At 59.7% G+C, this 55,419-nt stretch carries 52 protein-coding genes and 3 pseudogenes (1 of these 55 only partly in view); 21 read left to right on the top strand and 34 right to left on the bottom strand.

Features of this window, described 5'->3' with window-relative positions:
• Together arsB and arsA are read left to right on the top strand one after the other, a co-directional pair.
• Window positions 1-821, top strand: partial view of an ACR3 family arsenite efflux transporter gene (arsB, locus tag DBO86_RS06265; protein ID WP_208630375.1) — the 3' portion only. The gene continues 259 nt to the left of window position 1, outside the view; 821 of the gene's 1,080 nt are visible here — the last part of the coding sequence; its start codon lies off the left edge, out of view; the stop codon is at window positions 819-821.
• A 9-nt stretch (window positions 822-830) separates the two neighbouring features.
• On the top strand, window positions 831-2,585 hold the full coding sequence (gene arsA / locus DBO86_RS06260; RefSeq protein WP_108233203.1) for an arsenical pump-driving ATPase: 1,755 nt from the start codon (window positions 831-833) through the stop codon (window positions 2,583-2,585).
• A gap of 51 nt (window positions 2,586-2,636) precedes the next feature.
• On the opposite strand, the gene DBO86_RS06255 is transcribed toward arsA, so the two are convergent.
• Window positions 2,637-2,909: a hypothetical protein gene (locus tag DBO86_RS06255; RefSeq protein WP_075750448.1), complete on the bottom strand. Its 273-nt coding sequence runs from the start codon at window positions 2,907-2,909 to the stop codon at window positions 2,637-2,639.
• Window positions 2,910-3,369: 460 nt separating this feature from the next.
• On the opposite strand from DBO86_RS06255, the gene DBO86_RS06245 reads away from it, so the two are divergent.
• A complete protein-coding gene (locus DBO86_RS06245; protein ID WP_075750452.1) occupies window positions 3,370-4,125 on the top strand; it encodes an NYN domain-containing protein in 756 nt (251 codons plus the stop codon).
• A 329-nt stretch (window positions 4,126-4,454) separates the two neighbouring features.
• Here the strand turns inward: DBO86_RS06245 and DBO86_RS06240 are convergent, their stop codons facing one another.
• Entirely contained in the window at window positions 4,455-4,730 is a 276-nt protein-coding gene (locus DBO86_RS06240; RefSeq protein WP_075750454.1) for a hypothetical protein, read from the bottom strand.
• Window positions 4,731-4,754: 24 nt separating this feature from the next.
• Window positions 4,755-5,327 (bottom strand): transglutaminase domain-containing protein, encoded by a 573-nt coding sequence (locus DBO86_RS06235; RefSeq protein ID WP_167399105.1) that lies wholly within the window; start codon window positions 5,325-5,327, stop codon window positions 4,755-4,757.
• 183 nt (window positions 5,328-5,510) lie between these two features.
• Here DBO86_RS06235 and DBO86_RS06230 point away from each other — a divergent pair, with 183 nt between their 5' ends.
• The 3 genes from DBO86_RS06230 to DBO86_RS06220 all read left to right on the top strand — a co-directional run bounded on the left by DBO86_RS06230 (window position 5,511) and on the right by DBO86_RS06220 (window position 8,343).
• Window positions 5,511-6,179: a hypothetical protein gene (locus DBO86_RS06230; protein WP_108233245.1), complete on the top strand. Its 669-nt coding sequence runs from the start codon at window positions 5,511-5,513 to the stop codon at window positions 6,177-6,179.
• A gap of 53 nt (window positions 6,180-6,232) precedes the next feature.
• The gene (locus DBO86_RS06225; protein WP_108233244.1) at window positions 6,233-7,213 is read left to right on the top strand and encodes an Abi family protein; all 981 of its coding nucleotides are present in this window, start codon (window positions 6,233-6,235) and stop codon (window positions 7,211-7,213) included.
• Window positions 7,214-7,533: 320 nt separating this feature from the next.
• On the top strand, window positions 7,534-8,343 hold the full coding sequence (locus DBO86_RS06220; RefSeq protein WP_108233243.1) for a TIGR02391 family protein: 810 nt from the start codon (window positions 7,534-7,536) through the stop codon (window positions 8,341-8,343).
• Between the two features lie 32 nt (window positions 8,344-8,375).
• Here the strand turns inward: DBO86_RS06220 and DBO86_RS06215 are convergent, their stop codons facing one another.
• The 3 genes from DBO86_RS06215 to DBO86_RS06205 form a co-directional block, all read right to left on the bottom strand.
• Entirely contained in the window at window positions 8,376-8,735 is a 360-nt protein-coding gene (locus tag DBO86_RS06215) for a hypothetical protein (protein ID WP_108233242.1), read from the bottom strand.
• 59 nt (window positions 8,736-8,794) lie between these two features.
• Window positions 8,795-9,151 carry a histone-like nucleoid-structuring protein, MvaT/MvaU family gene (locus tag DBO86_RS06210; protein WP_108233241.1) on the bottom strand — a complete coding sequence of 119 codons (357 nt, stop codon included), beginning with the start codon at window positions 9,149-9,151 and terminating at the stop codon, window positions 8,795-8,797.
• A 104-nt stretch (window positions 9,152-9,255) separates the two neighbouring features.
• The gene (locus DBO86_RS06205; RefSeq protein WP_146173188.1) at window positions 9,256-10,461 is read right to left on the bottom strand and encodes an SH3 domain-containing protein; all 1,206 of its coding nucleotides are present in this window, start codon (window positions 10,459-10,461) and stop codon (window positions 9,256-9,258) included.
• 225 nt (window positions 10,462-10,686) lie between these two features.
• Between DBO86_RS06205 and DBO86_RS06200 the strand changes: the two genes are divergently transcribed.
• Window positions 10,687-10,950: a hypothetical protein gene (locus DBO86_RS06200; protein WP_108233239.1), complete on the top strand. Its 264-nt coding sequence runs from the start codon at window positions 10,687-10,689 to the stop codon at window positions 10,948-10,950.
• A 69-nt stretch (window positions 10,951-11,019) separates the two neighbouring features.
• On the opposite strand, the gene DBO86_RS06195 is transcribed toward DBO86_RS06200, so the two are convergent.
• Entirely contained in the window at window positions 11,020-11,514 is a 495-nt protein-coding gene (locus DBO86_RS06195; RefSeq protein ID WP_108233238.1) for a hypothetical protein, read from the bottom strand.
• Between the two features lie 524 nt (window positions 11,515-12,038).
• On the opposite strand from DBO86_RS06195, the gene DBO86_RS06190 reads away from it, so the two are divergent.
• Window positions 12,039-12,869 carry a hypothetical protein gene (locus tag DBO86_RS06190; RefSeq protein WP_108233237.1) on the top strand — a complete coding sequence of 277 codons (831 nt, stop codon included), beginning with the start codon at window positions 12,039-12,041 and terminating at the stop codon, window positions 12,867-12,869.
• Window positions 12,870-12,937: 68 nt separating this feature from the next.
• On the opposite strand, the gene DBO86_RS06185 is transcribed toward DBO86_RS06190, so the two are convergent.
• The 5 genes from DBO86_RS06185 to DBO86_RS06165 are packed head-to-tail and all read right to left on the bottom strand — an operon-like array spanning window position 12,938 to window position 21,373.
• A complete protein-coding gene (locus DBO86_RS06185; RefSeq protein WP_108233236.1) occupies window positions 12,938-13,771 on the bottom strand; it encodes a thymidylate synthase in 834 nt (277 codons plus the stop codon).
• 9 nt (window positions 13,772-13,780) lie between these two features.
• The gene (locus DBO86_RS06180) at window positions 13,781-14,275 is read right to left on the bottom strand and encodes a hypothetical protein (RefSeq protein WP_108233235.1); all 495 of its coding nucleotides are present in this window, start codon (window positions 14,273-14,275) and stop codon (window positions 13,781-13,783) included.
• Entirely contained in the window at window positions 14,272-16,371 is a 2,100-nt protein-coding gene (locus DBO86_RS06175; RefSeq protein ID WP_108233234.1) for a tyrosine-type recombinase/integrase, read from the bottom strand. Before DBO86_RS06175 ends, DBO86_RS06180 begins: the two co-directional genes overlap by 4 nt.
• Entirely contained in the window at window positions 16,368-20,597 is a 4,230-nt protein-coding gene (locus tag DBO86_RS06170; RefSeq protein WP_108233233.1) for a site-specific integrase, read from the bottom strand. Before DBO86_RS06170 ends, DBO86_RS06175 begins: the two co-directional genes overlap by 4 nt.
• Window positions 20,597-21,373 (bottom strand): tyrosine-type recombinase/integrase, encoded by a 777-nt coding sequence (locus tag DBO86_RS06165; protein WP_108233247.1) that lies wholly within the window; start codon window positions 21,371-21,373, stop codon window positions 20,597-20,599. Before DBO86_RS06165 ends, DBO86_RS06170 begins: the two co-directional genes overlap by 1 nt.
• Between DBO86_RS06165 and DBO86_RS06160 the strand changes: the two are divergent.
• Window positions 21,350-22,883, top strand: a pseudogene (locus DBO86_RS06160) (IS3 family transposase). The gene DBO86_RS06165 and the pseudogene DBO86_RS06160 overlap by 24 nt on opposite strands.
• Here the strand turns inward: DBO86_RS06160 and DBO86_RS06155 are convergent.
• The 4 genes and pseudogenes from DBO86_RS06155 to DBO86_RS06140 all read right to left on the bottom strand — a co-directional run bounded on the left by DBO86_RS06155 (window position 22,869) and on the right by DBO86_RS06140 (window position 25,708).
• Entirely contained in the window at window positions 22,869-23,474 is a 606-nt protein-coding gene (locus DBO86_RS06155) for a hypothetical protein (protein ID WP_108233232.1), read from the bottom strand. The pseudogene DBO86_RS06160 and the gene DBO86_RS06155 sit on opposite strands and share 15 nt — an antisense overlap.
• A gap of 86 nt (window positions 23,475-23,560) precedes the next feature.
• A pseudogene (locus DBO86_RS06150) lies at window positions 23,561-24,115 on the bottom strand (thymidylate synthase); the annotation flags it as partial.
• On the bottom strand, window positions 24,115-24,915 hold the full coding sequence (gene lgt / locus DBO86_RS06145) for a prolipoprotein diacylglyceryl transferase (protein ID WP_108233231.1): 801 nt from the start codon (window positions 24,913-24,915) through the stop codon (window positions 24,115-24,117). The pseudogene DBO86_RS06150 and the gene lgt, both read right to left, overlap by 1 nt.
• A gap of 10 nt (window positions 24,916-24,925) precedes the next feature.
• Window positions 24,926-25,708, bottom strand: coding sequence for a sulfite exporter TauE/SafE family protein (locus DBO86_RS06140; RefSeq protein ID WP_017675914.1), 783 nt, complete (start codon window positions 25,706-25,708; stop codon window positions 24,926-24,928).
• 128 nt (window positions 25,709-25,836) lie between these two features.
• Between DBO86_RS06140 and DBO86_RS06135 the strand changes: the two genes are divergently transcribed.
• The gene (locus DBO86_RS06135; RefSeq protein WP_108233230.1) at window positions 25,837-26,580 is read left to right on the top strand and encodes an NRDE family protein; all 744 of its coding nucleotides are present in this window, start codon (window positions 25,837-25,839) and stop codon (window positions 26,578-26,580) included.
• A 225-nt stretch (window positions 26,581-26,805) separates the two neighbouring features.
• On the opposite strand, the gene ptsP is transcribed toward DBO86_RS06135, so the two are convergent.
• Together ptsP and DBO86_RS06125 are read right to left on the bottom strand one after the other, a co-directional pair.
• Complete coding sequence (ptsP, locus tag DBO86_RS06130; protein ID WP_108233229.1) at window positions 26,806-29,085, bottom strand: phosphoenolpyruvate--protein phosphotransferase; 2,280 nt, start codon at window positions 29,083-29,085, stop codon at window positions 26,806-26,808.
• Window positions 29,086-29,103: 18 nt separating this feature from the next.
• A complete protein-coding gene (locus DBO86_RS06125) occupies window positions 29,104-29,583 on the bottom strand; it encodes an RNA pyrophosphohydrolase (protein ID WP_074860405.1) in 480 nt (159 codons plus the stop codon).
• A gap of 144 nt (window positions 29,584-29,727) precedes the next feature.
• Between DBO86_RS06125 and DBO86_RS06120 the strand changes: the two genes are divergently transcribed.
• Window positions 29,728-30,381 (top strand): histidinol-phosphatase, encoded by a 654-nt coding sequence (locus DBO86_RS06120; protein WP_108233228.1) that lies wholly within the window; start codon window positions 29,728-29,730, stop codon window positions 30,379-30,381.
• Between the two features lie 186 nt (window positions 30,382-30,567).
• On the opposite strand, the gene DBO86_RS06115 is transcribed toward DBO86_RS06120, so the two are convergent.
• The gene (locus DBO86_RS06115; protein WP_108233227.1) at window positions 30,568-31,008 is read right to left on the bottom strand and encodes a DUF2269 family protein; all 441 of its coding nucleotides are present in this window, start codon (window positions 31,006-31,008) and stop codon (window positions 30,568-30,570) included.
• Window positions 31,009-31,103: 95 nt separating this feature from the next.
• Window positions 31,104-32,618, bottom strand: coding sequence for a threonine ammonia-lyase, biosynthetic (gene ilvA / locus DBO86_RS06110; RefSeq protein ID WP_108233226.1), 1,515 nt, complete (start codon window positions 32,616-32,618; stop codon window positions 31,104-31,106).
• Between the two features lie 159 nt (window positions 32,619-32,777).
• On the opposite strand from ilvA, the gene rpiA reads away from it, so the two are divergent.
• Window positions 32,778-33,449 (top strand): ribose-5-phosphate isomerase RpiA, encoded by a 672-nt coding sequence (gene rpiA / locus DBO86_RS06105; protein WP_017675919.1) that lies wholly within the window; start codon window positions 32,778-32,780, stop codon window positions 33,447-33,449.
• Window positions 33,450-33,608: 159 nt separating this feature from the next.
• On the opposite strand, the gene DBO86_RS06100 is transcribed toward rpiA, so the two are convergent.
• Window positions 33,609-35,828 carry a heavy metal translocating P-type ATPase gene (locus DBO86_RS06100; protein WP_108233225.1) on the bottom strand — a complete coding sequence of 740 codons (2,220 nt, stop codon included), beginning with the start codon at window positions 35,826-35,828 and terminating at the stop codon, window positions 33,609-33,611.
• A gap of 79 nt (window positions 35,829-35,907) precedes the next feature.
• Between DBO86_RS06100 and cadR the strand changes: the two genes are divergently transcribed.
• Together cadR and DBO86_RS06090 are read left to right on the top strand one after the other, a co-directional pair.
• The gene (gene cadR / locus DBO86_RS06095) at window positions 35,908-36,360 is read left to right on the top strand and encodes a Cd(II)/Pb(II)-responsive transcriptional regulator (RefSeq protein ID WP_003464107.1); all 453 of its coding nucleotides are present in this window, start codon (window positions 35,908-35,910) and stop codon (window positions 36,358-36,360) included.
• A 60-nt stretch (window positions 36,361-36,420) separates the two neighbouring features.
• Entirely contained in the window at window positions 36,421-36,756 is a 336-nt protein-coding gene (locus tag DBO86_RS06090) for a YegP family protein (protein ID WP_003464108.1), read from the top strand.
• Here DBO86_RS06090 and DBO86_RS06085 read toward each other — a convergent pair.
• From DBO86_RS06085 to DBO86_RS06065, 5 genes and pseudogenes are all read right to left on the bottom strand, one after another.
• Entirely contained in the window at window positions 36,753-37,667 is a 915-nt protein-coding gene (locus DBO86_RS06085; RefSeq protein WP_108233224.1) for an SdiA-regulated domain-containing protein, read from the bottom strand. The two genes, DBO86_RS06090 and DBO86_RS06085, sit on opposite strands and share 4 nt — an antisense overlap.
• A 71-nt stretch (window positions 37,668-37,738) precedes the next feature.
• The gene (locus DBO86_RS06080; protein WP_108233223.1) at window positions 37,739-38,086 is read right to left on the bottom strand and encodes a NirD/YgiW/YdeI family stress tolerance protein; all 348 of its coding nucleotides are present in this window, start codon (window positions 38,084-38,086) and stop codon (window positions 37,739-37,741) included.
• Between the two features lie 102 nt (window positions 38,087-38,188).
• A pseudogene (locus DBO86_RS06075) lies at window positions 38,189-39,142 on the bottom strand (SdiA-regulated domain-containing protein).
• A gap of 47 nt (window positions 39,143-39,189) precedes the next feature.
• Window positions 39,190-39,855, bottom strand: coding sequence for a fumarylacetoacetate hydrolase family protein (locus DBO86_RS06070; protein ID WP_108233222.1), 666 nt, complete (start codon window positions 39,853-39,855; stop codon window positions 39,190-39,192).
• Between the two features lie 81 nt (window positions 39,856-39,936).
• A complete protein-coding gene (locus DBO86_RS06065) occupies window positions 39,937-41,331 on the bottom strand; it encodes an FAD-binding oxidoreductase (protein WP_108233221.1) in 1,395 nt (464 codons plus the stop codon).
• Between the two features lie 181 nt (window positions 41,332-41,512).
• Here DBO86_RS06065 and serA point away from each other — a divergent pair, with 181 nt between their 5' ends.
• A complete protein-coding gene (serA, locus tag DBO86_RS06060; protein ID WP_003464121.1) occupies window positions 41,513-42,742 on the top strand; it encodes a phosphoglycerate dehydrogenase in 1,230 nt (409 codons plus the stop codon).
• 393 nt (window positions 42,743-43,135) lie between these two features.
• Here serA and DBO86_RS06055 read toward each other — a convergent pair whose 3' ends face one another.
• Together DBO86_RS06055 and DBO86_RS06050 are read right to left on the bottom strand one after the other, a co-directional pair.
• Complete coding sequence (locus tag DBO86_RS06055; protein WP_108233220.1) at window positions 43,136-43,627, bottom strand: 2-thiouracil desulfurase family protein; 492 nt, start codon at window positions 43,625-43,627, stop codon at window positions 43,136-43,138.
• Window positions 43,628-43,665: 38 nt separating this feature from the next.
• Window positions 43,666-44,289 carry a 2OG-Fe(II) oxygenase gene (locus DBO86_RS06050; protein WP_108233219.1) on the bottom strand — a complete coding sequence of 208 codons (624 nt, stop codon included), beginning with the start codon at window positions 44,287-44,289 and terminating at the stop codon, window positions 43,666-43,668.
• Window positions 44,290-44,401: 112 nt separating this feature from the next.
• On the opposite strand from DBO86_RS06050, the gene DBO86_RS06045 reads away from it, so the two are divergent.
• Window positions 44,402-45,169: a hypothetical protein gene (locus DBO86_RS06045; RefSeq protein WP_108233218.1), complete on the top strand. Its 768-nt coding sequence runs from the start codon at window positions 44,402-44,404 to the stop codon at window positions 45,167-45,169.
• Between the two features lie 254 nt (window positions 45,170-45,423).
• Here DBO86_RS06045 and bipL read toward each other — a convergent pair whose 3' ends face one another.
• Window positions 45,424-46,365 (bottom strand): phospholipase BipL, encoded by a 942-nt coding sequence (gene bipL, locus DBO86_RS06035; protein ID WP_039965308.1) that lies wholly within the window; start codon window positions 46,363-46,365, stop codon window positions 45,424-45,426.
• 123 nt (window positions 46,366-46,488) lie between these two features.
• On the opposite strand from bipL, the gene DBO86_RS06030 reads away from it, so the two are divergent.
• Window positions 46,489-47,070: a DUF6436 domain-containing protein gene (locus tag DBO86_RS06030; protein WP_084341616.1), complete on the top strand. Its 582-nt coding sequence runs from the start codon at window positions 46,489-46,491 to the stop codon at window positions 47,068-47,070.
• 173 nt (window positions 47,071-47,243) lie between these two features.
• Here the strand turns inward: DBO86_RS06030 and DBO86_RS06025 are convergent, their stop codons facing one another.
• Window positions 47,244-48,287 (bottom strand): AraC family transcriptional regulator, encoded by a 1,044-nt coding sequence (locus DBO86_RS06025; protein ID WP_108233217.1) that lies wholly within the window; start codon window positions 48,285-48,287, stop codon window positions 47,244-47,246.
• Window positions 48,288-48,408: 121 nt separating this feature from the next.
• Here DBO86_RS06025 and DBO86_RS06020 point away from each other — a divergent pair, with 121 nt between their 5' ends.
• A complete protein-coding gene (locus tag DBO86_RS06020; RefSeq protein WP_167399104.1) occupies window positions 48,409-50,769 on the top strand; it encodes a penicillin acylase family protein in 2,361 nt (786 codons plus the stop codon).
• 332 nt (window positions 50,770-51,101) lie between these two features.
• Here DBO86_RS06020 and DBO86_RS06015 read toward each other — a convergent pair whose 3' ends face one another.
• Window positions 51,102-51,545: a hypothetical protein gene (locus DBO86_RS06015; RefSeq protein WP_108233215.1), complete on the bottom strand. Its 444-nt coding sequence runs from the start codon at window positions 51,543-51,545 to the stop codon at window positions 51,102-51,104.
• On the opposite strand from DBO86_RS06015, the gene trmL reads away from it, so the two are divergent.
• A complete protein-coding gene (gene trmL, locus DBO86_RS06010) occupies window positions 51,544-52,008 on the top strand; it encodes a tRNA (uridine(34)/cytosine(34)/5-carboxymethylaminomethyluridine(34)-2'-O)-methyltransferase TrmL (protein ID WP_108233214.1) in 465 nt (154 codons plus the stop codon). The genes DBO86_RS06015 and trmL overlap by 2 nt on opposite strands.
• Before the next feature lie 344 nt (window positions 52,009-52,352).
• On the opposite strand, the gene secB is transcribed toward trmL, so the two are convergent.
• From secB to DBO86_RS05995, 3 genes are read right to left on the bottom strand one after another with little or no spacing between them, the layout of a single operon-like run.
• Window positions 52,353-52,838, bottom strand: a complete 486-nt coding sequence (secB, locus tag DBO86_RS06005; protein ID WP_003464143.1) for a protein-export chaperone SecB — start codon at window positions 52,836-52,838, stop codon at window positions 52,353-52,355.
• Between the two features lie 28 nt (window positions 52,839-52,866).
• Window positions 52,867-53,127, bottom strand: coding sequence for a glutaredoxin 3 (gene grxC, locus DBO86_RS06000; RefSeq protein ID WP_003464145.1), 261 nt, complete (start codon window positions 53,125-53,127; stop codon window positions 52,867-52,869).
• A 1-nt stretch (window position 53,128) separates the two neighbouring features.
• Entirely contained in the window at window positions 53,129-53,542 is a 414-nt protein-coding gene (locus DBO86_RS05995) for a rhodanese-like domain-containing protein (protein WP_003464147.1), read from the bottom strand.
• Window positions 53,543-53,689: 147 nt separating this feature from the next.
• On the opposite strand from DBO86_RS05995, the gene gpmI reads away from it, so the two are divergent.
• Together gpmI and DBO86_RS26480 are read left to right on the top strand one after the other, a co-directional pair.
• Window positions 53,690-55,222: a 2,3-bisphosphoglycerate-independent phosphoglycerate mutase gene (gene gpmI / locus DBO86_RS05990; protein WP_074858558.1), complete on the top strand. Its 1,533-nt coding sequence runs from the start codon at window positions 53,690-53,692 to the stop codon at window positions 55,220-55,222.
• Between the two features lie 102 nt (window positions 55,223-55,324).
• The coding region (locus tag DBO86_RS26480; RefSeq protein WP_244185501.1) for a hypothetical protein at window positions 55,325-55,419 on the top strand (95 nt) is incomplete at its 3' end.

Here is a 55,419-nt window from a genome sequence, read left to right as displayed (position 1 = left end):
AGAAGAACGGCATGTTCGTCACGCTGTTCGTTAACTGGGCGGTCAAGCCGTTTTCCATGGCGCTGATTGGCTGGTTCTTTATCAAGCAGGTGTTTGCGCCCTGGCTGCCCGCCGAAGAGCTGGATAGCTACATGGCCGGCTTGATCCTGCTCGGTGCGGCGCCCTGCACGGCGATGGTGTTTGTCTGGAGCAACCTGTGTAAGGGTAATGCCAACTTCACTCTGACCCAGGTGGCACTGAACGATCTGGTCATGGTGTTTGCCTTTGCGCCTATCGTGGCGCTGTTGCTGGGCGTTTCTTCGATCCCGGTGCCTTGGGACACCCTGCTGCTTTCCGTGGTGATGTACATCGTCATCCCGCTGGCCATCGCCCAGTTTCTGCGGGCTCAACTGATGAAGCGCGGCGAAGCCTATTTCGAGAATGTGCTGGCGAAGATTTCGCCATTTTCCATCATCGCTCTGCTGGCCACTCTGGTTCTGTTGTTCTCCTTCCAGGGTGAGTCCATCGTCGAGCAACCTCTGATAATCGGCATCATCGCGATCCCCCTGCTGGTGCAGACGCTGTTCATCGCGGCACTGGGTTACTGGCTCTGCCATACCCTGAAAGTGCGCCACGACATAGCGGGCCCGGCCACCATGATCGGCGCCTCCAACTTCTTCGAGCTGGCCGTAGCCGTGGCCATTGTCTTGTACGGATTCAACTCGGGTGCCGCCCTGGCAACCGTGGTCGGCGTACTGATCGAAGTGCCCGTGATGCTATGGCTGGTACGCATGGTCAACAGCACACGCAACTGGTACGAGAGCAGCCTCAACAATCGCTAGGGGGTCAGAATGCGCTTTATCGACAATGCACCACGCTTCCTGTTCTTCACCGGCAAGGGGGGGGTCGGAAAGACCTCCATTGCCTGCGCGACAGCCCTGGAGCTGACCCGTCAGGGCAAGCGAGTGCTGCTGGTCAGCACCGATCCGGCCTCCAATGTCGGGCAGGTATTCGGTCTGGAGATCGGCAATCACATTACCGCCGTGCCTGCCGTGGAAAACCTGGCGGCCCTGGAGATCGACCCACAGGGCGCAGCTCAGGCCTATCGGGATCGGATTGTGGGCCCGGCGAGGGGTGTCATGCCTGCTGATGTGGTCAAAGGCATGGAGGAGCAATTATCGGGAGCCTGCACGACCGAGATCGCAGCCTTCGACGAATTCACCTCACTGCTGGTCAACGATGAACTGAAGGCCCGCTTCGATCACATCATTTTCGATACCGCCCCGACCGGGCACACGATTCGGCTGCTGCAACTGCCGGGGGCCTGGAGTGGATTCCTGGAGGCGGGGCAAGGCGATGCATCGTGTCTTGGGCCGTTGGCCGGTTTAGACAAACAACGTGACCAGTATCGCGAGGCAGTAAAGGCGCTTTCTGATCCAGCCAAGACCCGTCTGGTTCTGGTTGCCAGGGCACAGGCCGCTACCCTGCGCGAGGCTGCCCGCACACGCGAGGAGCTTGCAGCCATTGGATTGCAAGAGCAGTACCTGGTGATCAACGGCGTGCTGCCGGCGAGTGAGGCGCAGAAGGATGTCCTGGCTGCCGCCGTCTATAAGCGTGAACAGGCCGCAGTCGCCGCCATGCCGCCAGCGCTGCGAACACTGCCGCTCGATCTGTTGCCCTTGAAAGCATTCAACCTAGTGGGACTGGATGCCCTGCGACAACTTTTGCTTGAGGGCTCTGCTGACGGCACGCAGGCGCCGGCCAGTGCGCCGATTGAATTGAACGCTCCACGACTCAAGTCCCTGATCGACGAGATCGCCGCCGATGGTCATGGCCTGATCATGGTGATGGGCAAAGGTGGTGTCGGGAAAACGACTCTGGCCGCAGCGGTTGCCGTCGAGTTGGCTCGACGTGGGCTGCCCGTGCACCTGACTACTTCTGATCCTGCCGCGCACCTTGCCGAGACACTGGATGGCACGCTTGAGCACCTGACGCTGAGCCGCATTGACCCGCATACCGAGACACAGCGCTATCGTGATCACGTCATGCAAACCAAGGGCGCGGGCCTGGATGAGCAGGCTCGGGCGCTGCTGGCCGAGGATCTGCGTTCACCCTGCACCGAAGAGATCGCCGTATTCCAGGCTTTCTCGCGAATCATCCGTGAAGCCGGCAAAAAGTTCGTGGTGATGGACACCGCCCCGACCGGCCACACCTTGCTGCTACTGGATGCCACCGGGGCTTATCACCGCGACATTGCTCGGCAGATGTCGGGCAGCAACATGCGCTTTTCCACGCCGATGATGCAACTCCAGGATCCTAAGCAAACCAAGGTGCTGTTGGTGACCCTGGCCGAAACCACTCCTGTGCTGGAGGCTGCTGGCCTGCAAGCTGATCTGCGTCGTGCCGGCATTGAGCCTTGGGCATGGGTGATCAACAACAGCGTGGCAGCCGCAAAGACTGAATCACCGCTATTACATAAACGGGCGGTCAATGAACTGAGGGATATTGAGCATGTCGCGACGGAGCACGCGCAACGCTATGCGGTCATTCCGCTCATGTCGGAGGAGCCGGTAGGGGTTGAGCGTTTACTCGCTCTCAGCAAGTAATCTGCATCAATGAGAAGGCCCGCATTCTGCGGGCCTTCTGCTTGAAAGCGCTTACTTCTTGATGACCTCAAGGTAATCCTTGAGGGTTTTCTCGTCAGCCGCTTTGACCGTCATGCCATTCGGGCCGGAACCGATATCAGTGAACTGCTTGGCTGGCTCGCCAGTGGCTTTGAAGTCCTTCAGTTCCTGAGAGTCTTCGCGGAAAACCCAGAGACGACCATCCTCAACCTCGGTAACAAAACCAGGCTTATCGAATTCGCTGGCCATAACGGAGCCGGTGAACAGAGACGAGAGGAGCAGGGCTGAGAGGGTGAGGTTTTTCATGGCACGACCTATTGAGTGGTGGGGCCACTAATTTACTAAGCCAATCATTTCAGAAAAGTTACAACATGCGCGCATTCGAATGTACGCATGTAACCAATCGTTTCGATAGAACTTAACCAGGTCATCCAGGGCCTGTGAAGTCGATCTAATCGCAATGGCTGCGGCCCTCTCTACCCTTGGCGAGCTTGCAGAGTTCTCGGATGACGTAGGGGTTCTATCCCCCTGACTTGAGGTTGCACAGGAGGCGAAAGTCCTTGCCAGGCCGACTTGATACCAGCTCCACAGCGCCCTCTCCCCAGAAGGCAACCGCAAGCGAGAGACGTTGTTCATCGTCGAGCAGCTGCTGTTCGAGTCGTTTCTTGTATTCATCAGGGGCCCCGAAGGCCGACATCTGTCCGTTCACTCCACCTCCTTTTACTATCACTATTAGTGTCCTGCCTTCACCAACAAGGAAGTCCCCATGCAACAGAAACGCATCGCCCTACTGATCGACTGCGACAACGTCAGTCACAACGCCATTGAGGGTGTGCTGGAAGAGCTCGCCAAATACGGCATGGTCAACGTACGACATGCTCATGGTGACTGGAAGAGCGACGGCCTCTCTGGTTGGGTTGAGCGGCTCCATCCATTCGCTATCCGCCCCATGCAGCAGTTCGCCTACACCAAGGGCAAGAACGCCACCGACGCGGCCATGATCATCGATGCGATGGATCTGCTGTACAGCAAGAACATCGACGCCTTTGCCCTGATGACCAGCGATAGCGACTTCACGCCACTGGCTCTGCGCCTGCAAGAGAGTGGCTTTCCGGTGTATGGCTTTGGCGAGAAGAAGACACCATCTGCCTTCGTGCATGCATGCACCTCGTTTATCTACGTGGAGAACCTGGTTCGCGCTCCCGATGACGATAAGGCGTCCGCTGATGAGCAGCCGAAGAAGAAAACCCGCAACGAGCTGCGCTGCGACACCTCCCTTGTTCGGCTGCTTCGCAATGCCGCAGACCAGACCGCTGGTGATGATGGTTGGTCGCTACTGAGTAGGGTGTCGGACTACATACACAACAACAGCTCGTTCTCGGTTGTGAACTACGGCTACCAAAAACTGGGCGATCTGATCCGCACCTCGGAGCTGTTCGATGTGGAGATGCGCGGCACGGTGATGGTGGTTCGTACCGTTCGCAAGCCAGCGCCATCTCCGGCCCCAGAGCCTACCTTATAGCCCTTGCCTGACCTCGGCACTGGAGTACGCCATGTCTGACCAAATGCACTTCACTCGCCGAACCCTGCTAGCAGCCTCAGAATTTATTGAGCGAGCAGGCACGTACGACCGTAAACGCCACGCACAGAGCCAGCATCAGCGTAGTGAGACTGCTGGGCCCCCGTCGACGCCAGCACCAAACGAACAGCACCGAGCAGACGATCAGTGAAGTTGGATTTCCATGAAAAGCTCCTGGATGGTGGGAGCTTCTGATTCCTCACACAATCCAGGGCGGCTGGTCGTCAATTGCGTACCGTTTCAGGGTCACAACTCAGCCTAGTGCCTGCTCGCTACAGGAAGCGACGCTTGTCACGCCTATAGCACTTGAACGCGACCACCCAGAACGAAATCAGCGCAATGAGTGCGACCTTGTCGTAACGTTTCATCAGCTTCGGAATGACGGCTTGCTCCAGCCCAGCGAGCGGGCCAGAGAAGTGAAGCCGGGACACATAGAACTCGCCCACCAAGCTGATGCCCACAAAGAAAACGACACCCAGAATGAGGGCCACCTGAGTTCGCTTCGAAAGCGCGATCACATACAAAATTTCGGTAAAGTAGTCCTTCACAGCACCCTCCTTGGTGGGCAGTCTCTATTGCTGCTGTAGTGCACGCGCCTGGTATGACAGCCCCTCCAGAAGCCCATAAACCTGGTCATCCGTGAGGGCGAATTTGGGAACAAATTCCATCCCAGGCGGTAGCTGGTGGGGATAGCACATGAAAGCACCTTTTCCGGCACCGAAGTACCTCAGGATGTAGTCGCTGAGCCGATTCGGCTGCGCGAGCTCGTAGGCAGTCCGGAAGATCGACAGATCGCAGATGCTTTCTCCGATCATCACCCAGGCGTGCCCATCCCAGGTAGCGTCGACGATCTCATCATCATGCGTTGGGCGGGGCAGATTGTCGTTGCAGCGGAAAACATGCTTTCCGTCGATCAAGAGGTCACCCAGGATGACGACAGCAGGCACCTCACTGGCCCGCAGAGCTGCAACGAAGCCCGCACTGATCATTACGCAGTGGCCCGCCGCACGGGGAATCGAGACGAGGGTTCGCGTTGCAGTTTCAGCAATCAGCTCCAGGTCATTCTCCTGATAGCTGGCGTAGTCCGCGTAGGCCTCTTGGCCTAGGTCGCGAATGATGATGTCGCGAAGCGGCGTAGCGGTCATGGCTCTTCCTTGGTGAGTTGGCGTACAGGTTTGGGGGACATAGAAGAGGTCTGCTGACGCCCCTCGCAGAGCCATTTCAACTCACTCCAATCATGAAATCAACACTTGGCGCATAAAGTGATTGCTTTATGCGCGAACATGGAGAATCATGACCTCAACCAATCAATAGCAATGGGGTGAGCAATGGCATTCCGAGCGGACGAATCAGCAGAACGCAATTACGAGGAAGCCGAGCGCTACCTGGTGCCTCCGTCCATGTACGCGAATGACGTAGAGAGAAGACACGCCAAGGAGACGCTTTGGGATCTTACCCATGAGCTTGGGCCGGTGGTGGATGCCTACCCTACCTGGCACCCTCTGGTCAGCAACAACCGAAGTCGTTTTCCAGTCACAAGGCCGAGCCGTGAATGCGGCTACGAAGGGCTAGATCATACGAAGTTCTTCGCCCACGGATTCATCACCTGCCCCTATAACGACGGTCAGGCAGTGATCGACTCCGTTAAGAAACTCCCTCGAACCGGTGTCGCCCACATCTCAGCCGAACGACTCGATGTGAAGTTCTACCACCCCGAAACTACAGCCATTTTGGTGAGATGTGACTGGGGGCGAGATCTGCTCAACAACATGATTCCGATTTCGCTGGCGATGCCGCTGTTGCTGGAGAGGGAGCTTCAGTTCTGGAAGGTGGCGGAAGTGGGCGAGACATGGGAGACCATGCGTGGCTATTTCCTGGGTAAACCGAACGGAAGTCGCTCGTCGCTGTTCGTGAATCAAGACACTGGCCAGAAAATGAAGAAGATCTGGGAGGCCCTGATCAACACCGGGATGTTTGGCCCCATCATGGTCGAGTAAGCGCAGGCAGCACGCTCACTATTTTCTACCTAGCCTTAGTAGCGGGACTCTTGATGTACAACCCAACACCCTCTCAGATTGCAGCTTCTCTGGATGCGATTTCCAGTGCGCGCCTGTCCTCTTACACGAATTTCTTCCGGCCAGCGACCCAAGAGGAGCTGTATGGGATCTATTGCTGGAATGAGGTTCTCTCCAGCAATTTCATGCGGCTGACGGGTCTTGTTGAGGTAGCACTGCGTAACAGGCTGCACTTGGTCATGAGTCGCTATGCCAAGGCAAATTTCCCCACGAGGGTCACTGGCAGTGCAGACTCCAATGATTGGTACAGCGTCCTACCACTGGGCAGCAAGAGCCTGGACAAGGTCAAGGACATCACTCACGACAAGTCCTGGAATCACGCCACCAGGAGCAGGGTTCACACTCCCAAAGCTATTCCGGTGAGCCCTAACACTGTCGTCTCAAGTATGACACTGGGCTTTTGGGCTCCCTTGATGGATCTGTCCCTCCCCTGGGACACCCTGATGCCTCAAATCATCCCCAATCACAAATACGCCTCAAACGCTGCCCACTGGAAGAACCAGCAGCATGTCGGTCGTATCTACGCTCGACTCGAAACGCTGCGATCTCTCAGAAACCGGGTTGCTCACTTTGAGCCCCTGTGGAAGCTGTCAGATATCCTTGAAGAGAAAAAGCAAGCAAAAGGAATTGTGCTGAGCGTCGAGCACCCTGCGCCGACCACGGAGGCCGAAGTATTCCAACGATTGAACATGCTGTATCAGCGGGCAACGCAGATGCTCTACTGGATCTCAAGCGAACGCGCGCAGGATCAACAGCGCGCTGAATTTCACCAGAAGACGTTGTTCTTGATGTCGGCTGAAGGCTTGGATTGCTTCAGGCGCTGCCATGCACATGACAGCGTACGGCTGAGCAGCTTGACCAAATCGTGGGGGATGAAGCTGATAATGAAGGATCGGAAGCCCATTCAGATCGAGCACGAGAAAAAGGTCATCGGCTACTTTTATCCGACCCCATAAAGGAAAAGGCCACCCTTTAGGGGTGGCCTTTTCATGTACTTCATTGCCCTTGGATCTTCAGTGGTGCTCTTAACCTGCTGACGATTTAGCCCAAGCGCCTACAACTCAGATTCTAGTGAAGTAGCCCCCCTTTTGTCTAGTGCTTCGACTCAAGCAAGGGGCTTATGGCCAAACGGCTCGCTAGACAGACGACAGCGGCTGCACCTATGGATGCCCGGAAGCATAACAGATCTGCGCCGAGCGGCCAGGCGGTGCCTTAGGGCATCGAACAGCGGCATGATAGCCAACGCTTTGCATCACTTGCCTGGGGAGAAAACACTGTGGGAACTCGAATCGAGCCTTTCAGCTCGCAGCACCTGGAAGCTATTTCGCAAGTGCTGGCCGATACAGAACGCGGCCTAAGTGGCACACAGATAGGGCGGCTGCTGCAACAGATTGGGGCTGCTGACGTTGATCCAGGCAATACCAAATGGAAGCGCCTCTACAACGCCTTTGCCACAAGCCAAAACGAACGCCAGGCGGGCAACCATGTGATTCAGTTCATCAACGTTGCAATGAACCCGGTGAGCTATGCACGTGATCGAACCGCATTCACGTGGCGTCGAGATGAGCTCAACGTTGTTCTCGCATTCTCAGGCTTTTATGTGCGGGATGACGGCCAGGTTGGCCGTACGGATCGAGCCGCGACACTGGACGCAGCCCGCGCACGAGCAGGCCGCCTGAAGGCCGCCCTGGAAGCACGTTCCGTGCACGAGGAAGTCTTCAAGTACTGCCGCTCTGAGCTGCTAGACGAAAACTGCTTTCATGCGGTCTTCGCAGCAACGAAGGGCGTTGCGCAGAGAATCCGTGATCTGACAGGTCTTGGCTGCGACGGCAATGATCTAGTGACCCAGGCATTCCTTGGGCAGAACCCATTATTGGCACTGGGGCCACTGAATACCGAGTCGGAGAAAAGCGAGCAAAAAGGCTTTGCCAACTTGTTGATCGGCCTGTTCGGCGCTGTCCGAAACCCTCTCGCGCATGCGACCAAACTCAACTGGCCGATGTCTGAACAGGACGCCTTGGACATTTTCTCAATGGTGTCGCTCATGCACCGCAAGCTCGATGGCGTTCGCAAGATGACACCCTGAAGGCAGAGTTTTCTTGAGGCGGGGTCGTGGGCTCAGACGCCAAAATCTGCTTGAGCTTTAAACCTAAGCATCCCATTGGGGACGAGGTCTGCGGGGAGGTCGGACAGGAGAGAAAATGTCAGCCGGCGTTGAAGGTATCGCAGAACAAGGAAATGCTGTCGGTACAGTGGCCATAGCTCACCTAGGAGCGGTCGCTCCCCACTCTCGATATTGCTCAGCAGGATCCCCACCAGCTGAGCCAATCCTTCGGCACTGACATGGCTCGGAAGCTCTTGCGCCAGGTCGCCGGCCAGAATTCTCTCTAGGCAACCGAGCACATTCTGCTCCAAGGCCTCAGCACCGTATTCGTCCAGTGCAATCGCCCAGAGCCTTCGTTGTTCACTACGCGTCATGTCTCTTCCGCAAATGCAAAGGGCCGCTTTCGCGGCCCTCAGATCAACTCGAAACGAGTTTATTGCAGCCAGGCATCCACGACATCTGCGCCGTATTCAGCTTTCCAGGCTTTCAGCACTTTGTGGTTGCCGCCCTTGGTTTCAACCACTTCACCAGTGTTCGGGTTTTTGTAAATCTTAACGGTGCGCTCGCGGCGAGCACCTTTCGCAGGGGCCGCAGCGGTCTTACCGGCGTTCGGATCAAGCAGCGCGATTACGTTGCGCAGCGAGTAGTTGTACTCGGCGAGCAAGGCGCGGAGTTTGTTTTCAAACTCGATCTCTTTCTGAAGCTTTTGGTCGTTTTTGAGGGCTTCGAGGCGGGCCTGCTGCTCAGCGATTTGGGCTTCGAGGGCTTTGTACTCGGCAATGATCGACATGCGGATTCCTAATGAAAACTGAAGGGGCATATCCGGCCAGAGCTGGCCATTCAATGCTGGATTTGATTGTTGAGGGATGTTGGCTCCCTCAATATATGGGTATATTAATTCAGTGTGAACTTACGCGTGTACTTTCTTGACACCCAGCCCTCTGATCCCCCTGCGACCACAACTACATGCAGCCAGTCCGGGTTACTGGCATCAAGCACCTCTACGATCTGCCCATCGACCAAGTGAATAGGTAGGATCTCAGACTTAGTGCCTGGCCCTCCTCTTAACCGCACGCCTTCGCCCTTCACAAAACGAAAGTCTCCATCTGGGATGAATGCCGCTGAGCACATCTCCCGTCGCACGGTCTTACCCATTTGCCCTGCTGTCATGCCTGGTAGCAACTTGGGCTGTATAAAACACAACTCTTCGCGAACAGCATTCTGGATGGCAAGGTAGGCGACCAATACTTGTATAAACCTGCAAAACCATTTGAAAAAGGCTTTTGCTGCCGGGCTTAGCTTTGACAGGTCTCCGGTCGATGCAGCATCAGCCAGTTCACCCTGGAGTTGCTGCTGTGTGGTGGCCTGCCACCCGTCAACATCATTGCTGGCAGCAGGCAGGTCGGTCAGGTGCGGAGCGGGCGCAGGTGCCGTTCTAAGAGTTTCAGCTGCTGCTGCAATGGTCGAAAGCAGCTGGCTAGAAGCAGGTCTGTCCCACTCCAACGCTTCCGCTTCAGCCAGGCTGCCTGCCGTCAACAGGGATGACCCCATTGAGAGAAGCTCAGCCATCTTAGGATAGGTACTGAACGAATTTGCAGTCGCAATTGCCGCAAGCTCTGCGGCCACCCGCGAGGAGCCTGCCAAGGGCTCCATCACGCCCAACATCTCACGAATTGACTTGGCGTCCGCCAAGACAGAGGTGCTGAGAAGGGACTGAACCGAGGCCATCTCTTTGGCGATCTGGCCAACTTGAGTTAGCTCGGCGACCTGTGCGCGGAGCTCAGCGGAAATTGTTGAAGCCTGGAAAAGCTGTGAGTGCATGTCCTTAATTGGACGGATTGAGTCCAGTACGGCCTGCATTGCCAGGCTGGGCTTTAGCGCATCACGGATTGCAGCACTGGCGGCGGCAATAGTAGCTGAATATGTAGAGCCCAAGGGCTCTATTGCTGCCATGGCCAATTGAGCACTGGCCCGCTCTGTCAGTAGCTGAGAGCTGGCGAATGCTGAGCTGATATTGCCAGTGGTAAAGACGGGGTCTAGGGCTCTGACAGCCGAACCGATCAAGTGGTGTGTATTGGCGCCATCAGAAGCTTTCTTCATCGATACCTGCCGTTTGAGGTCAATGGCGTGCACGCCTGCAATGACGCTTCAGCTGCACTAGAGATTCTCAAGATTACCACCGCAATGGCTTCATACCTTCTCCGTGAACTGGCCAGGTTGACGACATACGACACCACCGCTCGCCGGAAATCTGGCCCACCTGGATGCAGGTCTAGACGGCATCAGCTTAAGCTGAAGGGACACATATCCAAAGTGGAGGTGACCATGGCCCTGGGACGACATTTCAGAGCAGAGCGTGAGCTTCGGGCGGATGATAGGTGTAAACGCTACAACATCACCGATGAAGAGCTAGCACTAACAATTGCCAAGAAAATACCCGGCGACAGACTGAACGCAATCGTTACAGCCGTGGGCATGGTTCAACAGGTCAGAGCGATGAACGAGGGGACTACGCCAATCGCAGACGCCGTTGATGAGATATTGGATCTCAGGCGAGTACGGACGGCTGGTAAAACCCTTACCTGCTGAACTCCAGAGAGTCAGCAGAATCAGGACTTAGATTGGACTGGGAGGCTTCAGGGCAGGAGCGCTGTACGGTCAAACGACTGTGGGGCGCCCAGCCCGCATGATGAAATCATCAATCCGGCGACGGATTTGCTTCATCTTGTCCGTGCTGAACTTCTCACCGCCCTCCCCAAACATATCGGAGTGGTCGAGCATAAATCGGATGCTGGCAACATGATGCACCTTGCCACCCTCATCCTGCTCCTCAAATACCACCACAACCAGCGGATCATTCTCGCCATTCTTAACGAGCCTAGCGTGGTAAAGGCCCGTATACCAAGGCGTTGAACCTGGAACCGAATTGGAGTCTTTAATTCGACCCCAGCTGCGATCAGCGGTCTCTGAGTAGATTTCGATGAAGCCCTGCTGTGACCAGAGGTCAATCAGATCGGTAAGGTGATCGATATAGCTACCAGCGACGTCATAGGTGTACCCAATCTCCTCACTGATTTCGTAGAAGAGATCGTGAAGGTAAACGCCAGCGATGGGTTGTTTCTTTACGCGAGGATCAGAGGGTGGCACGGGCATGACGTTGAGAGCGTTCCTTCGAAATTGCAAAGGCCCTCAGGAGGTTCTCTTTGATGGTTGCCCGATCCGCTGCACTCACCTTTGTGCCACCCACACCATTCCCCAGCTCAACCAAGGTCTTCACCTCAGGCCGCAAAGTCTCGGTACGGTTGGTCATAGCAGCTACCTCATTGAAGGAACTGAATCCATTTACTGCCACTGAATCTTATCAAATTTGAGGAGTTTGAGCAATTCCGGCCTCGCCTCGCCAGGCAGCTCAACACCCAAGAGAAATTCGAACACCCGACCGCCTGCCAAGCAGGCAGGCAGGCAGGCAGGCAGCTTAACGCCAAATTACTTCGCCAGTTGCGCACCGCCGCGTCCTAGATCTAGTATCAAACCTAGGCGGTGATGGTCGCCTGGCACCTGCTACTCGAAGCAATAGCCCATCCGTTCCACTCTTATCACATCGGCACGCCAATCCATGACGCTGCCCGGTGAGCAGGTAACCGGTAACCAAGCGTCTCAGGTTTGGAGTCCGCACCATGTCTGCTTATTCTTGCTGCAACATCCTGAAGTCCCAGGCCAAAGACCTCTCTCGCAAGCTGGGCATCAAGCACGCCGCAGCACTGGAGCTCATCGCAAAATCAGCCAAGTTTTCGAACTTCCACGAGTTAATGAAAACTGCTGAGGTTAAGCCTCTAGAGGTACGCCTCATGTCTGCCGCCTTGGGTGTATCGGATCTTCGCGATGCCATTCATGAAGACGAGGTTCCCGAGGAGCTAGAGGCGGAGCTGGAGGATCAGCTTGCCAGTGCAATTGCCGAAAGCAATGCTTCTGAGTTCTGCATCGCTGACCTAGTGGCACACACCGCTGAGTACGACAGCACTAAAGGCACGTTATCCCTTAGTGTTTCTCTGTCCTATCGCGGCAAGCAACACCCTGAGCGGATGTATGCAGGCACTGAGTTCTTTATGGACTGTGCCGTGACCCTGCTTCGCCGGGATGGGGCTTGGATGCTTGCTGAGGAGGATGGGTTGCTGATCAGCAGTGGCCAATCTGATCGTGATCTCGATCATGAGCGTGAGCTGGCAGACATGGAGCGCGAGTACCTCCAGGAGCTCGAATCGCCAAAAGTGTCTTTTGAGCAAGCACTGGCCGATGAGTTGGAGATCGGCATTGATGAGGCGGCGCACCTAACCGATGCAGAGATCACCATTAACGACTCGGACGATGGGCTGGTCTATAGCTATTGGCTTGACTTGGAGACTGTTGAGTCAGAGCCCATAAAACGCAAGCTGATAAACCGGCATGGTTCTCATCAGATTGAGCTGCGCGCCAACTTCTTCGACCGGGTTGAAAAAATCCCTGATTAAACCCGATAGGAGCCAAACAAGCACACCATGGATGGCGTGCTTGATTATTCTTAACCCAATAAAAACGGTCAGATCGAAACCGGTGCTGCAATGTGCGGGTGCGGTTCGTACCCTTCCAGCTCGAAATCCTCAAACGAGTAATCGTAGATGCTGTCAGGCTTACGCTTGATCTTCAGCTTCGGCAGAGGCTTGGGATCACGAGTGAGCTGAAGCTTCACCTGCTCAAGGTGGTTCAGGTAGATGTGCGCATCGCTCATAGTGATGACGATCTCACCCAGGCCAAGGTCGCATTGCTGAGCGAGCATGTGGGTCAGTGTCGCGAGTGAGGCGCAGTTGTACGGCCAGCCCAAGAACAGGTCTGACGACCGGATTAGCAGATGAGCCGACAGCTTATTGTTGGCCACATAGAACTGGTACAGCAGGTGGCACGGGGGCAGCGCCATCTTGCCGTTCTTCACGTTTTCCTGGGCGCTGACCTTCTCATCCGGCAGGTATTCAGCGTTCCAACCATGGAACAGGATGCGACGGCTGTTGGGGTTGTTCTTGAGGGTATCGACGACATAGTCGATCTGGTTGATCGTCTTGCCATCCTTCGTCGGCCAGGCCGTCCACTGCTTGCCATAGATAGGGCCCAGGTCACCGTCCTCGGTCGCCCACTCATCCCAGATGGTCACACCATTCTCTTTCAGCCACTTGGTATTGGTATCGCCTTTCAAGAACCAGAGCAGCTCATTGACGATACCCTTGAAGTGAACTTTCTTAGTGGTGAGAAGTGGAAAACCATCTTCTAGATTATGACGAAACTGACGACCAAAAACACTCAAGGTGCCAGTACCAGTGCGGTCGCCTTTCTGGACGCCATTATTGAGAACGTCCGACAGTAAATCTTGATAAGCCTTCATATAGAGCCCTCAGCGCTCAGATTCAAGAACCGAGATGACTCCCTTGAGCTTCTCGATTTCGAGCTTCAGACTTTTAATTTCAAGCAGTCCTGCCTCGGACTGCTTAAGATAAAAATCGCGACTCTCGCCCATAGATTTAAGTCTAACTTCTAATGCGCGAGCAGTTTCTTCTAGCTCGTTACGTTGATTGAACCAGTATACTACTTCAAGACGGCTTTTTTCTAGCTTTTCCGCCAACACAGAAACCGGGTCTTGTCGTTTCTCTTTCTTAAGTTTGATTCTTAGTTCTTCTAGCTTCCGCTGCTCCTTTATTGCTTCCAATCGCTCAGATGGCCAGCGTCTATTACGAATAGTATTTCTATGAATACCCGAAATTCGACTTAGCTCGCTGATGGTTGCCTTGAGTTTGTTATCGGACGCAATGGCCTGTAAAGCTTTACTTAATGCCTCTGTATTCTGGTCAAAGTCTTCTTTGTTTCGACTCTCAAATGCTTGCTGCTTCAATCCTCGACCTCCTGCCCCAAGTGTTTGAGGACACCAGCAGCTTCTTTCATGATTTCTTCGATTTGATCGCGCCGATCTGCATACAGCGGATCATCAAGCAATGCTTTATTCTGATAATAAACCTCACGCCACTTGGGCGCATGAACATCGCCTACAACTGAGTTTGAACACCTATTGGGATTGCAGCGAAGTCCCCCTGCGCAAGGCAGAGCATCATTAAAGTCCTCAGTTACATTGCCATAACAAAAGCCTAAGCCGACGTTAACTATAGCCATGCCTTGATCAGCCATGGCAGCGATAATTTGATCTTTAGTGTAACCAGCGGCCATATAGCCTTTAAAGACTTGCTGATTACGGGCCTTGTGGGCAGACGCATTAAGGCCAGCATAGCCACCGTCAGGGTCATAAAAATCCTTTACGGCCTCAATCTCCGCCTCCCTACGAAGCGGGTTTTTAACATGGCGGCCACCTTTCCCGAGCATGTCGCCAATGCCACCGTAGCCCAGTGTAACCTTACTTACACCCTTCCCTGCGTATCCACCTACGATCTCCCCAAAATGTTTGAGTTGATGGGAAATAAAGGGTAGACCAAGGTCAATCCGATACATTTGAAATGCAAGCGTGTGTCGAAGGGTGTACGGACTGAACTCCAAGTCCTGATACTGCTGCTTACTGAGCACGACAGAGAACAGCTTCTGCAACTGGTGTTTAATCCCACCTGAGTGCAATGCAAGACAAACACTATCTGGCGCTACCGTGGCCACATTCGAAAACAGATACGGACTTTGTTTGTAACGCGCAATCACACGGGCTGCTTCAATAGCATCTCTGATAATAGGTATGGCAATCCATTTGTCATCGAATAATTTGCGATCTGCCTGCTGATGCTTGATTACTCTGGACTCTAGCAGCCAATACCTCCCCTCCTGAATCAAGCAGCTCTCCACCATGAGCTCACACAACTCAGATGGGCGCATACCGGTATACTGCGCAACCAGATAACAGCAACTGTAATTCACCAGGTTTAAGTATTTTCTAAAGTCATCGTTTATCAAACCCCCTGCCAGTTTCTCGATGGCATCTCTTGAAACAAGCTTATCGCCAATACTTACGCCTTCAGGTACAGCACCGAGAAGCTGCATGACTGCCGAATAGTCATACCCTTTGGCGCCCAAACGCATGACGGTATATAGCTCCATCAGCCTGGGGGAAAGCCCATACTGACCACTCATCCTGAAGCCCTTAACATTCCTCCGCTTTAGCGAGTCCACGTCTTGAATTGGCAAGCTCAGCGCATCCAGAAAATCAACCACTTGCAAGGATGCGAAATTCGAAACCGCCTCAAAAACGTCATTAGGCAGATGATTTGCCTCATCATCTTGATCGCCCTGAGTTTCTTCGTCGCCATCTTCATCTTCCTCTAAATCCTCCAATTTCCAAGGTAAGGATTCGAGCTTTTTATTGCTCAGAGGATTACCAAATACTGAATCCCTCAAATACGGGGATCGCAAAATACTAAAGAATCGAGAAAGCCCATTACTGTATTTATGCTCAAATGTCTCTGCCGCTTTTTCATAGATACCGTCATCGAGCTGAGAGATACTAAAGCACGTCGAGGAAATGAAAGCCGCCTTGTACTCTTCAATGGCACAAGCGTACATGCGATCAACAAATCTTAGACCACTCTCAAAGTTAGCAATGGCAGTATTGTACTTAACTGTTTTTTTACTTCTCGGAGTATCGCCCGCAACTGCCGATGGAGCCAGCAAATAAAAATTAAGTGCTGCCTTTACCTCTAAGATTGCCGTCGCATTAAGATTTGTGTATCTGGCAAAGTCTATTTTTAGCTTTGCGCCCTTTACGTTTCTCGCCGCATGTGGATCGTCTGCGTTAAAATCCCATACAGCGTCACCAAATTTCGACAGTTTAGATACTGGCATTGCCATCAGGGATTGATAGTAACCCCAAGCCTCTAGAGCGCTTTCACTTACGCCACTAGTAGTTGCTAGGTCTTGTACTGCCGACTCGACAGCCGGCAAGAAGTCAGTACGCCAGGTGCGGAATTGGGCTAGTTGGTTGATATATTTCTCACTCATTGCCCAACCCCTTCAATAGCAATATTGGTATCAACGTATTCCGACAGGCGCTCAGCTTCTTCAAGTTCTTCTTGCGAAAAATCAGAAAGCTCTGGATCCAAAATATTTTCAAGCAGATTTAGATTTTCAAGAACCACATAGCCATATGGTGTATCCGCCACCCGATTAGTGTGCAGTATATGCAAGTAATCCCTGCGCATTGCGAACAGCGCGGGCAAGTCCGATTTGGTAATCATATTATTTTCGCAAGCCAAGCATTTATTGTAGAGCGCGCAAGGTTTTCCAGGAACGTAGTTACGAAGATTCTTTATGAAATCTGGCGGATTGAAAATATTCTTGCACCCGCCAAGCGGCGTCTTGAAGATAATATTGTCGTCATTGCCGGAGTTAATATCAGGGGCTGCGGTTACTGGCTTATCTGTAATGGTTTCAGAGTGAATTTCTCTAAGCGCAACCTCCAGCTTATCCCGCGCAACCCGATTGAAGTCCATCCGCTCCAAATACTTGAGTGTTGTTTCAATACTCTCGTGACCAAGCATCATTTGAATTTCGCGAACAGAGACACCTCTCTCAACTAGTTCGCTGACGAAGCTGGGCCTGAAACGCGAAGGCGAAAGTGAAAGACGTTCACCACCATCAGTTAATAGCCCTTTCGCTTCTGCAAAACCCTTAAGGGCAATATTCAAAATATTACCTTGGCCAGAGATTGACTTTATTTCTCCGTACGTGCGCGTAGAGATTGCTTTGTAAATGAACAGGTCATTCTTAATAGCCGGGTCAGCAGCGCCTCTAAACTCTGATGTTATGAGAATTACATCATCGAAGATTTTCTTAATTTCTCTGGCCTGACTAGTGGTCAGCCAGGATATCTCAGCTTTGAAAATATCCAGATGGTATTCTTTCTCACCTGTCGACCTTTCTTTCCAATACCGCAAGCAGGGCCGCTGGCTAAGCGGATGCACGGGAACAAAGTCATCTAGTTGAAGCGTCGCAATGGAGTCAGCGTTAAGGCCTGTTACTTGCGCAAGCCTTGCGATGTAAGGCGCGAGCACTTTTGAAGAACGGTCATAAAGAACCCCCCAACTTTCGTAGATTTCATAAATCGACAAGCTGGAGGCGTTAAGGACATTCCTAAAGTACTTGTGGTACTTGTCATTCACGTCAAGATTGGCGAAGTTAATTGGAACACAACCCAGCTTGTTCTCGAAAATCCACCGCGCGGTTTCGAGCGTCGCTATGCCAACCTTGACCTTGCCGTGCTCGTCGTAGGGATCCTGACCAACCCCGGTGCAGACGTAGGGTTGGGCCAAAGCATGGGTATGGGCAATCGCAGTCTGTATGGCTTCAGAAATTCGACTGCGTTCACCAGGTGAATATGGGTTGTAAAGATCGGTTTCACGCGCTACATCGAAGCCGGACGCAGGATAAAAGCTGTGCAGGCCCAGACCGTCAATCTCCGTCGCACGCTCCAACATCCTCCTAGCTGCGCTCATATGCGTATTGGCCACTGCCGTGGAGATTTGTGCATTCTGAAGCAGGCTTTGCAGGTATTTCCTGAACCGAGTCAGTGTGTGCTCACCGAGCATCGTCAGCACTGAATCACCTTCGTTGTGCCCACCATCAACAAGGCACTGGATAAAACACTTACAGGCATCGTAATAATTGGACTGGCCTGACTCACTATGACTCTGCATGGTTGCAGCGGCGAATAAATGCATCACAGGAGTGAACGGAATATCTGCTGACTGCGCCAAATCAGCCACTGATGCGACTGATACCGCGCGCAACGCAAAGAAGTGCTTTTTGTAGCCGACCGTCTCCTCTTTAGGTTTCTGAGCCTTCTCCAGCTCGCGCTCCTCAACAGTCTTGTAATCGCTATTTCCCACGCCCAGCCGCACCAGATCTTCACTGATCTCATCGAGAGTCAGGTTGATCAGTTTGTGCATGGAGCTGGTGAGTAACTCCCGGACTCCAGGAATTTGATCCAGATAGCCCTTCTTTTTGATTTTGTTGCCAAACAGAGGGATGGAGAACTTCTCTTGCTCTGAAAGCCCTTCATACCAACGCAGGAGTTTTCGGCGCTTATCGCACTCAGATGACATGTAGCCCGGCAGAATGATCCTTTCGCGCTTCATGGCTTCGATCACTTCGGGCATGTCGTTGTATTTGTTCAGCACCGACTTACTGACACCAAGCTGTTCGGAGAGGTATGGGACTGAAACCGCAAGGGGGCCGCTGGCATTGAGCTGAACTGTCAGAAGCTTTTCACGGCTACTCAACACATCCTTCAGCCATTCATCCACCCTGCGCTTAACCTCGTGGGTGCCTGTCCTGCCTGGTGGGGCTGCCACTTCAGCGCGTCGCCTCAGGACATCCTTCCCAATCTCCGTACGCGTCAGGTTGTACAGGGGCGAAGGCCTGATGCCTGCAACCTCGCGGATTGTTTCGAGATAAGCAGGCTTTACCTGATCGCCATGAGTCTCTACGGCAAGCTTTTGCAGATCATCCAGACCTTCATACCAGCGCAGAAGCCTACGGCGTTTGTCGCAATCGCCAACGTTGTAGCCCTCCACGATGATGCCTTCGGCGATCATGGCCTGAAGTACTTCGGGCATCTCTGTTTGACCGTAGAGCGTGTCTTTACTAAGGCCAGTCAGGTTACTCACATAAGTGGCAGAGACCGCTAGGCGGCCCTTCTGAGCAAGTTCAATCTCCAACAATTTCTCGCGGCGACCAAGGACAGAAGCTACCCAGTGATTTAGCTGGTTCTGCACCGTGTGTGAAAAAGAGGTGTCTTCAGGTGGGTATTGCTCTTGGAGTGTCAATACTGCTTGGCCAAGCTCAGTTCTCGTGATGCCCAGCAGTGCATAATGCCGATGATTAAGCTCAATACCATCGATCTGATCTAGCGTCCCCACATGTGCTATTTGCCCGTTAATTAGGCGAACCCTCGCCTTTTCACGGTCGTCCAGTCGTTCGAACCAGCGCAATGCGATTCGCCGTAGGTTGCACTCTGTGGAGCCATACCCCTGCACAACGATCTTTTCGAGAACCATGGCGTCGATGACGCGTTGTAATGCAGGGTGCTCTAGGCCCGTATCGAGCTGAATGCCGATCTGCTCAGACAGGTATGAAGTCGAGATGTTTGGATCCTTGCCACTCCCCAGCTCAACGTCTAGCAATGCCGTACGGCTCTGAATGACCTTGTCAGACCACTGTTGCAGTCGGCTTTCAGTGACTGGATCTAGCTCCTGAGGAATCAGATCCAGCATGCGCTGGTGATCTTCACGACGACGGATTACATCGCTTGCAATTTCCTCACGAGTCTCGTTGTAGAGCGGTAAGAGTTTGTGGCCAGGAACCAGCTCAGGCACCTGATCCAGGTATCCCTTCATCTTCACTTGGCCACCAAAAACTTCAACACCAAGCTTCTGCTCATCGCTGAGGTTTTCGTACCAGCGCAGTATCTTCCTGCGCGCCTCACACTCCAGAGGGCTGTACCCAGGCAGGATGATGTTCTCCCGCTGCATGCCCTGTATGACCCTCGTTAACCACTCACTGGCTTGAATGCGGTCAACGCCTGCACCGAACTCCTTCTCAAGGTAGGACGGAGCAATGGCAAGCGGCTCTTTAATGCCCAACTCAACATCTAAAAGCGCTTGCCTTGATGCGAGAGCTTTGTTCGCCCATGCCTCGACACGTTGGGCAATCTCGTGCTGTTGAATCGCATCAACAAGCTCACGGCGTCGCATGACATCCTGGGCTATCTCTGCGCGCTTGATTTTGTATAAGGGGTAGCGAAGCGGGCTCTTTTTGAATGCCTCCATTTGATTGAGGTAGCCGATATGCGCAACCAGGTCGCCGCGAAGCTCGACCTGTAGCTTTTCCTCATCCGTCAGGTGCTCATACCAGCGCAGCACCAGTCGGCTCTGTTCGCTGTCGAGAATGTTGTAGCCCTGGACGATGATCCCTTCCCGGTGCATCTCCTGTTCGAGGTCTGCCAGGAGATGCCTGTGGTCACGCAGAGCGATACGCAATGTCTCTTCTGGAAGACCAGTGACTTCTGAAACGAATCGACGAGAGATCGTGGTTTTATCGGTGTACTGAAGTGGGATATCCAAAAGGGCTTTTCGGTTGCCACTGACTGTTACTACCCATTCACCCAAGCGCTGCTCAATCTCGGCCAAGGTTGGGAGGCCCATCAATACCTGCTCATGCGCTGTCATTACTTGCTATCTCCCAGGCCGATCTTCAAGCGAGTCGCATCTGATAGCGCCTGCATGTTCTCAGCTTTGGTGGTGGTGTCATCCATGGCGCCGTTGATGCGGCTGTAGATGTCGAACGGCACCATGGTGTAGATCTGGGTCGTCGTGATGTCTGCATGGCCCATCGTTTTCTGGGCGATGAACAGACGCTCCGCAAAGTCCTCCCCGAGATCGGGACTGCTCAAGATTGCATAGGCATAGCCGTGCCTGAGCTTGTGTGGAGAAATGGGCTTCTTCAGCTTGCAGGCCTTGATTGCCCTAGCGCTCAACCGCTCAAGCAGCTTGCTGACAGAGTTCGCCGTATAGGCATCACCATGGGCATTCATGAATGCAGGTGTGCTTTCAGCGTCTTTGAACTTGCGTGCGTGCTTCCTGTAGAGAACAGAGGCGTGATACCGCTGAACTCGCTGCAAGGTGGCGCGGCTGACGAGCGTGTAACGCGGCTTCTCCTGGTTCGACCGGCCCTTGCTGCCTGCAATTTCCAGCGAGCAGTAGTCAGTATCGAGTGAAGGGGCATCACCGCTGGAGATGTACTGATACCGCTGGGCATCCAGGGCTTTTTTAACAGCTGCCAGTGTCACCCTGGGCAGCTCTGAGCGCCTGATCCCTGCATCAAAAATGAATTGGAGTACGCAGCGCTCCCGCCGCGTCAGGATAGTTGTCGTGTGAGTTGATTCGATGAGTCTTGGTCGGTGGGCGGAAGTGAGAGCCGTGTGGCGCGTTATTCGATAGAGCATCGGGAGTGGGTGGTGCGGCAGATGATGCCGCCCTTGAACCGGACGGTGCCGGAGCTGGTGGAAGCGACAGGCATTACTGATGCCACCCTGTATGCTTGGCGCAAACAGGCCAGAGCAGCGGGAGCAGTGGTGCCGGGAGATGGACAGCAGGCCGACCAGTGGTCGAGCCTGGACAAGTTTCGGGTGGTGCTGGAAAGCGCCAGCCTCAATGCGGCTGAGCTGGCGGAGTACTGCCGGCGCAAAGGCCTGTATGTCGAGCAGATCAACGCCTGGCGCGAAGCCTGCGAGCAGGCCAACAGCCTGGCTCAGCCGAGCAAGACCCGGCGCGAACGCGAAGAGGAAAAGGCCGCGAAGAAGCGCATCAAGCAGCTGGAGCGTGAACTGCGGCGCTGGCAGAAACCGCGGCTCTGCTGGTGTTGCGAAAAAAAGCCGAGGCGCTCTGGGGGAAGGACGAGGACGAATGATCAGCGCCCCGGATCGCCGTGAAACGCTGCAGTTGATCGAGGACGCCGTGGCGGCGGGAGCGCGGCGGGCGCAGGCCTGCGCCGAACTGGGCCTGTCGCTGCGCAGCCTGCAGCGCTGGCAGCACTGCCCGGAGGATCGGCGTCCTTCGGCACAGCGAGCTGAGCCGGCCAACAAGCTGACCCCGCAAGAGCGCCGCCGCGTGCTGGAGGTCGCCAACCAGCCCGAGTTTGCCAGCCTGCCGCCGCAGCAGATCGTGGCGCGGCTGGCCGATCAGGGCACCTGGCTGGCCTCGGAGTCGACCTTTTACCGGTTGCTGAAGGACGCCGAACAGCAGCATCCGCGCGGCCGTAGCCGCCCACCGGTGAAACGAGCGCTGACGACCCATGTGGCCGACGGCCCGAACCAGCTGTGGTGCTGGGACATCACCTGGCTGCCGACCACGGTCAAGGGCCGTTACTTCTACTGGTACATGATCAAGGACGTCTACAGCCGGAAGCTGGTGGCCAACGAGGTGCATGAAAGTGAAAGCGCCGAGCAGGCCGCCCAGCTGCTACGCCAGGCCTGCTTACGTGAACAGCGAGCAGGCCAGCCGCTGGTACTGCACTCGGACAATGGCAGCGCGATGAAGGGCTCGACCATGCTGGCGGCCATGCAGAACCTGGGTGTGATGCCCTCGTTCAGCCGCCCGCGGGTGAGCAATGACAACGCCTATGCCGAGGCCTTGTTCCGCACGGCGAAGTACTGCCCGCTGTGGCCGGAGCGGCCCTTCGACACGCTGGAGCAGGCCAGGAACTGGGTGAACAGCTTCGTGGCCTGGTACAACCATGAACATCGCCACAGCGCCCTGAAGTTCGTGACCCCGGCGCAGCGACATACTGGCCAGGCGGAAGAGTTGCTGCGCAAGCGTATCGAGCTGTACGAGGCGGCGCGTGCACGGCACCCGGAGCGCTGGAGCGGCAACATCAGGAACTGGGTGCTGGCACCAATCGTGTGCCTGAACCCGGAGCGGGAAGCGGTACTGCAGCAAACATCAAAGGCAGCGTGACACGCTCACGCGACAACTACCTTGAAAATCGCCGCGCTCGCGCTCACAGTCACTAAAGGTGATGAGAGTTTCAAGCTCCAAGAGGCTGCAAGGAATGACCAGGTTCTTCTTGGGACTGGGCGAGATCAGCCCTTTCTCGTAAGGGTTATCCTCACGCAAAACTGGCCCACGAAAGGTCGGAGCGCAGAGATAGGAGTCGTAAAAGGACAGCAGGGTGGCGTCTCGGTTGCGCACCGTCTTCGTCGAGAGTTCTTCGTTCTCAATCAGGTGGGCAATGTACTCGGCCAGCAAGCTTCTGCTGACTTCGAGAAAGGCTTCGTCTGAGCTGGCTGTGGCGAATTCACGACGGGTTTTCAGGTATTGGTGGGCATACCCTAGGTTTTTGCCATAGGTCTCTACCGAAGTGATCGAAAGGGACTCCTCCTTGGCATGCTGTGTGAGGAACCCTGAGCACAGGGGCAACAAGCGTTCGTCGTCATCAAAGACCGCACCTCCTGTGACATTCACAAGACCTGATACCTGGGCCCCATCCTCATTCAGCAAGGACTCACTCAGATCCAGAACCACCCTTCTCGCAGCAACCACCTTCATCGAATTTACCCTCAGCACGCATTGTGCAAACAGTGCAGCTATCGTAGATCACAATAAACCGACCGTGAAGGTAAATTTTTTTACGCAACCATCACGTACTGTGCGATTTCTGGATGGGGGCATAAAAGGAAGATGTCTGCCGAACGCTGATAGAGCTGGCAACTGAGCTTGCCGTCCGCCACATAGAACTGGAACAGCGCGTGGCACGGTGGCAGGGCCATCTGCTCGACCAGCGCCGGGTTCCAGGCCGAGACGATCAAGCGGCGCGAATCCGGATTCTTCCTGATCATCTCGATCAGCTTGGCGATCTGGTCGATGGACTCGCCGTTGGGCGCGGGCCAACTGCGCCACTGGTAGCCGTACACCGGGCCGAGGTCACCATTCTCGTCGGCCCATTCATCCCAGATGCTGACACCGTTGTCCTTGAGGTACTTGATGTTGGTGTCACCCTGCAGAAACCACAGCAGCTCGTGGATGATCGAACGCAGGTGGCACTTCTTGGTGGTGACGAGGGGGAAGCCGTCGGCCAGGTCGAAGCGCATCTGGTAGCCGAACACGCTGTAGGTGCCGGTACCGGTACGGTCTTCCTTGAAGGTGCCGTGCTCGCGCACGTGGCGCATCAGATCGAGGTACTGTTTCATCAGACGGCTCCTTGTACGGCCTGGCGCTTGTAGGCGTAAGCGATCAGGCCGATACCGCCGAGGATCATAGGCAGGCAGAGAATCTGGCCCATGGTCAGCCAGCCCCAGGCCAGGTAGCCCAGCTGGGCGTCCGGCACACGGACGAACTCGACGATGAAGCGGAACACCCCGTAGCAGGCGGCGAACATGCCGGATACCGCCATGGTCGGACGTGGTTTACGCGAATAGAACCAGAGGATGGTGAACAGCGCCACGCCTTCCAGGGCGAACTGATACAGCTGCGACGGATGGCGCGCCAGTTGCTCAGGGTCGGAGGGGAAGACCATCGCCCAGGGCACATCGGTGGCCTTGCCCCACAGCTCGGCGTTGATGAAGTTGCCGATGCGCCCGGCGCCCAGCCCGATCGGCACCAGTGGTGCGATGAAGTCCATCAGCTCGAAGAAGCTTTTGCCGTTGCGCTTGCCGAACCACCAAGTCGCCAGCATCACCCCGATCAGCCCGCCGTGGAAGGACATGCCGCCTTCCCAGACCCGCAGAATCTTTGCCGGTTCGGCGATATAGGCGGCAAAGTCATAGAAGAACACGTAGCCCAGACGGCCACCGAGAATCACCCCCATGGCCACCCAGAACACCAGGTCGGACAGCTTGTCCTTGGTCCAGGTCGCATCGAAACGCTCCAGCCGGCGCGATGCCAGTAGCCAGGCACCGCCAATACCGACCAGGTACATCAGGCCGTACCAGTGGATTTTCAGGGGACCAAGGGCGATGGCCACCGGGTCGATCTGCGGATAAGGTAGCATCCAGGACTCCTTAAATGAAAAAACTCAGGCCCACGCTGAACAGCAGCAGGGCGAACAAACGCTTGAGCAACAGTGGCGACAGGCGATGAGCCAGGCGCGCACCAAAACGGGCAAAGAACATGCTGGTCACGGCGATGCCCAGCAATGCCGGGAGATAGACGAAACCGACGCTCCATGGCGGCAGATTCGGATTCCCCCAACCGGTAAACATGAAACTCAGCGCACCGGCAATGGCGATCGGCAAGCCACAGGCCGCCGAAGTGGCCACCGCCTGCTGGATCGGCACGCTGCGCCAGACCAGAAAGGGCACGGTCAGCGAACCACCGCCAATGCCGAAGATCGCCGAAGCCCAACCGATCACCCCGCCGGCTACCGTCAATGTCGGCTTGCCTGGGACACCGCGACTGGCCTTGGGTTTCAGGTCCAGCGCCATCTGCGCAGCAACGATGATAGCGAAGGTACCGATGATCTTCTGCAACCAAGGCCCCTGGATCAGCGCTGCGGTTAGCGCCCCCAGCGCTGCACCCAGCAGGATACCCAGAGTCAGCCAGCGAAACAGCGGCCAGCGTACCGCGCCCTTGCGGTGATGCTCGAGCAGCGAGTTGATCGAGGTAAAGATGATCGTCGCCAGGGAAGTGCCCACTGCCAGGTGAGTGAGGATTTCCGTTGCCAGACCCTGTGCGGTGAAGCTCAGCACCAGCACCGGCACGATGATCAGACCACCGCCCACGCCGAACAGGCCAGCCAGCACACCGGCAGCCGAGCCCAGTACCAGGTAGAGCAGCAGCTCCATAGACACCCCCAAAAACAAAGCGGCATGGTAGCGGAAATGTCTCCTCAACGGCACACGGATCGACGGAACGGTTGCCGCCCCTGGCTGAGCTCGCTAGCCTGCCAGACTCCGCCATAGGAGGAATGCGCATGTGCCTGATCGTCTTCGCCTGGCAGCCCGAAAGCCCGACGGTGCTGCGCCTGGCGGCCAATCGCGACGAGTTCTACTCACGCCCCAGCGCCGCATTGAGTGAATGGCCGGATGCACCTGGTGTATTCGCCGGTCGCGATCTGCAAGCTGGGGGTACCTGGCTCGGCGTTACCGCGCAAGGCCGCTTCGCGGCGCTGACCAATATCCGCGATTCCAGGCAGAAAGCCGGCCCGCGTTCACGCGGCGCGCTGACAGCCGACTACTTGCTGGGTCAGGAGTCGGCGCCGGCCTATCTCGACAGGATCATGCGCGATGCCACCGAATATGCCGGCTTCAATCTGCTGGTTGGCGATGCTCAACAGCTCTGGCATTTCAATTCTCAGGAAGGGCAGCCCAGGCAACTAGAGAGCGGCATATATGGCCTGTCCAACGCCAGCCTCGACACGCCCTGGCCGAAGCTGCTGCGCGCCAGAGATGCGTTGAGTGAGCGCATCGATGGGGTGGATGAGGACTTGCTTGAGATGCTGAGCGACAGCAGCCAGCCAGCCGACCACCTGCTGCCGGACACTGGCGTAGGACTGGCCACGGAGCGCCTGCTGTCGAGTGTGTTTATCGCCAGCGCCACCTACGGCACTCGCGCCAGCACGGTGCTGAACCTCAAACAGAATGGCGGCTGGAGCATCACCGAGCGCAGCTTCGGCCCACATAGCACCGTACTCGACGAGGTCGCGTTACGTCGGTAGCCCGGATGCAATCCGGGGAAAGGCGATGGCGAGATAAATCCCCTGAGGCAGGAGCCCGCTTGCGGGCGATGGCGGCTGACGTGATCGCCGGCAAGCCGGCTCCTACAGGTCAGGTTGCGGCGTTTATTCGGCATCGTGGGATGGTTAGAGCCAGGCGAAACCCGTCAGCCGGCCCCGGGCTTCACCAAGCTCATGCTGGACGTACCAGCATGCGCGGTAGGCGAATCAGGCCTGGATATTCGACGCCGGGTTAATCACTCGGCCCAGCCCCAGGTTGCGCAGCGCCAGGTGCAGGGTGCTGTAGATCAGGTGCGGGTTGTCCATGGTCATCACCTGCCCCAGCAGTTCCGTGGCCTTGCTCTGGGTGACCTGCCGCAGCAACCATTTCACCTTGGGCAGGTTGGTGGCGTTCATCGACAGCGAATCGAAGCCCATCGCCAGCAACAACACGGCAGCCGCCGGATCGCCGGCCATCTCACCACAGATGCTCACCGGCTTGCCTTCGAGATGCGCGTCGTTGACCACTTTCTGCAAGGCCTGCAGCACCGCCGGGTGGAGGAAATCGTAGAGATCCGCCACGCGCGGGTTGTTGCGGTCGACCGCCAGCAGGTATTGGGTCAGGTCGTTGGAGCCGACCGAGAGGAAATCGACCTGGCGCGCCAGTTCGCGAGTCTGATAAACGGCTGCCGGAATCTCGATCATCACGCCGATAGGCGGCAGTGGAACATCGGTACCCTCGTCACGCACCTCACCCCAGGCACGGTGGATCAGGTGCAGCGCCTCTTCCAGCTCCTGCGTGCCGGAAATCATCGGCAGCAGGATGCGCAGGTTGTTCAGCCCCTCGCTGGCCTTGAGCATGGCGCGGGTCTGCACCAGGAAGATTTCCGGGTGGTCGAGGGTGACGCGAATGCCGCGCCAGCCGAGAAAGGGGTTCTCTTCCTTGATCGGGAAGTAGGACAGCGACTTGTCGCCGCCGATATCCAGGGTGCGCATGGTCACCGGCAGCGGGTGGAAGGCCTGCAACTGCTCGCGATAGGTGGCCAACTGTTCCTTCTCGCTGGGAAAGCGCTCGTTGACCATGAACGGCACTTCGGTACGGTACAGGCCGACGCCCTCGGCGCCGCGCTGCTGGGCACGAGCAACATCGGCGAGCAGGCCGGTGTTGACCCACAGCGGCATACGGTGGCCGTCGAGGGTCTCGCAGGGCAGCGCGCGCAGAGCGTCGAGCCCTTCGGTGAGCTGGCGCTCCTCCTCGAGCACCTCGGCGTACTGCTTGCTCAGCAGCTCGCTGGGGTTGGTGAAGACTTCGCCGTGATAGCCGTCGACGATCAGCTTGATGCCGTCGATCTTCGAGTACGGCAGGTCGAGCACACCCATGACCGTGGGAATACCCATGGCGCGGGCGAAAATCGCCACGTGGGAGTTGCCCGAACCGGTCACCGAGATCAGACCGGCCAGTTTGCCTTCCGGCACCTCGCCGAGCATCGCCGGCGACAGCTCCTCGCTGACCAGGATGGTGTTATCCGGATAGACCAGCGTGGTCTTACGTTCTTCCTGCAGGTAGGCGAGCAGGCGCCGACCGAGGTCGCGCACATCGGAGGCGCGTTCGCGCAGGTAAGCGTCATCCATCAGCTCGAAGCGCTTGACGTGGTCGAGCACCACCTGGCGCAAGGCGCCCTGCGCCCACTGGCCGGTACGAATGACCTTGCGCACCTCGTTACCCAGCGCGGCGTCCTCGAGCATCATCAGGTAGACGTCGAACAGCGCGCGCTCTTCCTTGCGTAGCTGAGTGGCGAGTTTCTCGGACAGCTCCTGCATGTCCTCGCGCACCCAACCCAGCGCCTTGTCGAACAGTTCCAGCTCGGCAGCGATGTCATCGACACTGCGGTCTGGAACCACATTCAGATCAGCCGGGGGCAGCACCACGACAGCGGTTCCGACCGCTACCCCCGGCGCACCCGGCACGCCGACGAACTTGGCCTCCTGCACGCCCTTGCCCTGGCGCCCCAGGCCGCGAATCGAGCCGGTTGCCTCGGCATGGGCGATAACGCCGGCAAGCTGCGCGCTCATGGTGACCAGGAAGGCTTCCTCGCCTTCGTCGAACTGGCGACGCTCCTTCTGCTGCACCACCAGCACGCCCATCACCCGGCGGTGGTGGATGATCGGTGCACCGAGGAAGGAGGCGTAGCGTTCCTCGCCGGTCTCGGCAAAGTAGCGGTAGCGGGGATGGCTGGCAGCGTCTTCGAGGTTCAGCGGTTCTTCGCGGCTACCGACCAGGCCGACCAGACCTTCGCTGGGCGCCATGCTGACCTTGCCGATGGAGCGCTTGTTGAGGCCGTCGGTGGCCATCAACACGAAACGGTTGGTTTCCGGGTCGAGCAGGTAGACCGAGCAGACCTGGCTGCCCATCGCTTCCTTGACCCGCTGCACGATGATCGACAGCGCCGCCTTGAGGTCCTTGGCGGCGTTTACTTCCTGGACGATCTTGCGCAGCGTATTGAGCATGCTCGATTGGGGTCCGTATCAGTCGCGCACTATAAGACGCGGGGCAAGTTCCTTGAGCGCGCGACGGTAGACCTCGCGCTTGAATGTGACCACCTGGCCCAGCGGATACCAGTAGCTGACCCAGCGCCAGCCATCGAATTCGGGCTTGCCGGTCAGGTCCATGCGTACGCGGTCTTCAGCCCCCGTCAGGCGCAGCAGAAACCACTTCTGCTTCTGCCCGATGCACAGCGGCTGGCTGTGCGTGCGCACCAGACGCTGCGGCAAACGATAACGCAACCAGCCTCGGGTGCAGGCGAGGATCTTCACATCCTGCTCTTCGAGCCCGACCTCTTCATTCAGTTCACGGTAAAGCGCATCGATCGGCGATTCACGATCATTGATGCCACCCTGGGGAAACTGCCACGCATCCTGGTTGATACGCCTGGCCCAGAGCACCTGGCCGACATCATTGGTCAGGATGATGCCGACATTCGGGCGGAAACCATCAGAATCGATCACGGCAAGCAACCTCGTACACGCAAGTTCCGGCATTGTTCCACAAAGCCGGCGACAGCAGCAACGCGGGTTTAGGCGCTGTTTGAAAGCCCCGGCAAAGCGGCTATTCTGGCGCGCCTTCCCTTTCTACAGAACAGGTAACGAACCGTGCGCTTGGCCCTTTTCGATCTCGACAACACCCTGCTGGCTGGCGACAGCGATCACAGCTGGGGCGAATTCGTCTGCCAGCGCGGCCTGGTCGACGCGGCCGAGTACCTGGCGCGCAACGATGCCTTCTATGCCGATTACTGCGCCGGCAAGCTGGATGTGGTGGCTTATCAGAATTTCAGCCAGGCCATGCTCGGCCGCCACGACATGGCGCAACTGGCGCAGTGGCACCGCGAGTTCATGGCCGAGGTGATCGAGCCGATCATCCTGGCCAAGGGCGAGGCACTGCTGGCCGAACACCGTGCCGCTGGCGACAAGCTGGTAATTATCACCGCCACCAACCGCTTCGTCACCGCGCCTATCGCCGAGCGCCTGGGCGTGGAGACATTGATCGCCACCGAATGCGGCATGCGGGATGGCCGCTATACCGGGCAGATCACCGGCACACCCTGCTACCAGGGCGGCAAGGTGACCCGCTTGAACGAATGGCTGACAGAAACGGGGTACAACCTCGATGGCGCCTACTTCTACAGCGACTCGCGCAATGACCTGCCGCTGCTTGAGACCGTGGCCAACCCGGTGGCGGTCGACCCGGACGAGGTGCTGCGCGCCACCGCCACCGAACGCGGCTGGCCGGTGATTTCGCTGCGTTAAGCGTCACCACCGAACGTAGGGTGCGCCGCGCGCACCGCAAGCTCCATCGTCAACCGCCGGTGCGCACAGCCTGGGCGGCCCCGCGACACGCTACCGGGCAGTTTCATCGAGCCACAAGCCCTCTCCCGCCCTTCGGGCACCCTCTCCCGGTGGGAGAGGGTCATCAAACGCCGCTCTGCGGCTACTTTAAGTGGGCTTGGCCCCCATCAACGCCATGATGACGATCAAGAGCAGCAGAATCTGCCCGGCATAGATCAGGCACAGACGCTTGAGCGATGTCGGCGCCGGTGTGTCGCCCAGCGCACGCCAGACCGCCAGGCGACCGGCCAGCAGCAAACCGAGCAGCATCATCAGCGCATAGAGAATGCTGCCCAGCAACAGCCAGGTCTGTCCCAGCGGCCAGCCGGCGGTGTCCACCAGCCAGTAGCCGGTAACCGGCAGGCTCAGCGCCAGCACGGCGAATGCCGGGAAGCTGAACAGCAGGGTCACGCGCAGCTTGCGCGCCAGCACGGCGGCATCGCCTCCGCGCTGGGCCCTGAATAGCATGACGCCATGGGCGATCAGGCCAAGCAGCAGCAACACGCCCGGGGCGCTGTGGAGAATACGGACCAGCAGGTAGTGTTCCATCGTGGTTTCCTTTTATTCGGCGATTAAGTAGGGCGGGTGCAACCCGCCAGAACGCGGCGGCGGGTTACACCCGCCCTACGGCTCGAAGGCAGCTTTCAACCCAGAAACAGGCGATAAGCCGGATTGTCGCTTTCATCCCAGTAGGGATAACCGATGGCATCCAGCGCCGCCGGCACCAGATGGCGTTCGTCGTCCGGCACCTGCAGCGCCGCCAGTACGCGGCCATCGGCTGCGCCGTGGTTGCGGTAGTGGAACATCGAGATGTTCCAGCGCCCGCCCAGTTTCTGCAGGAAGTTGAACAGTGCGCCCGGCCGCTCGGGGAATTCGAAGCGCAGCACCATCTCGTTACCGACACCAGCGGCATGACCACCGACCATATGGCGGATATGCAATTTGGCCAGTTCGTTATCGGTCAGGTCCAGCACCGGGAAGCCCTGCGCACGCAGGCCCTCGACCAACGCCTGGCGCGGGTCATTCTCCGGATGGGTCTGCACACCGACGAAGATGTGCGCTTCGCGATCAGTGTGATAGCGGTAGTTGAACTCGGTGATCTGGCGCTTGCCAACCGCCTCGCAGAAGGCCTTGAAACTGCCCGGCTGCTCAGGGATGGTCACGGCGATGATCGCCTCGCGCTTCTCACCCAGCTCGGCGCGCTCGGCCACATGGCGCAGGCGGTCGAAATTGACGTTGGCGCCGGAGTCGATACCCACCAGCACTTCGCCACTGGCGCCCTGGCGCTCGACGTATTTCTTGATCCCGGCCACGGCCAGCGCGCCGGCCGGCTCGGTGATCGAGCGGGTATCGTCGTAGATGTCCTTGATTGCCGCACAGATTTCATCGGTGCTGACGGTGATCACTTCATCGACGTGATGCTTGCAGATATCGAAGGTGTGCTGGCCGATCTGCGCCACTGCCACGCCGTCGGCGAACAGCCCGACCATCGGTAGCACCACGCGCTCGCCCGCCGCCATCGCCTGCTGCAGGCAGTTGGAGTCGTCCGGCTCGACGCCGATCACCTTGATTTCCGGGCGCAGGTATTTCACATAGGCGGCGATGCCGGCGATCAGGCCGCCGCCGCCGACCGGCACGAAGATGGCGTCGATATGGCCCTGATGCTGGCGCAGCACTTCCATGGCCACGGTGCCCTGCCCGGCGATCACCAGCGGGTCGTCGTAGGGGTGGATATAGGTGTAGCCCTTCTCCTCCACCAGCTTCAGCGAATGCGCCAGCGCCTCGGGAAAGGCGTCGCCGTGCAGCACCACCTTGCCGCCGCGCGAACGCACGCCCTGCACCTTCAGCTCCGGCGTGGTACGCGGCATGACGATGGTCGCCTTCACCCCCAGGTGCTTGGCGGCCAGGGCCAGGCCCTGGGCGTGATTGCCGGCCGAGGCGGTGACCACCCCGCGTGCCAGCTCTTCAGGGGACAGTTGCGCCAGCTTGTTGTAGGCGCCGCGAATCTTGAACGAGTACACCGGCTGCAGATCCTCGCGCTTGAGCAGAATCTGGCTGCCCAGCCGCTCACTAAGCTGGCGGGCGGGTTGCAGCGGGGTTTCCACCGCGACGTCATAAACGCGCGAGGTGAGGATCTTCTTCACGTACTGTTCGAGCATGGTGATTTCGCAGGCGTTCGGGCTTTGAGAGGACTGCCGAGTCTACCCCAGCGCCGCGCCGGACGACCATACGAAACGCGTGGGTTCTGCTCCGTCAGCACAGCACTTGCGGCTATAATTCGCGCCTACTTCCCCCACCTTCCCAGGCATTTCCCCGCGATGAACCAGGATCAGCTGAAACAGGCCGTGGCCCAGGCCGCCGTCGACCACATTCTCCCGCGCCTCGACAGCAAGAGCATCGTTGGCGTCGGCACCGGCTCCACCGCCAACTTCTTCATCGACGCACTGGCCAAGCACAAGATGGACTTCGATGGCGCCGTCGCCAGCTCCGAAGCCACCGCAGCACGCCTGAAGGGCCATGGCATACCGGTCTACGACCTCAACAGCACCGCCGAGCTGGAGTTCTACGTCGACGGCGCCGACGAGAGCGACGAACGCCTGCACCTGATCAAGGGCGGCGGCGCCGCACTGACCCGCGAGAAGATCGTCGCCGCCGTGGCCAAGACCTTCATCTGCATCGCCGACGCCAGCAAGCTGGTACCGGTGCTGGGCGCCTTCCCGCTGCCGGTGGAAGTCATTCCGATGGCGCGCAGTCATGTGGCGCGCGAGCTGGTGAAACTGGGCGGCGACCCGGTGTACCGCGAAGGCGTGCTGACCGACAACGGCAACGTCATTCTCGACGTGCACAACCTGTCGATCACCGACCCGGTGAAGCTGGAGGCGGATATAAACGCCATCGTCGGCGTGGTCACCAACGGCCTGTTCGCCGCCCGCCCGGCCGACCTGCTGCTGCTCGGCACCGCCGAAGGCGTGAAAACGCTCAAGCGTTGAATCGGTGGGAGGCGCTTCAGCGGCGATTGTCGCGGCTGAAGCCCCTCCCACAGAGTCCTTTGTTCCACCCACTCTGATTTGCGCAGTCGGTGGCCCGAGTGCAATCCGAGTCTGCTGCGATTCGCCATGCGCACCGGAAACGGGCTACGGGTCGGGTGTTCACTTGCGCAACAAGCGCAAGCCGTTGAACACCACCATCAGGCTCACGCCCATATCGGCGAACACGGCCATCCACATGGTCGCCTCGCCCACCAGGGTCAGGGCCAGGAAGATCGCCTTGATGCCCAGGGCCAGGACGATGTTCTGTACCAGGATGGCGTGGGTCTGCCGCGACAGACGAACGAAGGCCGGAATCTTGCGCAAATCGTCGTCCATCAATGCCACGTCAGCGGTCTCGATAGCGGTATCGGTACCGGCGGCGCCCATGGCGAAGCCGATTTCGGCCCTGGCCAGCGCCGGGGCATCGTTGATGCCATCGCCGACCATGCCGACCACCCTGCCTTGCGCCTGACGCGCCTCGACCCAGGCCAGCTTGCCCGCCGGCAGCAGATCACCGCGCGCTTCATCGACACCGACCTGTTCAGCGATAGCTGCGGCGGTATGGGCGTTATCACCACTGAGCATGCAGGTGCGCACACCCAGTTCGTGCAATTCGGCGACCGCCTCGCGGCTGCTCTGGCGCACCGTGTCGGCCACAGCGAAGAGCATCAGTGCGCGCTGTTCGTCGCACAGCACCACCACGCTCTTGCCCTGACGTTCCAGCGCCTCGAGGCGCTGCTCCAGTTGCGCCGAGCACAGCCCGAGATCTTCGACCAGGCGATGGTTGCCCAGATAAAGCAGCCTGCCATCGATCCGCCCTCGAATACCCTGCCCCGGCAGCGCCGCAAAATCCTCGACCTCACGCAAGGTCTGCCCCTGCTCCACTGCGTGCCGGGCCAACGCCCGGGAAACCGGGTGATCCGAGCGCGCGGCCAGGCTCGCCGCCCAAGTGGCGTGCAGCGGTTCATCCACTTCCAGCAAGTGGAGGCTGTCGGTCTGCACCGGCTTGCCATGGGTCAGCGTGCCGGTCTTGTCCAGCGCCAGCAGGGCCAGATGCCGCCCGTTCTCCAGATACACACCACCCTTGATCAGGATGCCCTTACGCGCAGCCGCCGCCAGGCCACTGACGATGGTCACCGGGGTGGAAATCACCAGCGCACAGGGGCAGGCCACCACCAGCAGGACCAGGGCGCGGTAGACCCAGTCGAGCCAGGCGCCACCGATGACCAGCGGAGGCACCACAGCCACCGCCAGGGCGAATGCGAACACCACCGGGGTATAGATGCGCGAGAACTGATCGACGAAACGCTGGGTCGGCGCGCGCGAGCCCTGCGCCTCCTCCACCGCATGGATGATGCGTGCCAGGGTGGTGTCACGTGCTGCCGCGCTTACGCGGAACTCCAGCGAGCCCGCCTCGTTGATGGTGCCAGCGAACACCGCGTCGCCCACACGCTTTTCCACCGGCAGGCTTTCCCCGGTGATCGGCGCCTGATTGACCGTCGAGCTGCCGCCGACCACCTCGCCATCGAGACTGATGCGCTCACCGGGGCGCACACGCACCACCGCGCCCAGCCCGACAGCCTGCACGTCGATCTCCTGCCAACTGCCATCGGCCTGCTGCACGGTAGCGCGCGGCGGCGCCAGATCCATCAGCCCGCGAATCGCATTGCGCGCCCGATCCAGCGAACGCGCCTCGATCAATTCGGCCAGGGTGAACAGCACCATGACCATCGCCGCTTCCGGCCACTGACCGATCAGCACCGCGCCGGTCACGGCGATGCTCATCAGGGCATTGATATTGAGGTTGCGGTTCTTCAGGGCGATCCAGCCCTTCTTGTAGGTGTTCAGCCCGCACATCAGGATGGCGGCAACGGCCAGCAGTGCCACCAGCCAGTCGGGGCCGAGCCCGGCGAAATGCACGATTTCCGAAGCAGTTGCAACCCCACCAGCCAGCGCCAGCGGCCACCACGGTTTTTTTGCCGGTGCAGCAGCCGGCTGCTGCGCAGTGCGATCATTTTCGACCTGCGGGGTGAACCCCAGCGCGCGGATGGCCGGCAGCACCTGCGCCAGCATTCCCTCGTCATGACTGACGGTGAGCACGCGCTGCAGCAGATTGAAATGCAGACCGGCCACGCCCGGTAGCCGACCCAGCGCGTCACGAATCAGGCGCTCTTCCGTGGGGCAATCCATCTGCTCGATGCGAATACGGGTATTGCACGCGCCCGTCAGCGCGGCGTCCGCTGGCTGCGGCACGGCCTCGTGATTGTGTCCAGCGTGATCGTGGACATGCTCAGGGTGAGCAAGTGGCTGTTGGTGCGAGTGATCGCAGCAGCGGCTCATGGCAAATCTCCGTCAGGTATCTATTGCCGAGTACACACCCTGTAGTCACTATAGGGTCAAGCACCTACGGAGCGATCCCATGAAAATCGGAGAATTGGCGAAAAAGGCCGGCTGCCGGGTAGAGACCGTACGCTACTACGAACGCGAAGGTCTGCTGCCGGCGCCCGCACGCAGCGAGGGCAACTACCGCCTGTACGGCGCCCAGCACCTGGAACGTCTGGTGTTCATCCGCAATTGCCGGACGCTGGACATGACCCTGGAAGAGATCCAGCGGCTGCTGGCTCTGCGTGACCTGCCCCACGAGAGCTGCGCCGGTATCAACAGCCTGGTAGACGAACATATCGAGCATGTTCAGGCGCGCATCGACAGCCTGCAGGCGCTACGTGATCAACTCACCGAGTTGCGCGACCGTTGCAACGACCCCAAGGGGGCGGAAGACTGCGGCATCCTGCGCCAGCTCAACGTCAGCGGCGGTGTGCAACTGCTACCGGACGATGGCCATACCCATGTCGGCAAGAGCCACTCGCATTGATGAACTACGCTTGCTGAGCATCGCTGCGGCATACCGCCGAGCGCTCAGGGAGAAATGAACATGTCTGGAAAGTTCGAGCTGAAGAAGGCCAAAGACGGTCAGTTCCACTTCAACCTGCTGGCGACCAATGGCCAGCCCATCCTCAGCAGCGAGATGTACAAGGCCAAGGACTCGGCGCTTAACGGCATCGAGTCGGTGAGGAAGAACTCACAACGCGAGGGCGCCTTCGAGATCAAGACCTCGAGCAACGATAAACACTACTTCCTGCTCATGGCCACCAACGGCCAGGTGGTCGGGCAAAGTCAGATGTATGCCAGCGCCGCCAGCTGCAAGAGCGGCATCGAGTCGGTGCAAAAAAATGCACCGAGCGCGGTGATCGACGACCAGACGAGTTAGTCGCCCTGCTTCCTGAACAAATAGAACAGGTTCGGCTCACTGATCAGGTACAGGTTGCCGTCGTCATCCGTCGCTATCCCCTCGGCCTGCGGCACGCTGCGCTGCAGGCCATGCTGGCCACGTAACAGCGACAATGTACTGATCGGTTTGCCTTCGGCATTGAGCTCGATCACCAGGCGCGACTCGTCCGACAGCGCCAGCATGTGGCCCGTCGCGGCGTCGAAGTCCAGGCTGGAAAGGTCGCGCACGAACAACCGCGCATCGCGCTTTGGGTCGGTATTGACCTGCAGCGCCAGTGGCTTGCTCTCGTCGACATGAGGGAAGCCGAGCACCTCGAAGATACGTACCGGATCGCGCTCCTTGGCCACCAGCAGACGCTGATTCTTCGCATCGTAGGCCAAACCCTCGAAACCCTTGTTGCCGTTGCGGCCGATCCCCAGGGAAAGCTGCTGGAAGTCAGCGGCATCGATCACTCGCGTGGCGTCGTCTATGCGTACCTTGACCAGACGCTGCTCACGCTCGTCGGCGATCACATAGGTGCCGGGCGCCACGTACTCGATGGCCTCGGGATCACCAAAACCTTCAAGATCGATGGTGCGAAGGAGATCGCCCTGCAGGCTCAGCTCGATTACCTTGGCCGGCTTATTGGTGACACTGAACAGGCTGCGCCGATCCGGATCGTAGGTCAGCGCCGACACATCGCTGATATCGGCAATGGGCTTGGCCTCGATCACCACGCGGTAGTCGCCTAGCCACAGTGACTGCTCGCGCCACTGCGCACCATGCTGCCACTCCTGCACGGAGAACCAGGCTCGCTCGAACAGCCGATACTGCTGGCCCAATACGGCGCCAAGCAACAAGACGAAGAACAGCAGATAGAGCCAGGGGTTTATGGAGAGCAAACGACGCATGATGAATTTCTCTGACTACCACAGAAAAGCCCGCCACGGGTTTGACGTGGCGGGCAGCGGTGAAATCGCGATCAGTTGATCAGTTCAACGCGATCGACATCGATCTCATGACTATTGAGGTCCTTGTCGACTTCACCGGTCAGGCGCACCTTGGCGGTTTCAGAAACTTTCTGGCCCGGCCAGTCTTCGTCGTCGATTTCCACCTGGATGGTGCCAGTGGCGTCCTTGAACTCATAGAGCTCGTCCTGCAGGCGCTTGACGATCTGGCCTTCCAGCACGACATGGGTATCGTCGGCAGCTTCCAGCGCAGCGGCTACGGTGGTGACCTGCGGGGTGGCACCCGGGCCGGTGTAGCCAGTGGCGAAAGCAACGGTGCTGAGCAGCGGCAGAACCATCAGAGCGAGAGCGGTACGTTTCATGGTGTGAACCTCGTTGTTCGTAAGTGACGGGGTCAGATTAGTGCCGCTAGCTGAAGCCAGACTGAATCGACGCTTAAGCGAAACTGAATCCGTCACGGGCGCTCATCCGGCATCCGGCACCGGTTTACTGAAGACATAGAACAGGTTGGGCTCGGCGACGATATAGATGTTGCCCTCTTCATCCATAGCCACCCCCTCGGCCTGCTTGATGCCTTGCTCCAGACCATTGAAACCCGCATTGAGACTGAGGAAGCTGACCGGCTGACCAGCGCGATCGATCTCCAGCAACATGCGCGACTCATCGGAGAGCACCAGCACGTGGCCCGTGCGCTCATCGACGCTCAATGAGGAAATATCGCGCATTCCCAGATTGCCGTAGTTGAAAGGCTGCATCACGCCAGCAGCACCATCCTCGCCAGGAAAAGGCAGGCTGAACAAGCCCATCGGGCTACGCTCCTTGCCCAGCATCAGGCTGCTGCTGCGTGCATCCCAGGCAACGGCTTCGAAGCCCTTGTTACCCGCTTCGGCAAAGCCCAGGTCGAAGCCGGGGAAATCGGCCGCATCCAGCTCCAGGTCGTCGTCATGCAGGATAAAGGTGGTGAGCTGACGTCGACGCTCATCGACGATGGCCATGCGCCCGTTGTCCATCATCTCCACCGCTTCCGGATCAGCGAAGCCCTTCAACTGAATACGCCGCAACACCTCACCCTCACGCGAGAGTTCCACCAGCAGGGGATTCTTGCCCGTGACGGTGAAGAGGGTGCCGGTTACCGGGTTGTAGGTCAGCCCCGAGGTTTCATCTTGTTCCAGACCCGACAACGCCTTGGCCTGAATGACCGCACGGTAGCCAGGCAGCCAGACGCTGGACAGGCGCTCGACCAACGGCGTACGCCCCTCCTGTCACCAGAGCAGGGCGCGATCATCCAAATGCTGGGTTTTTACGACCGTGATCACGGCCAGCACGGCTATGCCGGACAACCAGTAACGGGGGCGAGAAAAGCGGGAACGGCGAGAGGGCATCGGAGACGGCTCGGCTGCTTGATGGCGATCCGACATCCAATGTCTGGAGGAGTTCCGCCGCCTGAAAAGGCGGCGGTCAGAGCTTATAGCACGGTACTGGTGAAACTACTGTGACCGACCAACTCCAGCACCAGCTCATCGCCCTTGCTCAGCGCACCAACACCGACCGGCGTGCCGGTGAGAATCACGTCGCCCGGCTGCAGGGCGAAGTGCCCAGCCATGTGCTGGATCATGCTAATGATGGGGTTGAGCATGTCGCGGCTGTTGCCGTCCTGGCGGGTTTCACCGTTGATCACCAGGCGAATGCCGATATCGGCCAGGTCCTCGATGGCATCGCCGGGCACGAAGGGCGCCAGCACGCAGGCGCCGTCGAAACTCTTGGCGATTTCCCAGGGATAGCCCTTCTCCTTGAGCTTGGCCTGCACGTCGCGCAGGGTCAGATCCAGCGCCGGGGCGAAGCCGCTGATGGCATCACGCACTTCCTCAGCGTCCGGTTTCTTCGACAGCGGCTTGCCGATCAGCACGGCGATCTCCGCCTCGTAATGCACCGAGCCGCGGTCTTCGGGAATGGCGAAACCGCCATCGAGCGGCACCACACAGGAACCCGGCTTGATGAACAGCAAGGGTTCGCTGGGCACCGGGTTATTCAGTTCCTTGGCGTGCTCGGCGTAATTGCGACCGATACACACGACCTTGCCAAGGGGAAAGTGGACGGTGGTTCCATCGACGTACTGGTGCTGATAACTCATCGGGGACTCCTGATCAGTAGGGTGCGCCGTGCGCACCGAGACGCGTTTAATCATGGGGTGCGCGCAGCGCACCCTACGAGATCAAACCGCGAAGATCTTGCCGGGGTTCATGATGCCGTTGGGATCGAACACCGCCTTGACCGCCTTCATGCAGGCAATTTCCGCTGGCGAACGGCTGTAGTGCAGGTAATCACGCTTGGTCATGCCCACACCGTGCTCGGCACTGATCGAGCCGTTGTACTTCTGCACGGTCTCGAACACCCACTTGTTGACCACCGCGCACTTGGCGAAGAACTCGTCCTTGGACAGGTTCTCGGGCTTGAGGATATTCAGGTGCAGGTTGCCGTCACCGATATGGCCGAACCACACCACCTCGAAATCCGGGTAGTTGGCTTCGACGATAGCGTCGATATCCTTGAGGAAGGCTGGTACCTGGCTGACCGTTACCGAGATGTCGTTCTTGTACGGTGTCCAGTGGCTGATAGTCTCGGAGATGTATTCGCGCAGCTTCCACAGGTTCTGCAGCTGTTGCTCGCTCTGGCTCATCACGCCGTCGACCACCCAGCCCTGCTCGACGCAGTACTCGAAGGTTTCCAGCGCCTGGTTGGCCACTTCCTCGGTACTGGCTTCGAACTCCAGCAGGGCATAGAAGGGGCATTCGCTTTCGAACGGCGCCGGCACGTCACCACGGCCGAGTACCTTGGCCAGAGCCTTGTCGGAGAAGAACTCGAATGCGGTCAGGTCGAGCTTGCTCTGGAAAGCGTGCAGCACCGGCATGATCGAGTCGAAATCAGCGGTGCCGAGCACCATCGCGGTGAGGTTCTTCGGCGCGCGATCCAGGCGCATGGTCGCCTCGACCACGAAGCCCAAGGTGCCTTCGGCACCGATGAACAGCTGGCGCAGGTCGTAACCGGTGGCGTTCTTGATCAGGTCCTTGTTCAGCTCCAGCAGTTCGCCGGTGCCGGTCACGACCTTCAGCCCGGCCACCCAGTTGCGGGTCATGCCGTAGCGAATCACCTTGATACCGCCGGCATTGGTGCCGATATTGCCGCCAATCTGGCTGGAGCCCGAAGAGGCGAAATCCACCGGGTAATACAGGCCTTTTTCTTCGGCGAACAGCTGCAGCTGCTTGGTCACCACGCCCGGCTGGCACACCGCCGCACGGTCGTATTCGTTGAACGAGAGAATCTGGTTCATGTAGTCGAACGCCACCACCACTTCGCCATTGGCCGCGACCGCTGCCGCCGACAAACCGGTTCGGCCACCGGACGGCACCAGGGCGACCTTGTGCGCATTGGCCCAACGCACGATGGCCTGCACCTGCTCGGTAGTCTTGGGGAAGACGATTGCAGAGGGCGCCGGGGCGAAATGCTTGGTCCAGTCCTTGCCATAGGCCTCGAGGGAATCGGCGTCGGTCAGCACCTTGCCGGGCTCAACCAGGGTCTTCAGCTCTTCGATCTGGGCAGGGGTGGTCATCTACGGAACTCTCAAAGGATTCATGGTCGCCCTGAGAACCATTCAGGTCGCAACCGAGCATTGAAAAAGGCGAACATGCTAGCATACGCACCCCGTGAATCGAGCCATGCAGCGATCTGCGGGCGCCGGCTGAGTTTCTCAGCCCTTCCCTGACAACATCCCGTGGGACACAGGTACTCCGATGAGCAAGACCTCTCTGGACAAGAGCAAGATCAAGTTCCTTCTTCTCGAAGGCGTGCACCAGAACGCCGTAGACACGCTGAAGGCCGCCGGTTACACCAACATCGAGTACCTCAAAACCGCTCTGTCGGGCGATGAGCTGAAAGCGAAGATCGCCGATGCCCACTTCATCGGCATCCGCTCGCGCACCCAGCTGACGGCTGACGTCTTCGACTGCGCGAAAAAACTGGTCGCCGTCGGCTGCTTCTGCATCGGCACCAACCAGGTCGATCTGGACGCTGCCCGCGAACGCGGTATTGCCGTGTTCAACGCACCCTACTCCAACACCCGCTCGGTGGCCGAGCTGGTGCTGGCCGAAGCCATCCTGCTGCTGCGCGGCATCCCCGAGAAGAACGCCTCCTGCCATCGCGGTGGCTGGATCAAGTCGGCGGCCAACTCCTTCGAGATCCGCGGCAAGAAGCTGGGCATCATCGGCTACGGCTCGATCGGCACCCAGCTCTCGGTACTGGCCGAAGCGCTGGGCATGCAGGTGTTCTTCTACGACACCGTGACCAAGCTGCCGCTGGGCAACGCCACGCAGATCGGTGACCTGTACGAGCTGCTGGGCCTGTGCGATATCGTCTCGCTGCACGTGCCGGAGCTGCCGTCCACCCAGTGGATGATCGGCGAGAAGGAAATCCGCGCCATGAAGAAGGGCGGCATCCTGATCAACGCCGCACGCGGTACCGTGGTCGAGCTGGATCACCTGGCCCAGGCGATCAAGGACGAGCACCTGATCGGTGCGGCCATCGACGTGTTCCCGGTCGAACCCAAGTCCAACGACGAAGAGTTCGAGAGCCCGCTGCGTGGCCTGGATCGCGTGATCCTGACCCCGCACATCGGTGGCTCCACCGCCGAAGCGCAGGCCAACATCGGCCTGGAAGTGGCCGAGAAGCTGGTCAAGTACAGCGACAACGGTACCTCGGTGTCCTCGGTCAACTTCCCTGAAGTGGCCCTGCCGGCACACCCAGGCAAGCACCGCCTGCTGCACATCCACCAGAACATTCCGGGCGTGATGAGCGACATCAACAAGGTGTTCGCCGACAACGGCATCAACATCTCCGGTCAGTTCCTGCAGACCAACGACAAGGTCGGCTACGTGGTGATCGACGTAGACGCCGAGTACTCCGACCTGGCGCTGGAGAAGCTGCAGCACGTCAATGGCACCATCCGCAGCCGCGTCCTGTTCTAAACCGGAGCGGCTGCGCGTCGGCGATACGGCGTTGGGAACAACCTCGGAGATGCTCATTTACTGACGTAAACTCCGCTCTCCTCGGTCGCTCCCGCCTTGTCTCGCTCTGGCTCGCGAGCCCCGAAGGTATGCAGAAATGAACAAAGGGAGGCTTCGGGCTAATGCCAGTCAGTTAAGCCGTTGCACTCGATCTTTGTAGGAGCCGGCTTGCCGGCGATCCGCCATAAAAAGCATCGCCAGCAAGCTGGCTCCTACGAAAAGCGCCCCCTCTACTGCAAGTAGGAGGGGGTGGTGACGAACTTATCTGATCAGCATTAGGCTTCGGGCCTCCCTTTCTCATTCCGTAGGGTGCGCCGCGCGCACCACCGTGCCCCGGATTGCATCCGGGCTACCTCAATCCCGCTCCAACCGCGCCAACTCGGCGGCCGCTTCGTCCAACTGCATTTCGTTGAACACCTTCACTCCAGCTCGTTTCAGCAGGGCAGCGGTCACGCCCTCGCCCGGCACACGCACACCGCTGAAGCTGCCATCGTAGTTTTCCAGATTGCCGCACGAAGGGCTGCGCGCCTTCAGCAGTGCCAGGCGGATGTCGTGCTCGCGCACCAGCGCCAGTGCCTGTTCGGCGCCGTCGACGAATGCAGCCGTGACATCCTCGCCCTCGATCGTCAGTACTGGCAGCCGACCATCCAACACTGCACCACCCTGTCCATGGCGAATTTCAGCAGGCGGGCGCGGCGTCGACAACCCACCCGCCACCTCCGGGCACAGCGCCACCACCCGCCCTTCGTCCAGCCAGTGCTGAAGCTGATCGAAAGGACCGTGAGCACCACCGTCATAACGCACCCGATGCCCGAGCAGGCAGCGGCTGACCAATATCTTCTGCATCGCCCTCTCCATGACTGTCGCCAGACAGCCCGCAGGCCTCAGAGTACCGTGCCACCCCGACGCCTGAACCAGCCGGTCAACGACAGCCGTTCGCGGGTGGCCGGCAGCACTTCGTGAGGCATCTCGGAAGACAGAAACAGCGCCAGTGTTCCAGCCTGAGGCAGTACGTCATGCTCCCGGCCATCGGCCAGATACAGGCGCAACGCCCCGCCGTGCTCGGCCTGCCACTCCTCATTCAGATAGAACACCGCCGACACCGTGCGGCGGTCGTCATCGCGAAAACGATCGAGATGCCGCTGGTAGAAGGCCCCCGGTGCATAGCAGGCGAAGTGGCATTCGTAGTCTTCGAGCCCCAGATAGAGCGCCTGGTTGAGTGCCTGACGCAAACCGTCCATCAATTGCAGATACTGGTCACAGGCTTGGCTCTGGCCAGGTTCCAGCCATTGGATGCGATCGCCGCGAATCCCTTCCCGCACCTGCTGCGCGCCCCCGCGCCCAACGCCGGCGGCATTGAGTTCGCCATTCTGTGCACGCGTGCGACACTCGACGGCCAGTTCGCGGGTCAGAACTTCTGGGGCGAACAACGCCCGTTGCGACCAGCCCTGGCTGGCAAGGTCGTCGATAAGGCCGGAAAAGAGGTCGTGCAGGCTGGATTCGGTCATGGCGGCGATTGTATCAGTGGCATGTCGTGACTCGACAAGCCTCCACCAGCCACCGAAAATAACCGGCCGCAACACCTGCGGCCGACCAGGAAAGTTTGCCAAGGAGTTCTCGATGCGCGTTCTGTTTGCCCTGTTGCTGATTGGCCTGACCTTGCCGGCCCTGGCAGACGACCACCTGCGCCTGTATCAGGCCGCCGGCTGGCCGCAACAGCGCGAACATTTCAACCAGGCGCTCGACGCGGCTCAGCAGCGCTACCGCAGCACTCTGCCACCGGCGGTGTTTCAGGCGCTGGTGGATAACAGCAATCGCCGCTTTGCTGCTGCCGCCATCGACCAGCGCGCGCAGCACAGCCTGCGCATGGAGCTGGCCGACCCGCAGCCGGCGCTGGCCTTCTTCGAATCCGCGCTGGGCCGCAAGATCGTTGCCGCCGAGACGCTGGCCACCCGTAGCGACCAATTGGCCAAATACGCCAATGGCCTGCCACGCACCGATGCCGATGCCACTCGCCGCCTACTGATTCGTCACCTGGCCCAGGCCATTCCCGCCAAGGAAGCGGGGGCTGAAGTCAGCCTGGCGCTGGCCGGCGTGGCAGCCGACAGCCTCAGCCAGATGATTCCCGGCCTGCTCGGCGGCAGTCAGGCTCAAGGGCTGCTCAATGGCCAGCGTGAGCGCCTGATGACGCAGATCGAACAGGATCTCGACAACACCCTGCTGCACGTCTATCGCGAGCTGAGCGACCCCGAGCTGGAGCAGTTCGTCGAATTCGCCCAGTCGGAGGCGGGCAAAGCCTATTACCAGGCCGCCCTGCAGGCGCTGCGCGCAGGCCTTGCAGTAGGCATGAGCAGCAACGAGCTGGAGCCGGCATCGCAGGGCATATAACAGCCTGTAGCCTGGGTTGAGCGCAGCGAAACCCAGGCCATTTGATTAATGCCCGTCAGTTAAGCATCGACGCTGCGAATGTGTAGGAGCGGCGCCCCGCCGCGAACCAGGGCGGTGCGCAATTGGAAAGCTTCGCCCCGGGGCGGGGCTCCTGCGAAAGGCCGCTTTTGCAACCTTATCTGATCGGTATTGGGCCATCTGATGGGTTTCGCGTTGCTCTCCCCATCTACGATGCTCCTTGGTGCCGGCAGAACCTACGCCAATCGCTCGCGCAGAAAGTCGAAATAGTGCTTACGCAACGTCTCGTTCTCGTTCGCCAGGTGATGGCGGGCGTCTGTCAATCGCAGGATCTGCGGCTGATGGAACTTGTCCTGCAGCACCTCGAGGTTGTAGCGCCAGTCGACCGTCATGTCCGCCTCGCCCTGAATGATCAGCGGGCTGTGCGTGCTGCGCCCGGCCGCTTCGACATGCGGCACCCACTTGGCCAATGCCCCCACCCAGGCAGTCGGCAAGCTGCGCGGCTGCAGGGGATCGAGGTTGTGCACGAAGTCGATGAAGGTGGCGTCGCTGGAGTTCTCGCTGAAGCGCCGCGGAATTTCCCGAACGAAGGGACTGAGCATCCGATAGCTGAGCTTCGACCAGGCCCAGGCGCGCGGCCGCACCAGTGGTGCCAGGAGAATGCTCTGCCCGAGCTCCGGGCGCTTGCCGTCGGCGAGCAGATAATCCAGCAGAATCGCCCCACCCGTGCTCTGCCCACAGAGATGCCAGGGCTGCGGCAGCCCCAGCTCGCTGGCCTGCTCGAACAAGCCAGCCAGCACCTGCTGATACTCGGCGAAATCACCGATGCTGGCACGCGCACCGCTGGACAGGCCGTGTCCCGGCAGGTCGCAGGCGAGCACGGCAAAATTCATGCTCAGCGCCCAGTCGACCACATGTCGGTACAGGCCCATATGGTCGTAATAGCCGTGCAGCAACAGCAGGGTGCCCTGCGGCTCGGCCGGCGCCCACAGCTGCACGGCGATCTGGTAGCCGGCGGCATTGAAGCTGCCGAGACGGTTGTCCAGCCCGGCAAAGCGCGCGGCCAGGTCGAAACCGTAGAAGCTGCGATACGCCTGCAGCGCCGGCAAATCCAGGTGCGCTGCGGCCAAGGGTCGCAGCAGAGGGCGCAAGTGATCGGGCTGAAACGGCTCTGACATAGGGCTTTCCATAAATGCAGGATGCGCGCGGACGATCCCGACGACATATCCTCGAATGCTGCGATATTCAGCTGCCCGGCGCATCGTGGCAAGCTACACGCCCTTTTTACGCCCGGCCCGCCCATGCTCCGCCTGCCCCGCAAGAACCTGCTCATCGCCCTGCTCGCCCTGGCCTGGCTGGCCGGTATGGCGCTGGCATACCGCTGGTTCGAAACGCGCTACCTGCGCACCTTCGACGAGCGCGCAGCGGTGTTCTCCGGCGCCGAACTGCAGCTACCCACTGAACTGAGCGGCCCCGGCGCGATCCGCCTGGTGCATTTCTGGGACCCGGCCTGCCCATGCAATGTCGGCAACCAGCAGCACCTGGCCGAACTGATCGAACACTACACGCCACAAGGCGTGCAATTTCATGTCGTACAGAAGCCCGGTAGTAAGGGCCACCTGCCCGCCGAACTGGCCGCGCTGCAATCGATCGACGAGCTGCCCGGCAGCGCCAAACTGCCAGCCAGCCCGGCCGTGGCGATCTGGGACAAACAGGGCCAGCTGGCCTATTTCGGCCCCTACAGCGAAGGGCTGACCTGCAACTCGAGCAACAGCTTTATCGAGCCGATTCTCGAAGCCCTGGCCGCGGGGCGCCGGGTCGACGCCAGCAACACCCTGGCGGTGGGCTGCTTCTGCGACTGGGCCGCACCGACCAGCAACTGACGAGACCCGAGCAACAAGGGTGGGTTAGCCGCCTGTCGCGCTTACCGGTCGATTAGCTCTGTTTGACGCGGCGTAACCCACCATCGGCGCAATACGAGCCACCGCCTGGTGGGTTACGCGACGCACCACCTCCGCGGCGTTTGTCGATCCACCTCCAGCGTCGCTAACCCACCCTACGAACGCTCTTCACTCGCCAGTCGTTCCGTGGCGCGATACAGGCCGCGCGGCGTCCCGCCCTGCCAGCGTCGAAAGGCGCGGTAGAACGGCGACAGCTCGGCGAAACCGCAGGCGCGCGCCACCTCGCGTACGCCCAGGCCTTGATCCAGCAGGCGCAGCGCACGTAGGCGCCGCACCTCATCGTGCAGTGCGCGAAAACTGCTGCCCTGCTCGCTCAGCGAACGTTGCAAGGCACCGCGATTGCTGCCAAGCGCCAGTGCACAGGCCTCCAGGCTGCAGGTCGTACCCCCTAGATTGACCTCCAGCCAGTAGCGCACCCGCGCCAGCAACTGGTTCTCCACCAACCCTGCCAACTGCTTCTCGGCTTCTTCGCTGAGCACCTCGAACAGGCGCGGGCTGGCACTGCGCGAGGGTCGCGAGAGCAGCGCACGCGGCAGGATCAGCACGTCATGGGGGCGCGAGAACCGTGGCTCGACGCCAAGCAGGCGGCGATGCTCGGCAAGCCTGCGCGGCGCCCGGTGGCGAAACTCGACGCCCGACAGGGGCAAGGCGTCGCCAGCGGCCGCGGCCAGCATCTTGCTCAGCAGCACGGCCAGGCATTCCATCTGCTGACGCAACGAGCCGACTTCGCGGTAGTTGAGGTCGATCACCAGGCGCGCCTCGTCGCCCTGCTCCTCCAGCCGCGCGGCAAAACCACCGGAGAGGATGTGCTGGAAGCGTACGAAGGCCTGCAAGCCCTGACGCAGGTCGCGCGCCGCCAGCAGCAGGTAGCCGACCACGTCCATCGGCCGCGGCTGCATCATCTCGCCCAGGTGCAGGCCGATATCGACGTCCCCGCTGATGCCTTCCAGCGCCCGCCAGAAGCGCGGCGCGTTGTCGTGCTCCTCGCGTGCCTCCAGCAGCGGCGCCGCCAGCGCCACCCCGGCGTAGGCGCGGCGGTAGGTATCGGTCGGGTCGAGCCCCAGCGCCGCCAGGGCTTCGTAGAGCAGCCGGCGCAGGGTCGAGGAATGGGTCAGGGCAACGAATGCGCGATCGGCCATGGCGGCTCCGCTGGACAATTGACCATAGACTTTCAGCCTTGAGGCATATGGTCAATGCCGATGCCCATGCAGCTTGAGCAAAATGCTCGCATGCCCGCTCTACAACAATAAGGATCGCTGGATGAAACCTTCCCTGACCGCCCTTGCGCTGGTGATTGCCGCCGCCGCAGGCGGCCTGACCTGGTACCTGCACGACAAGCAACCGCAACGCGACGGCGAACTGGTGCTCGGCGTCCTGCAGGCGCCGGTCAGCGTCGACTACGACGAACGCGGCGTGCCGCATATTCGCGCCGAAAACGAGGCGGACATGCACCGCGCCCTGGGTTTCGTGCATGCCCAGGATCGCCTGTTCCAGATGGAACTGCTGCGGCGCCTGGCACGCGGCGAACTGGCCGAGGTGCTTGGCGACAAGCTGGTGCCCACCGACCGCCTGTTCCGCACCCTGGAAATCGGCCGCCATGCCGATGCCTACGCTGCCCGCCTGGACGCAGGCAGCCCGTCCACCCAGGCCCTGCAGCACTACCTCGAAGGCATCAACCAGTACCAGGCCAGTCGCCCACGCCCCCTGGAGTTCGACCTGCTGGGCATCGAGCCACGCCCCTTCACCATTGCCGACACCCTCAGCGTCGCCGGCTACATGGCCTACAGCTTCGCCGCGGCGCTGCGCACCGAACCGGTGATGACCCACATCCGCGACGAGCTGGGCGCGGACTACCTCGAGCTGTTCGACCTCGAATGGCACCCGCAGGGCGTGATAGGCACCACCCTGGCCGCCAGCGACTGGCAGGACCTTGCCGCCCTCGCCCAGCTCAGCAACGACGCCCTGCAAGGCAGCGGCCTGCCGCAGTTCGAGGGCAGCAACGCCTGGGCCGTGTCCGGCAGCCGCACCGCCAGCGGCAAGCCATTGCTGGCCGGCGACCCGCACATTCGCTTCTCGCTGCCGGCGGTCTGGTACGAAGCGCACCTGCAGGCCCCCGGCTACGAGCTGTACGGCTACCACCATGCGCTGATACCCAGCGCCATGCTCGGCCACAACCGCGACTTCGCCTGGAGCCTGACCATGTTCCAGAACGACGACCTCGACCTGATCGCCGAGCGGGTCAACCCGGACAACGCCAACCAGGTCTGGTATCAGGGCAGCTGGGTCGACCTCCAGCAACGCACGGAAACCATCCAGGTCAAGGGCGCCGAGCCGGTGCAGATCACCCTGCGTCGTTCCCCGCACGGGCCGATCATCAACGACGCCCTGGGCCAGGCCGGCGGCAGCACGCCGATCGCCATGTGGTGGGCCTTTCTCGAAACCGACAATCCGATGCTCGATGCCTTCTACCAGCTAAATCGCGCAGACGAGCTGGGCAAGGCCCGCGCCGCCGTCGAGAAGATCGAAGCCCCCGGCCTCAATGTGGTCTGGGCCAACGCCCGCGGCGATATCGGCTGGTGGGCGGCGGCCAAGCTGCCGCTGCGCCCCGAGGGCGTCAACCCGACCTTCATCCTCGACGGCGCCAGCGGCGACGCGGACAAGCTCGGCTATCACCCCTTCAGCGCCAACCCGCAGGAAGAGAACCCGCAGCGCGGCTACATCCTCTCGGCCAACTACCAGCCCGTGCCGGCCAGCGGTATCGAGATTCCCGGTTACTACAACCTGCCTGATCGTGGTCAGCGCCTGAGCGATGCCTCGGTGAAATGGGACACGCAGAACAGCCAGGCGCTGCAGCTCGACCCCGGCACCGGCTACGGCCCGCGCCTGCTGGCACCGATCCTCGACGAACTGCGCGGCGCGGCGGCGAACGATCAGGAGCGCGCACTGGTGGAGCAACTGGCCCAGTGGAACGGCGACCACGCACTCGATTCCGTGGCCGCTACCCTGTTCAACCAGCTGACCTACCAGCTCGCCCACGAAGCCATGGCCGACGAGCTGGGCGAGTCGTTCTTCGACAGCCTGCTGCAAACCCGCGTACTCGACACCGCGCTGCCACGCCTGACGGCCAACGCCGCTTCGCCCTGGTGGAATCGCCAGGGCAGTGAGCAACGCGAAAGCCGCGCGCAGATCGTCGCCGAGGCCTGGCGCGCCAGCCTGGAGCACCTGCGCAGCCTGTTCGGCGAAGAGGCCTGGGCCTGGGGCCGCGGCCACACCCTTACCCACAGCCACCCGCTCGGCCAGCAGCAGCCACTGGCCTGGCTGCTCAACGTCGGCCCGCTGGCTGCGCCTGGTGGCCATGAAACGCCGAACAACCTGTCGCACAAGATCGGCCCGGCGCCCTGGCCGGTGGTCTACGGTCCCTCGACCCGACGCCTGATCGACCTGGCCGACGCGGAAAAGGCCCTGGGCGGCATTCCCGTTGGCCAGAGCGGCGTGCCGTTCGACGCCCACTACGGCGATCAGGCCGCCGCCCACGTCGCTGGTGAATATCAGCCGCAGCACCTCAGCGAGGCGGATGTGAAAGCGCACAGCCAGGGCACGCTGCACCTGCTGCCGCGCTGATCGCCATCAGGCGTCTGCACACAGCGTGGTGCACCCTCGGTGCATCGCGCTGCACGCTGGTGCACCCAGGCGCTGCAAATGCCGCTGCAGCCCTCGCCCGAGGGCTCTGAACCCAGCGAAGTCGGCCCTTGCCGCTTCGGTAATAAAATTGGCACACGCCCTGCATAGGCTAAGGCAATCCCGGTTTTGGGGACCTTGGTACAGGCAGGCCGGGGAATCCCCTTCTTTATTCGACGCGTCAGCGCGTCACACAGCGCGCCGCGGTTCGCTCGACGAGCACGGCGCCACAGTTTCGGGGACCTTGGTACAGGCAGGCCGGGGAATCCCCTTCTTTATCTGGGACGTAGCGCCAGGCGCGCACGCCAACGTCCATCCTCCTGCGCACCGCGCCACTCGCCCTGTAGCGGGCGGGGCGACACCAGCACCAGCAGCAGATCCCGCCCGTCGCGCTCCAGGCGCCAGTTCACCAGGCCCAGCGGCAGCCTGAGCTGGCCATCACGCACGCGCCCATAGGCATCTTCGTAGCGATACACCAGCGCGCCGTCGACATGCTCGGCCTGCGCCTGTGGCTCACGATTGAACCAGAGCTGCAGCCCCTGCTCCCAGGCCTCGACCTCCTCGATGCGCAAACGCGGCGGATCGAACACCCGGCCAATCATCATGCCGACGAGGAAGGCAATCAGCATCACCGACGCCATAAAACGCCAGCGCAAACGCGGCCGCGGATCTTCCGGCGGCGTAGAATGGCGCTCGTCCCAGTGCTCGGAGTGCTGCATGTTCCACATCATCCTCTTTCAACCGGAAATTCCGCCCAATACCGGCAACATTATCAGGCTGTGCGCCAACAGCGGCTGCCAGCTGCACCTGATCGAGCCACTGGGCTTCGAGCTGGACGACAAACGCCTGCGTCGTGCCGGGCTGGATTATCACGAGTACGCCACGCTCAAGCGCCATCCTGACCTGCAGAGCTGCCTCGACAGCCTCGGCCAGCCGCGCCTGTTCGCCTTCACCACCAAGGGCTCGCAACCCTTCCATGAAATCGCCTACCAGCCCGGTGATGCCTTCCTGTTTGGCCCGGAAAGCCGCGGCCTGCCCGAAGACATACGCAACGCCCTGCCGCCCGAACGGCGCGTGCGCCTGCCGATGCGCGCCGGCTGCCGCAGCCTGAACCTGTCCAATACCGTGGCCGTCACCGTTTACGAGGCCTGGCGGCAGAACGGCTTCGCTGGCGCCGAGTGAGGCGCGTACCCTGCCCCAACCATCCCACGATGCCGAATAAACGCCGCAACCCGACCTGTAGGAGCCGGCTTGCCGGCGATCAGGTCGCCGCCATCGCCCGCAAGCGGGCTCCTACAACGCATGCAGGTAGCCTGGGTTGAGCTCGGCAAAACCCGGGGGCCGCCTGATGGGTCATTCTTATGCTCTGCCTGCGCCACCCGGCATGAAGTGGGCGTTGCAAACACTGGTAACCCTGCAGAGCGTGGGCAGCACCGGTTATAGAAACCGGCTCATGTCGCCCCTGAAAAAGCAAAACGCCGCGCTCCCTCGGAGGGAGTCGCGGCGTTTTTCCAGCGATATGACGCTTATTGCGCAGCGGTTTCGCCGGCTTGCTGCATGCGCTGCAGCTCCTGGGCGTACAGCGCATCGAAGTTCACCGGAGACAGCATCAGCGCTGGGAACGAGCCGCGGATCACCAGGCTGTCCAGCGCTTCACGGGCGTACGGGAACAGGATGTTCGGGCAGAAGGCACCGAGGGTGTGGCTCATCGAGGCCGCGTCCAGGCCCTTGATCAGGAAGATGCCCGCTTGCTGCACTTCAGCGATGAAGGCGACTTCTTCGCCGTTCTTGACCGTCACCGACAGGGTCAGCACCACTTCGTGGAAGTCGCCTTCCAGGGCCTTCTGGCGGGTGTTCAGATCCAGACCGACGCTCGGCGTCCACTCCTGACGGAAGATTTCCGGGCTCTTCGGCGCTTCGAAGGACAGGTCCTTGACGTAGATGCGCTGCAGGGAGAATTGCGGATTCTGCGAATCGGCAGCGGCTGCGCCGCTGTTGGCTTGCTCGGTCATGGCGTTTGCCTTCCTTAACGTTGAGGTTTCAAGCGGGGCTCTGCAGCAGGGCGTCGAGCTTGCCGGCGCGCTCCAGGGCGTAGAGGTCGTCACAGCCACCCACATGGGTACTGCCGATCCAGATTTGCGGCACCGAGGTGCGGCCAGCCTTGCGGGTCATCTCCGCGCGAATGGCCGGCTGGCCGTCGACGCGAATTTCCTCGAAGTCCACCCCTTTACTGGCCAGCAGCTGCTTGGCGCGCATGCAGTAGGGACACCAGTCGCTGGAGTACACGACCACGCTGGTCATGTCACTTCACCAGCGGCAGGTTGTCGCCACGCCAGGTGGCGATGCCACCGGACAGCTTGGCGACGGTAAAACCGGCTTTCTTCAGCTCGCGGGCGACGCTGCCGGCATGCTGCCCCATGGCGTCGACGACGACGATGGTCTTGGCCTTGTGCTTTTCCAGCTCGGCGATACGTGCCACCACCTTGTCGTAAGGGATGTGCAGCGAATCGACGATATGCCCGGCGGAGAAGTCCTTCTGCGCGCGCACGTCGAGCACCACGCCCTTGCCGCTATTGACCAGCGCGGTGAGCTCGCGGCTCGACAGGCTCTGCCCACCCTTGCGCATTTCGGTGACGATCAGCAACACCAGCAGAACGGCGAACATGCCGCTCAGTACATAGTGATTAATGATGAATTCAATCAGGTTGGCGAACATCTATATGGCCCAGGACGGTAAAATGCCGGCCAGTATACACAGCCCCACAGGTCGGCCAAACCCCGTCTGGCAGTGACGCGCCAGGCGCTTGGCCCTAAAATACCGGGCTGTTTCCTTGCCCCCTCAGACGCAGAGCGAGCCAGTTCAATGAGTGCCACGCCAAAACCCTTGGTTCTGATCATCCTCGACGGCTTCGGTCACAGCGACAAACCCGAGTACAACGCCATCCATGCTGCCAACACGCCGGTCTACGACCGCCTGCGTGCTACCTACCCGCACTGCCTGATCTCAGGCAGCGGCATGGACGTCGGCCTGCCGGACGGGCAGATGGGCAACTCCGAAGTCGGCCATATGAACCTCGGTGCCGGTCGCGTGGTGTACCAGGACTTCACCCGCGTGACCAAGGCGATTCGTGACGGCGAGTTCTTCGACAACGCCACGATCAACCAGGCCGTGGACAAGGCCGTGGCCGCCGGCAAGGCCGTGCACATCCTCGGCCTGCTCTCCGATGGCGGCGTACACAGCCACCAGGATCACATCGTCGCCATGGTCGAACTGGCCGCCAAGCGCGGCGCCGAGAAGATCTACCTGCATGCCTTCCTCGACGGCCGCGACACCCCACCGAAAAGCGCACAACCGTCCATCGAGCTGCTCGATGCCACATTCGCCCGCCTCGGCAAGGGCCGCATCGCCAGTCTCACCGGCCGCTATTTCGCCATGGACCGCGACAACCGCTGGGACCGCGTCGAGCAGGCCTACCACCTGATCGTCGACGGCGCCGGCCAGTTCAACGCCGCCAGCGCCGTTGAAGGCCTGCAAGCCGCCTACGACCGTGGCGAGAGCGACGAGTTCGTCAAGGCCACCACCATCGGCACGCCGGTGCAGGTGGAAGATGGCGACGCCGTGGTGTTCATGAACTTCCGCGCCGACCGCGCCCGCGAACTGACCCGAGCCTTCGTCGAGCCTGGTTTCAAGGAATTCGAGCGCAAGCGTGCACCGCAGGTCGGTTTCGTCATGCTCACCCAGTACGCAGCGAGCATCCCGGCGCCCAGCGCCTTCGCTCCGGAAGCCCTGACCAACGTGCTCGGCGAATACCTGGCGAAGAACGGCAAGACCCAGCTGCGCATCGCCGAGACCGAGAAATACGCCCACGTCACCTTCTTTTTCTCCGGCGGTCGCGAAGAGCCGTTCGAGGGCGAAGAACGCATCCTGATTCCGTCGCCGAACGTCGCCACCTACGACCTCAAGCCGGAAATGAGCGCGCCGGAAGTCACCGACAGGATCGTCGATGCCATCGAGAACCAGCGTTATGACGTGATCATCGTCAACTACGCCAACGGCGACATGGTCGGCCATACCGGCGTGTTCGAGGCGGCGGTCAAGGCCGTGGAAACCCTCGACCGCTGCGTCGGCCGCATCACCGAGGCGCTGGAGAAGGTCGGTGGCGAAGCGCTGATCACTGCCGACCATGGCAACGTCGAACAGATGGAAGACGAGTGCACCGGCCAGGCGCACACCGCCCACACCTGCGAGCCAGTACCGTTCATCTACGTTGGCAAGCGCCCGGCGCGTATCCGTGAAGGTGGCGTGCTGGCCGATGTGGCGCCGACCCTGCTCACGCTGATGGGCCTGCCACAGCCGGCCGAGATGACGGGCAAGACCATCGTCGAGCTGCAATAAGACGCAAGCATCGTAGCCCAATGAGATGGACTCCTCCCTCCTACGGCGTCATTGCGCCAGACTGTAGGTTACGAAACAAACAATCCCGGAGGGGGAGCCCGCATGAAACTTAAACGCATAGGCGTGGATTTGGCAAAGCAGGTTTTTCAAGTTCATGGTGTCGACAGCCATGAGCAGGTCAAATGCCGCAAGCAACT

Origin of the sequence: Ectopseudomonas oleovorans (assembly GCF_003052605.1) — a bacterium.
Taxonomy (GTDB): domain Bacteria; phylum Pseudomonadota; class Gammaproteobacteria; order Pseudomonadales; family Pseudomonadaceae; genus Aquipseudomonas; species Aquipseudomonas oleovorans_A.
This window is presented reverse-complemented; position numbering and strand designations above follow the sequence as displayed.

What these genes read in the sequence shown, in the direction of transcription:
- DBO86_RS06205 (WP_146173188.1), bottom strand. Translation starts at nt 10,461, where the DNA reads ATGAAGAAAGCTTCTGATGGCGCCAATACACACCACTTGATCGGTTCG.
- DBO86_RS06215 (WP_108233242.1), bottom strand. Translation starts at nt 8,735, where the DNA reads ATGACGCGTAGTGAACAACGAAGGCTCTGGGCGATTGCACTGGACGAA.
- DBO86_RS06185 (WP_108233236.1), bottom strand. Translation starts at nt 13,771, where the DNA reads ATGAAGGCTTATCAAGATTTACTGTCGGACGTTCTCAATAATGGCGTC.
- DBO86_RS06140 (WP_017675914.1), bottom strand. Translation starts at nt 25,708, where the DNA reads ATGGAGCTGCTGCTCTACCTGGTACTGGGCTCGGCTGCCGGTGTGCTG.
- DBO86_RS05995 (WP_003464147.1), bottom strand. Translation starts at nt 53,542, where the DNA reads ATGTTCGCCAACCTGATTGAATTCATCATTAATCACTATGTACTGAGC.
- DBO86_RS06135 (WP_108233230.1), top strand. Translation starts at nt 25,837, where the DNA reads ATGTGCCTGATCGTCTTCGCCTGGCAGCCCGAAAGCCCGACGGTGCTG.
- DBO86_RS06255 (WP_075750448.1), bottom strand. Translation starts at nt 2,909, where the DNA reads ATGAAAAACCTCACCCTCTCAGCCCTGCTCCTCTCGTCTCTGTTCACC.
- rpiA (WP_017675919.1), top strand. Translation starts at nt 32,778, where the DNA reads ATGAACCAGGATCAGCTGAAACAGGCCGTGGCCCAGGCCGCCGTCGAC.
- DBO86_RS06165 (WP_108233247.1), bottom strand. Translation starts at nt 21,373, where the DNA reads ATGCTCTATCGAATAACGCGCCACACGGCTCTCACTTCCGCCCACCGA.
- DBO86_RS06050 (WP_108233219.1), bottom strand. Translation starts at nt 44,289, where the DNA reads ATGACCGAATCCAGCCTGCACGACCTCTTTTCCGGCCTTATCGACGAC.
- grxC (WP_003464145.1), bottom strand. Translation starts at nt 53,127, where the DNA reads ATGACCAGCGTGGTCGTGTACTCCAGCGACTGGTGTCCCTACTGCATG.
- DBO86_RS06065 (WP_108233221.1), bottom strand. Translation starts at nt 41,331, where the DNA reads ATGACCACCCCTGCCCAGATCGAAGAGCTGAAGACCCTGGTTGAGCCC.
- DBO86_RS06190 (WP_108233237.1), top strand. Translation starts at nt 12,039, where the DNA reads ATGTCTGCTTATTCTTGCTGCAACATCCTGAAGTCCCAGGCCAAAGAC.
- DBO86_RS06015 (WP_108233215.1), bottom strand. Translation starts at nt 51,545, where the DNA reads ATGCAGCACTCCGAGCACTGGGACGAGCGCCATTCTACGCCGCCGGAA.
- DBO86_RS06090 (WP_003464108.1), top strand. Translation starts at nt 36,421, where the DNA reads ATGTCTGGAAAGTTCGAGCTGAAGAAGGCCAAAGACGGTCAGTTCCAC.
- DBO86_RS06030 (WP_084341616.1), top strand. Translation starts at nt 46,489, where the DNA reads ATGCTCCGCCTGCCCCGCAAGAACCTGCTCATCGCCCTGCTCGCCCTG.
- DBO86_RS06100 (WP_108233225.1), bottom strand. Translation starts at nt 35,828, where the DNA reads ATGAGCCGCTGCTGCGATCACTCGCACCAACAGCCACTTGCTCACCCT.
- DBO86_RS06085 (WP_108233224.1), bottom strand. Translation starts at nt 37,667, where the DNA reads ATGCGTCGTTTGCTCTCCATAAACCCCTGGCTCTATCTGCTGTTCTTC.
- arsA (WP_108233203.1), top strand. Translation starts at nt 831, where the DNA reads ATGCGCTTTATCGACAATGCACCACGCTTCCTGTTCTTCACCGGCAAG.
- gpmI (WP_074858558.1), top strand. Translation starts at nt 53,690, where the DNA reads ATGAGTGCCACGCCAAAACCCTTGGTTCTGATCATCCTCGACGGCTTC.
- DBO86_RS06210 (WP_108233241.1), bottom strand. Translation starts at nt 9,151, where the DNA reads ATGTCGATCATTGCCGAGTACAAAGCCCTCGAAGCCCAAATCGCTGAG.
- DBO86_RS06175 (WP_108233234.1), bottom strand. Translation starts at nt 16,371, where the DNA reads ATGAGTGAGAAATATATCAACCAACTAGCCCAATTCCGCACCTGGCGT.
- DBO86_RS06195 (WP_108233238.1), bottom strand. Translation starts at nt 11,514, where the DNA reads ATGCCCGTGCCACCCTCTGATCCTCGCGTAAAGAAACAACCCATCGCT.
- DBO86_RS06245 (WP_075750452.1), top strand. Translation starts at nt 3,370, where the DNA reads ATGCAACAGAAACGCATCGCCCTACTGATCGACTGCGACAACGTCAGT.
- DBO86_RS06070 (WP_108233222.1), bottom strand. Translation starts at nt 39,855, where the DNA reads ATGAGTTATCAGCACCAGTACGTCGATGGAACCACCGTCCACTTTCCC.
- serA (WP_003464121.1), top strand. Translation starts at nt 41,513, where the DNA reads ATGAGCAAGACCTCTCTGGACAAGAGCAAGATCAAGTTCCTTCTTCTC.
- cadR (WP_003464107.1), top strand. Translation starts at nt 35,908, where the DNA reads ATGAAAATCGGAGAATTGGCGAAAAAGGCCGGCTGCCGGGTAGAGACC.
- DBO86_RS06080 (WP_108233223.1), bottom strand. Translation starts at nt 38,086, where the DNA reads ATGAAACGTACCGCTCTCGCTCTGATGGTTCTGCCGCTGCTCAGCACC.
- DBO86_RS06200 (WP_108233239.1), top strand. Translation starts at nt 10,687, where the DNA reads ATGGCCCTGGGACGACATTTCAGAGCAGAGCGTGAGCTTCGGGCGGAT.
- DBO86_RS06225 (WP_108233244.1), top strand. Translation starts at nt 6,233, where the DNA reads ATGTACAACCCAACACCCTCTCAGATTGCAGCTTCTCTGGATGCGATT.
- DBO86_RS06230 (WP_108233245.1), top strand. Translation starts at nt 5,511, where the DNA reads ATGGCATTCCGAGCGGACGAATCAGCAGAACGCAATTACGAGGAAGCC.
- ilvA (WP_108233226.1), bottom strand. Translation starts at nt 32,618, where the DNA reads ATGCTCGAACAGTACGTGAAGAAGATCCTCACCTCGCGCGTTTATGAC.
- DBO86_RS06115 (WP_108233227.1), bottom strand. Translation starts at nt 31,008, where the DNA reads ATGGAACACTACCTGCTGGTCCGTATTCTCCACAGCGCCCCGGGCGTG.
- lgt (WP_108233231.1), bottom strand. Translation starts at nt 24,915, where the DNA reads ATGCTACCTTATCCGCAGATCGACCCGGTGGCCATCGCCCTTGGTCCC.
- DBO86_RS06020 (WP_167399104.1), top strand. Translation starts at nt 48,409, where the DNA reads ATGAAACCTTCCCTGACCGCCCTTGCGCTGGTGATTGCCGCCGCCGCA.
- DBO86_RS06170 (WP_108233233.1), bottom strand. Translation starts at nt 20,597, where the DNA reads ATGACAGCGCATGAGCAGGTATTGATGGGCCTCCCAACCTTGGCCGAG.
- DBO86_RS06235 (WP_167399105.1), bottom strand. Translation starts at nt 5,327, where the DNA reads ATGACCGCTACGCCGCTTCGCGACATCATCATTCGCGACCTAGGCCAA.
- DBO86_RS06045 (WP_108233218.1), top strand. Translation starts at nt 44,402, where the DNA reads ATGCGCGTTCTGTTTGCCCTGTTGCTGATTGGCCTGACCTTGCCGGCC.
- DBO86_RS06055 (WP_108233220.1), bottom strand. Translation starts at nt 43,627, where the DNA reads ATGCAGAAGATATTGGTCAGCCGCTGCCTGCTCGGGCATCGGGTGCGT.
- trmL (WP_108233214.1), top strand. Translation starts at nt 51,544, where the DNA reads ATGTTCCACATCATCCTCTTTCAACCGGAAATTCCGCCCAATACCGGC.
- DBO86_RS06025 (WP_108233217.1), bottom strand. Translation starts at nt 48,287, where the DNA reads ATGGCCGATCGCGCATTCGTTGCCCTGACCCATTCCTCGACCCTGCGC.
- ptsP (WP_108233229.1), bottom strand. Translation starts at nt 29,085, where the DNA reads ATGCTCAATACGCTGCGCAAGATCGTCCAGGAAGTAAACGCCGCCAAG.
- DBO86_RS06155 (WP_108233232.1), bottom strand. Translation starts at nt 23,474, where the DNA reads ATGAAGGTGGTTGCTGCGAGAAGGGTGGTTCTGGATCTGAGTGAGTCC.
- secB (WP_003464143.1), bottom strand. Translation starts at nt 52,838, where the DNA reads ATGACCGAGCAAGCCAACAGCGGCGCAGCCGCTGCCGATTCGCAGAAT.
- bipL (WP_039965308.1), bottom strand. Translation starts at nt 46,365, where the DNA reads ATGTCAGAGCCGTTTCAGCCCGATCACTTGCGCCCTCTGCTGCGACCC.